At 62.4% G+C, this 54,520-nt stretch carries 44 protein-coding genes, 2 tRNA genes and 1 pseudogene; 22 read left to right on the top strand and 25 right to left on the bottom strand.

Translation table 11 applies throughout. The features are described 5' to 3' along the window. Positions 1-1,130, bottom strand: a 1,130-nt coding sequence (gene istA, locus BJI47_RS09600) for an IS21 family transposase (protein WP_088942303.1), incomplete at its 3' end; no start/stop codon positions are given. 147 nt (positions 1,131-1,277) lie between these two features. On the opposite strand from istA, the gene BJI47_RS09595 reads away from it, so the two are divergent. Next, on the top strand, positions 1,278-1,481 hold the full coding sequence (locus tag BJI47_RS09595; protein ID WP_088943509.1) for a hypothetical protein: 204 nt from the start codon (positions 1,278-1,280) through the stop codon (positions 1,479-1,481). Positions 1,482-1,495: 14 nt separating this feature from the next. Here BJI47_RS09595 and BJI47_RS09590 read toward each other — a convergent pair whose 3' ends face one another. Then, positions 1,496-1,717 (bottom strand): antitoxin VbhA family protein, encoded by a 222-nt coding sequence (locus tag BJI47_RS09590; RefSeq protein ID WP_176224777.1) that lies wholly within the window; start codon positions 1,715-1,717, stop codon positions 1,496-1,498. Positions 1,718-1,771: 54 nt separating this feature from the next. On the opposite strand from BJI47_RS09590, the gene BJI47_RS09585 reads away from it, so the two are divergent. From BJI47_RS09585 to BJI47_RS09565, 5 genes are all read left to right on the top strand, one after another. Further along, positions 1,772-2,173 carry a DUF2510 domain-containing protein gene (locus BJI47_RS09585; protein WP_088943508.1) on the top strand — a complete coding sequence of 134 codons (402 nt, stop codon included), beginning with the start codon at positions 1,772-1,774 and terminating at the stop codon, positions 2,171-2,173. 84 nt (positions 2,174-2,257) lie between these two features. Then, on the top strand, positions 2,258-4,783 hold the full coding sequence (locus BJI47_RS09580; protein WP_176224776.1) for an ATP-binding protein: 2,526 nt from the start codon (positions 2,258-2,260) through the stop codon (positions 4,781-4,783). A gap of 53 nt (positions 4,784-4,836) precedes the next feature. Beyond that, the gene (locus tag BJI47_RS09575; protein WP_088943506.1) at positions 4,837-5,901 is read left to right on the top strand and encodes a hypothetical protein; all 1,065 of its coding nucleotides are present in this window, start codon (positions 4,837-4,839) and stop codon (positions 5,899-5,901) included. Between the two features lie 158 nt (positions 5,902-6,059). Beyond that, on the top strand, positions 6,060-6,704 hold the full coding sequence (locus tag BJI47_RS09570) for a DUF4190 domain-containing protein (RefSeq protein ID WP_088943505.1): 645 nt from the start codon (positions 6,060-6,062) through the stop codon (positions 6,702-6,704). A gap of 168 nt (positions 6,705-6,872) precedes the next feature. Next, the gene (locus tag BJI47_RS09565; RefSeq protein ID WP_176224775.1) at positions 6,873-7,922 is read left to right on the top strand and encodes an SMP-30/gluconolactonase/LRE family protein; all 1,050 of its coding nucleotides are present in this window, start codon (positions 6,873-6,875) and stop codon (positions 7,920-7,922) included. Positions 7,923-8,106: 184 nt separating this feature from the next. Here BJI47_RS09565 and BJI47_RS09560 read toward each other — a convergent pair whose 3' ends face one another. Then, the gene (locus BJI47_RS09560) at positions 8,107-8,385 is read right to left on the bottom strand and encodes a hypothetical protein (protein WP_088943503.1); all 279 of its coding nucleotides are present in this window, start codon (positions 8,383-8,385) and stop codon (positions 8,107-8,109) included. Positions 8,386-8,929: 544 nt separating this feature from the next. Between BJI47_RS09560 and BJI47_RS09555 the strand changes: the two genes are divergently transcribed. Further along, positions 8,930-9,343 (top strand): hypothetical protein, encoded by a 414-nt coding sequence (locus tag BJI47_RS09555; protein ID WP_125458684.1) that lies wholly within the window; start codon positions 8,930-8,932, stop codon positions 9,341-9,343. Between the two features lie 10 nt (positions 9,344-9,353). Beyond that, positions 9,354-10,304, top strand: a complete 951-nt coding sequence (locus tag BJI47_RS09550) for a hypothetical protein (protein ID WP_125458683.1) — start codon at positions 9,354-9,356, stop codon at positions 10,302-10,304. A 27-nt stretch (positions 10,305-10,331) separates the two neighbouring features. Here BJI47_RS09550 and BJI47_RS09545 read toward each other — a convergent pair. The 3 genes and pseudogenes from BJI47_RS09545 to BJI47_RS09535 form a co-directional block, all read right to left on the bottom strand. Next, positions 10,332-11,461, bottom strand: a pseudogene (locus tag BJI47_RS09545) (integrase). A gap of 706 nt (positions 11,462-12,167) precedes the next feature. Next, positions 12,168-12,241: transfer RNA gene (locus tag BJI47_RS09540), tRNA-Lys, on the bottom strand. A 91-nt stretch (positions 12,242-12,332) separates the two neighbouring features. Further along, a complete protein-coding gene (locus BJI47_RS09535) occupies positions 12,333-12,554 on the bottom strand; it encodes a DUF3618 domain-containing protein (protein ID WP_088943500.1) in 222 nt (73 codons plus the stop codon). A gap of 79 nt (positions 12,555-12,633) precedes the next feature. Between BJI47_RS09535 and bcp the strand changes: the two genes are divergently transcribed. Beyond that, on the top strand, positions 12,634-13,107 hold the full coding sequence (gene bcp / locus BJI47_RS09530) for a thioredoxin-dependent thiol peroxidase (protein ID WP_088943499.1): 474 nt from the start codon (positions 12,634-12,636) through the stop codon (positions 13,105-13,107). Here the strand turns inward: bcp and BJI47_RS09525 are convergent. After that, the gene (locus BJI47_RS09525; RefSeq protein WP_088943520.1) at positions 13,096-14,442 is read right to left on the bottom strand and encodes a dipeptidase; all 1,347 of its coding nucleotides are present in this window, start codon (positions 14,440-14,442) and stop codon (positions 13,096-13,098) included. The two genes, bcp and BJI47_RS09525, sit on opposite strands and share 12 nt — an antisense overlap. Before the next feature lie 79 nt (positions 14,443-14,521). Then, positions 14,522-15,901 (bottom strand): hypothetical protein, encoded by a 1,380-nt coding sequence (locus tag BJI47_RS09520; protein WP_254900485.1) that lies wholly within the window; start codon positions 15,899-15,901, stop codon positions 14,522-14,524. A 269-nt stretch (positions 15,902-16,170) separates the two neighbouring features. Between BJI47_RS09520 and BJI47_RS09515 the strand changes: the two genes are divergently transcribed. Further along, positions 16,171-16,875, top strand: coding sequence for a TetR/AcrR family transcriptional regulator (locus BJI47_RS09515; RefSeq protein WP_168708373.1), 705 nt, complete (start codon positions 16,171-16,173; stop codon positions 16,873-16,875). A gap of 89 nt (positions 16,876-16,964) precedes the next feature. Here the strand turns inward: BJI47_RS09515 and BJI47_RS09510 are convergent, their stop codons facing one another. Together BJI47_RS09510 and BJI47_RS09505 are read right to left on the bottom strand one after the other, a co-directional pair. Further along, entirely contained in the window at positions 16,965-17,357 is a 393-nt protein-coding gene (locus BJI47_RS09510; RefSeq protein ID WP_088943497.1) for a holo-ACP synthase, read from the bottom strand. Continuing rightward, positions 17,357-26,641 carry a type I polyketide synthase gene (locus BJI47_RS09505; protein ID WP_088943496.1) on the bottom strand — a complete coding sequence of 3,095 codons (9,285 nt, stop codon included), beginning with the start codon at positions 26,639-26,641 and terminating at the stop codon, positions 17,357-17,359. Before BJI47_RS09505 ends, BJI47_RS09510 begins: the two co-directional genes overlap by 1 nt. A gap of 509 nt (positions 26,642-27,150) precedes the next feature. On the opposite strand from BJI47_RS09505, the gene BJI47_RS09500 reads away from it, so the two are divergent. Then, positions 27,151-27,777: a hypothetical protein gene (locus tag BJI47_RS09500; protein ID WP_254900484.1), complete on the top strand. Its 627-nt coding sequence runs from the start codon at positions 27,151-27,153 to the stop codon at positions 27,775-27,777. On the opposite strand, the gene BJI47_RS09495 is transcribed toward BJI47_RS09500, so the two are convergent. Beyond that, positions 27,774-28,559 carry a TetR/AcrR family transcriptional regulator gene (locus BJI47_RS09495; protein ID WP_088943518.1) on the bottom strand — a complete coding sequence of 262 codons (786 nt, stop codon included), beginning with the start codon at positions 28,557-28,559 and terminating at the stop codon, positions 27,774-27,776. The two genes, BJI47_RS09500 and BJI47_RS09495, sit on opposite strands and share 4 nt — an antisense overlap. A gap of 84 nt (positions 28,560-28,643) precedes the next feature. Here BJI47_RS09495 and BJI47_RS09490 point away from each other — a divergent pair. The 3 genes from BJI47_RS09490 (at position 28,644) to BJI47_RS09480 (ending at position 29,544) form a co-directional block, all read left to right on the top strand. Then, positions 28,644-28,728, top strand: a tRNA-Leu gene (locus BJI47_RS09490). Between the two features lie 61 nt (positions 28,729-28,789). After that, positions 28,790-29,200 (top strand): transcriptional regulator, encoded by a 411-nt coding sequence (locus tag BJI47_RS09485; protein WP_088943494.1) that lies wholly within the window; start codon positions 28,790-28,792, stop codon positions 29,198-29,200. Next, positions 29,197-29,544 (top strand): DUF3817 domain-containing protein, encoded by a 348-nt coding sequence (locus BJI47_RS09480; RefSeq protein ID WP_088943493.1) that lies wholly within the window; start codon positions 29,197-29,199, stop codon positions 29,542-29,544. Before BJI47_RS09485 ends, BJI47_RS09480 begins: the two co-directional genes overlap by 4 nt. A gap of 4 nt (positions 29,545-29,548) precedes the next feature. Here the strand turns inward: BJI47_RS09480 and BJI47_RS09475 are convergent, their stop codons facing one another. From BJI47_RS09475 to clpS, 8 genes are all read right to left on the bottom strand, one after another. Beyond that, positions 29,549-30,337: an alpha/beta fold hydrolase gene (locus BJI47_RS09475; protein ID WP_254900483.1), complete on the bottom strand. Its 789-nt coding sequence runs from the start codon at positions 30,335-30,337 to the stop codon at positions 29,549-29,551. 12 nt (positions 30,338-30,349) lie between these two features. After that, a complete protein-coding gene (rdgB, locus tag BJI47_RS09470; RefSeq protein ID WP_088943491.1) occupies positions 30,350-30,961 on the bottom strand; it encodes an RdgB/HAM1 family non-canonical purine NTP pyrophosphatase in 612 nt (203 codons plus the stop codon). Beyond that, complete coding sequence (gene rph, locus BJI47_RS09465) at positions 30,954-31,739, bottom strand: ribonuclease PH (protein WP_088943490.1); 786 nt, start codon at positions 31,737-31,739, stop codon at positions 30,954-30,956. Before rph ends, rdgB begins: the two co-directional genes overlap by 8 nt. Before the next feature lie 21 nt (positions 31,740-31,760). Continuing rightward, positions 31,761-32,519 (bottom strand): cyclic nucleotide-degrading phosphodiesterase, encoded by a 759-nt coding sequence (locus BJI47_RS09460; RefSeq protein WP_176224774.1) that lies wholly within the window; start codon positions 32,517-32,519, stop codon positions 31,761-31,763. Between the two features lie 102 nt (positions 32,520-32,621). Next, the gene (locus BJI47_RS09455; RefSeq protein ID WP_254900487.1) at positions 32,622-33,176 is read right to left on the bottom strand and encodes a rhomboid family intramembrane serine protease; all 555 of its coding nucleotides are present in this window, start codon (positions 33,174-33,176) and stop codon (positions 32,622-32,624) included. 140 nt (positions 33,177-33,316) lie between these two features. After that, positions 33,317-34,381, bottom strand: coding sequence for a P1 family peptidase (locus tag BJI47_RS09450; protein ID WP_088943488.1), 1,065 nt, complete (start codon positions 34,379-34,381; stop codon positions 33,317-33,319). Between the two features lie 6 nt (positions 34,382-34,387). After that, the gene (locus tag BJI47_RS09445) at positions 34,388-34,948 is read right to left on the bottom strand and encodes a DUF2017 domain-containing protein (protein WP_088943487.1); all 561 of its coding nucleotides are present in this window, start codon (positions 34,946-34,948) and stop codon (positions 34,388-34,390) included. 69 nt (positions 34,949-35,017) lie between these two features. After that, a complete protein-coding gene (gene clpS, locus BJI47_RS09440) occupies positions 35,018-35,383 on the bottom strand; it encodes an ATP-dependent Clp protease adapter ClpS (RefSeq protein WP_254900482.1) in 366 nt (121 codons plus the stop codon). A 128-nt stretch (positions 35,384-35,511) separates the two neighbouring features. Here clpS and BJI47_RS09435 point away from each other — a divergent pair, with 128 nt between their 5' ends. Together BJI47_RS09435 and BJI47_RS09430 are read left to right on the top strand one after the other, a co-directional pair. Continuing rightward, positions 35,512-36,798, top strand: a complete 1,287-nt coding sequence (locus BJI47_RS09435; protein ID WP_254900486.1) for a nicotinate phosphoribosyltransferase — start codon at positions 35,512-35,514, stop codon at positions 36,796-36,798. Between the two features lie 71 nt (positions 36,799-36,869). Beyond that, positions 36,870-38,918: an ATP-dependent DNA helicase gene (locus BJI47_RS09430; RefSeq protein WP_088943486.1), complete on the top strand. Its 2,049-nt coding sequence runs from the start codon at positions 36,870-36,872 to the stop codon at positions 38,916-38,918. Between the two features lie 18 nt (positions 38,919-38,936). Here BJI47_RS09430 and glgP read toward each other — a convergent pair whose 3' ends face one another. After that, positions 38,937-41,516, bottom strand: coding sequence for an alpha-glucan family phosphorylase (gene glgP, locus BJI47_RS09425; RefSeq protein ID WP_088943514.1), 2,580 nt, complete (start codon positions 41,514-41,516; stop codon positions 38,937-38,939). Between the two features lie 217 nt (positions 41,517-41,733). On the opposite strand from glgP, the gene BJI47_RS09420 reads away from it, so the two are divergent. Genes BJI47_RS09420 through BJI47_RS09410 form a run of 3 tightly spaced genes read left to right on the top strand, consistent with a single transcriptional unit; the run spans position 41,734 to position 47,414 of the window. Next, on the top strand, positions 41,734-43,743 hold the full coding sequence (locus BJI47_RS09420; protein WP_088943485.1) for a maltotransferase domain-containing protein: 2,010 nt from the start codon (positions 41,734-41,736) through the stop codon (positions 43,741-43,743). Between the two features lie 11 nt (positions 43,744-43,754). Further along, complete coding sequence (gene glgB, locus BJI47_RS09415) at positions 43,755-45,959, top strand: 1,4-alpha-glucan branching protein GlgB (protein ID WP_088943513.1); 2,205 nt, start codon at positions 43,755-43,757, stop codon at positions 45,957-45,959. Beyond that, a complete protein-coding gene (locus BJI47_RS09410; protein ID WP_088943484.1) occupies positions 45,960-47,414 on the top strand; it encodes a metallopeptidase in 1,455 nt (484 codons plus the stop codon). It begins immediately after the preceding gene. Between the two features lie 18 nt (positions 47,415-47,432). On the opposite strand, the gene BJI47_RS09405 is transcribed toward BJI47_RS09410, so the two are convergent. From BJI47_RS09405 to BJI47_RS09395, 3 genes are all read right to left on the bottom strand, one after another. Further along, complete coding sequence (locus BJI47_RS09405; RefSeq protein ID WP_088943512.1) at positions 47,433-48,326, bottom strand: tetratricopeptide repeat protein; 894 nt, start codon at positions 48,324-48,326, stop codon at positions 47,433-47,435. Positions 48,327-48,438: 112 nt separating this feature from the next. Then, positions 48,439-48,807 (bottom strand): DUF3817 domain-containing protein, encoded by a 369-nt coding sequence (locus BJI47_RS09400; RefSeq protein ID WP_088943483.1) that lies wholly within the window; start codon positions 48,805-48,807, stop codon positions 48,439-48,441. 103 nt (positions 48,808-48,910) lie between these two features. Further along, positions 48,911-50,101 (bottom strand): acetyl-CoA C-acetyltransferase, encoded by a 1,191-nt coding sequence (locus tag BJI47_RS09395; protein WP_088943482.1) that lies wholly within the window; start codon positions 50,099-50,101, stop codon positions 48,911-48,913. 95 nt (positions 50,102-50,196) lie between these two features. Between BJI47_RS09395 and mce the strand changes: the two genes are divergently transcribed. After that, positions 50,197-50,676, top strand: a complete 480-nt coding sequence (mce, locus tag BJI47_RS09390) for a methylmalonyl-CoA epimerase (RefSeq protein WP_088943481.1) — start codon at positions 50,197-50,199, stop codon at positions 50,674-50,676. 45 nt (positions 50,677-50,721) lie between these two features. Further along, entirely contained in the window at positions 50,722-51,657 is a 936-nt protein-coding gene (locus tag BJI47_RS09385) for a hypothetical protein (protein WP_254900481.1), read from the top strand. 15 nt (positions 51,658-51,672) lie between these two features. Here the strand turns inward: BJI47_RS09385 and BJI47_RS24500 are convergent, their stop codons facing one another. Next, on the bottom strand, positions 51,673-51,990 hold the full coding sequence (locus BJI47_RS24500) for an ATP/GTP-binding protein (RefSeq protein WP_088943511.1): 318 nt from the start codon (positions 51,988-51,990) through the stop codon (positions 51,673-51,675). A 47-nt stretch (positions 51,991-52,037) separates the two neighbouring features. After that, positions 52,038-52,709 (bottom strand): endonuclease NucS, encoded by a 672-nt coding sequence (nucS, locus tag BJI47_RS09375; protein WP_088943480.1) that lies wholly within the window; start codon positions 52,707-52,709, stop codon positions 52,038-52,040. 42 nt (positions 52,710-52,751) lie between these two features. Here nucS and BJI47_RS09370 point away from each other — a divergent pair, with 42 nt between their 5' ends. Next, positions 52,752-54,320 (top strand): adenylate/guanylate cyclase domain-containing protein, encoded by a 1,569-nt coding sequence (locus tag BJI47_RS09370; protein WP_088943510.1) that lies wholly within the window; start codon positions 52,752-52,754, stop codon positions 54,318-54,320. Positions 54,321-54,520 lie beyond the last annotated feature (200 nt).

Genomic DNA, 54,520 nt, shown 5'->3' with positions numbered 1-54,520 from the left:
GCCCGCACCGACAGTGTCGAGCCGATCCACTGCTGCGGCAACGAATACAGTGCCCGCCCGATCTCCGCATGGAAGTCACGGTGCACTTTCACGTCCTTGAAGATCGGCACGTCGTACCCCGACGGCACCGGTAGCAGCTTCGGTAGTTCGGCTTCGTCGAACACCTCGAGCGGCCGTGCACAGGTAGTGCCGTGAATGCGCATCCCTGCGGTGCTGGTGCACCACCGCACGGCAGCCTCCTGGGCTTCGGCGAGACTGGTGAATCGTTCGCCGGCCCAGAAGTTTCCGCGCACGTATTGGACGGTGCGTTCGACCCTCGGTTTGTCCTTCGGTGACCGGACACGCGCCGGGTCGGTGATGAACCCGACGTGGCTGCTGTAGTCGAGCCAGCCATCGCTCAATCGCGGAGTGATCGGGTCCGCGGCGGTGACGACCGGTTTGAGGTTGTCCGGGATCAACACAGCGAAGACTCCGCCGAAGAACTTCCACGCTGCTTCGCAGCCGGCGATCACCGCCACCAGCGTCTGCGAATAGCTCAGCCACACGAACATGTGTCGGCTGTGGACGGCGGTGAAGATCAGGGCGTGGACTTTGCGGGCCCGACCGTCGTCGGGGTCGGTGAGCATCCCCAAGTATCCGAAGTCGATCTGGCATTCGATCCCGGGTTCGCCGTCGACGACTTGGACGGTGAGGTCCTTACGCCCGAAACCGCACATCTCGGTAGCGAACCGGTGCAACGTCCGGTACGGCAGCACGCAGCCCTTACGGGCAAGCAGCACTTCGATTTTCGCGATCGTGAGCGGCTTGCGTTCACCCTCGCCTGCCACCCATTTGGTAATCTGCTCCTGCTGGGGCACAAGTTGCTCCCATGCCGCGCCGTGACCGTGCGGCCGGTCGGGGCGCACAGCAGCGACGACCGCCGCGATCAACTCGTCACTGACCGCACCGACACTGTCGGTTCTCGCCAGACCAGCCCCCTGAGCTGCCTCGACGTAACGGCGGACCGTTTTGCGATCCACCCCGGCATGCTCGGCGATCGTTCGCAGTCCCGGAGCCGGCAGTCCAGCCGTCCCGAGCCATAGCCGTAATACTTCTCTGATTTCGTTCACACTGATCTCCCGAAAAGCCATGCTCATCGACCTCCGTGACGTGCTTGGTGCTGTCACAGACAATCGAACGAGCAAACGACGAGACCACCGGCAAGGCGCGCCGGTGGTCCCATAACTGGCAATCCAGGTGGTCCCATCACCCTGGCAGAATCAGATCACGCTGGTCCCATGCTCATGGCAGACGACAACTCTGGGCTCGACGATTTACGCAAACTCCGCAACCGCGTCGCCCACCACGAACCAGTCAATCGAAGCGAACTCAACGGTTCACTGAGACGAATGCGGCGCTTCACCAACTACATGTCACCGGAACTGGCGTCATACCTCGCATCGACAAGCCAGGTTCAGAGCCTCCTGGCCTCACGCCCCTGACAGACCGTCGAGTGTCATCGGAGCACGTTGTACCGACCACGCACCCGACACCCGAGCTCGACGATGTCGATCTCACCCCGGACATACGCTTCCTGATCCGCGCGGGTGGTGGCATCAGTACTCCGGCCACCTTCCAGCGCACAACTGGTTCGCGCGGCATCTACCGCCCGCGCACGATCACCCGCTCGTCGAAGCGCCAACCCAACACCTCCTGAACCGGAATACGTCACAGTCATACAACATGAGCACACGCTGGCAAATCCACGGGAAGTTCCTGATACCTTCGGCCGATGAACCCAGCTCCCCCGCCGGGGTGGTACCCAGACCCGACTGATCCATCCAAGAATATCTACTGGAACGGGCAGTCGTGGTCGGGTCCGCCGGCGCCGACAGCGTCCCCGCAGACTGGAAATGGCCGCAAGACAGCGGTCAACTTCGGGGCTTTCGTTCTCATCGCCATAGGGCTGATCATGTCGATGCAGTCAGTCAGCCTCCTCACCGGCAGCGGACCGATCTGGACCGGAGTCGCGGTAATTGCCGGGGGTACTGCGCTGGCGTTCTTCCTCGGAGCGTCGGTCATCATCCGCGTTTTAGTGGTGCTGGCCTTGGTTCTGGGTGTTGCCAATGCTATATCCATCGAAAATCAGATGACGAACAAACGCGACGAGTTAACCCGAATATTCGATCAATAGAAATTCGCTGCGCATGCGCGAACAACAGTCCGTTCGAATCGATTCATGTCGTTCAGCGAGGCATGGTGCCAGAATGGGGTTGAAATGTCAGGGGTTGACGCCGCAGCGGGTTTCGCCTTCCAGCACGCACGTGCTGCTGTTATGGCATTGGATCTCTTACACAACGCGGACGCAGACTACCTTCGCGTCGAGGCTGCCAACGACATTGTCGATGCCGAAATGATCTCCTCATCAGGCGCATTGCTTCGGGCGGCTCAGTTCAAGCGCCGTGACGTCAACTACACGTGGGGTGAGGCCGAGCTCGTCGCTGAGTTGGTTCGATGGTCCGCGATTGCCGGCAACCACCCAGGATCGACGTATGAGTTCGTAACCGACGGCAGACTCGGACCAACCGGCCGGAAAATTCGAGAAGCACTCGATGCAGCCCGGCAAGGCGACGCCACCCTGATTACCGAGATTGCTACACGTAAGAACGCGACAATCGAACCCACAGCGATCGCTCGCGCGTCCATCGCGGCGGACACCCCCGGATTCACGGAGTCGATCACATACTGCCTCAAGCAAATTGAGGCACACCTGCCTAATGTTTCAGGATCAGTCGAAGCGGAAGAGCGATCAACACAAGCCGTTCTCGAGCTTCTCTTCTGGATCGTGGGCCGAAGCGGAGATCCAGACCCTTCCAAGCGAACGATTTCGAAGGCAGAGATCCTTCGTCTGCTCGAATCCAACTTCGAGTACGTTCGAACACTCACGTGGAGCCAGGCGCTCAAGCGCCAACTCCTCGACTCCGTCGTTCGAACGACGCCTGGATCGTTCGAACTCACTTGTCGACCGACTGCATCCGGGCCGGATTCCGATTGGAATTTCATTGAGAACGCTACCCGCAGAAATGATGTGGTTCTGCTCAGCGGTCCGACGGGAACTGGCAAATCCACGGTACTGAGTCAGGCACAATCAAGAGCCGCAACCCAAGGCGAGTTGTTGATCGCCGTCAACGCCGAAGACTACGTCGAAAACCGTCTCGGCTCGCTTGTCGCCCACGGCCTCAACTCGATCGAGTTTGTAGGCGCATACTCAGCGACGGGGATCGAAGCGCTCAAAGACCCTACGGTGACGCTCATTATCGACGGAGTCTCGGAGATTCCCAAGCAGCCACGAGATGCCCTAGGCGAAGACCTGCGCCAGTTGCTCGCGACGGACAGCCACGTGTCCGTCGCACTTGCCGGGCGCGACGCCATCGCCTTACGCGCAGTCCTCCCCCGAGGCGTCTCGGTGATACACATGCAACCGGTCCCGCTTAACAGGACGGCTCGTAAGAAAATCCTGGTCAACGGAACTTCCGGCCGGATCGATTCAAGCTTTGCCAATCAACTCGCGGCTCGAGTAGAGCGGGCACTCCGCAGTGCGGCCGACAATCCGCAACTGTTCCTCATGGGAATTCGGATGCTCAGCCAAGGCCTGGGCGACACCGATCCTGCGATGATGTACTCGAACCACCTACGCGCACTTGCTGATGACAACGGTTACACAGAAATCAGCATCTACGAGGCAGGACTCGGCTTGGCCTTTGCAAACCTGGCGACGACGCACAGACGATACTGTGACTCGTTCGAGTGGAACCAGCAACTGTCCGCAGCTGCAAATAATCTAAACGACGCTGGCCACTCCATAACCACCGGCGAACTACGTGAGTTCGGGTTTGAAAGCGGCCTGATCGTGCGCTCCGGCCGGGACACCATCAGATCCCTTCACGACTCGTTCGCCGACTACCTAGCAGCCATTGCATACAAACGAAGGTTAGCCGCGTTACCACCGTCACCAAAGTCCGACGACACCGCTCGATTGAAATTTCTTGCCGAACTTACCGGCGTCGACGCATCACTCGCCGAGCTGGTTAGCGTGTACTTGCCATTCTTGTGCCCCTCGATCTCGCAGTACGAATCCCGCGACCCCGAACCCGGGTGGCACGATGAAACCTGCCGGCACCTCTCGCATCTTCTCCCGAATCGAACGGCCCGGCCAAGAATCGCATATTGGACCGACACAACCGGCAGACTTCTGGCAACTGTTGGCGGAAACGTAGATGGTTGGATTGGTCCCTCCACGATCGACGACGTAGGTGCCGACGGTCGCACTTTCCTCGCCAGCAACGGCCCCCTCACGACCGCTACAAACGTTTACAAGCTTGAGCTGAGCCGTGTACTCGATCGCGAGAAGAGTCCGAATTCGCCAGTCCCGCCGACAGACTCGGTGACTATCGACATGCTAACGTCCTACTCTGACGACCTTCTTCAAGCCGTACCCGACATTCTTCATCGTGTTGGGTTCTCCGGGACTGAAGATCTGCTGCGCGCGATCGGGCCGTACCGAATTCAGTTTCTCCTTGGCGGCGATCCGAGCTCCTCTGATCAACGTTCGCGCCCTGTACGTTATCGGTATCTCGACCACCTACCCAATGCAAGCATCGTGCTCGGGGAATCGGACGAACCTGGCGACGCGTGGTCGGGTTCTGCCAGAGTGGACTCGTTTCTCCGCCGGGACCTGAATGACTCGGCCAGGGCCATCGTGACCGAGGCAATCAACAGCCTGGCGGAGATGAAGTGGCTCTAGGTTGTCGGACCGGTTCCGTAGGGTGCAGTCAAACGACACGATGAGGGGGCGCAATGACAACTGCATCAACCTGGGCCGCGACACGACAACTGGCCGAGGCTTGGTCTCGAAGCCCCATCGTCCAGGACTACACCGCGCAACTACCTGCGAACAATCCATCAGACCGTGGAATCCCAGAGATGCTCCGGAACATCGACAGCTCAACAGGACTCGTTTCTCACGAGCCGCTGATACCCAACAAGTGGGAGCTGATGGCTTCCGAATTGCCTTTCGTCGACCTGAACGTCCGCGGAGGCCGCCAGTTTCTTGAGGATGCGCGACCGATCGGGTTCGCTGCAGAGCGCAACACAGCCTGGATTCGATCGCGCTTACCCCGCTTCCCGCTCATCCCGACTCCTCAGCTGGGACGTCACACACATCGCACATCGAACGAACTCGGCCAAGGGCTGGGCTGGCGGCGCGAAGCGATGACTGGCGGGCTCCAATTACTATCGGCACCACCAGGCGTTTCGGAACTACTACGTATCGACAAACGAAGCCATGACACCGCGATAGTCGCTCTCGCCGACGCGCTGGCCGACACACCTGAATGGGCCAAATTCGCAGAGCTGTCGGCACGTCTCACACCCGATGATCGACGAGCTCTATCGGAAGCTCGGAAAACCCTCACACCGCTTCTCTGCGAAGCCGCCGTCACCGCCTTCGAGCCCGACCGAATGCTTCGGCGCGAACAATATCGTAAGGACACAGTCGCCAGCGTCGTCGACCAGTTGGCGGGAACCCCGGCAGAATTCGCGTTAGCCTTCGACGAAATCGACGAGCTCATAGATCTCGTGTCGCTGTCTGTTCTGGGGCAACTCATCGCCTACGGAGGCCCGAGGGTCATCGTGGATCCCCAAAACCTGGAACGAGAAGGCCAGAATCTCACGTTCTCGTCCCCCACAACATCAATCGGCCGAGCCGCCCTCCTCAAGTTCGATGACCCAATGGTCGCCGATTGCGTTCTCGTCACTGGATTTTCGTTCCACTCCGATGAAACTGGAGATGTGCACGACAGCTACAGCGCAGTCATTCTGCCTAACAGCCGCGACTCGCTTCTCGATGAAAGCGTGGTCTAACGATGAGATGCCCCGATACGGCACCGTCAGCATGCTACGACGCGTGTGGGTGAGAGGGTTCATTCGTCCGAATGATTACCTACCTGTAGTTTCCTCGAGCCGAGGCCGACGGCCCACCGTCACGGATACATAAAACTGCTGAACGGAGTGGCGCGGCAATGACCGTCGATCTGCGCAAGAATCAGGGCAAGACAGTCGATCCGATCAACCCGTACGCCGTGATCGCGCTCGTCGCAGCGCTACTGGGGCTGTTTCCCGTCGCGATCGTGTTCGGGATTCTGGCGTTCTGGCGGCCCGCTGGCCGCGGGCTGACGATCGCTGGTCTTGCGCTCGGCGCAATCGAGGCCATCGCGGTCGCGACCATCGTCTACGGTTTCGGAACCGGACTGACCGCCGACGATTCTACGAACGCCACCGTTTACCAGGACTATTCGCTTCCCGCGACGCCGCTGGAAGCGCCGCCCGCAATTGTGGTCGTTCCTTCCCTGACAACTTCCCCACCGGTGGAGACGACGATCGAGGTGACGGAAGGACATCCCCTCGCACTCCCCGCCGTCGACGATTCCTGCGATCCAGACGTGGACAACCACGCCACCTCCTCGGACGGCACGTTCCTCAAATGCGCTTACGCAGGACGAAGCACTGCACGCTGGGTGCGCTCGGCACCGATCATCGCCTACGCCGATCAAGGTGCATCGTGCGATCCGTCGGCGCGAGGTATCGCGGTATCACCGGAAGGCGTGGACATGGTGTGCGTGTCGAACGGCGACGGCGAAGTCGGATACTGGGTCCCCGGACCGTGAAAACCCCGCCGACTCGTGACCGGGCTGCACGCGCCGAGCAGAATGCCCGCAAATCGGTCGCCGATTCTGCGTCCGGACTTTTCTTCCTCCTTCGCTCGACGAACAACTTCTAGACCAATAGGTTTGGTTGGAATGTCTTCGAGTCGTTTTTTTACCTGCGAAGGAACCATGTCTGTGCTGAATACTGCGCGCCCGACCGCATCACCTCGCCCACAGCGCCGGATCTCTCGGCTTGCTGTTCTACCGGTCCTGACCGCTGGCGTCCTTGCCGCGGCGCAAGTGCCGACCGCTGGCGCTGCCCCGGCATCGGTGTGGGAAGTCTCCTCCACCATCGCAGTCGGCGAGGCTCCGAACCAATTCGCGGTCAGCCCAGACGGCACGCGCCTGTATGTCACGGCGGGCGACGGGGTCGACATCATCGATACCGCGACCAACACCGTTGTTGCCAGCGCAGCTACCCCGGCGTCGGTCGGTGGCATCGCGGTAGTCCCGTCAGGCGACATCTACGTCGTGGGCAGCGCCGGCACGGTCTACGTCATCGACCCCCAAACGAACACGGTCGTCGACGACATTGCAGTCGAACCCAACTCGATCGGCATGACCGCCGCCGGCGACACCGTCTACGTCACCAACCCCACGTCCGGAACGATCTCCGTCATCGACACCGCAGCCAACACAGTCGCATCAACAGTGCCCGTCGGAAAGAACCCCGTCCTGGCAACAACGCTCGACGGCACCGTCTACGTGACCAACGCAGGATCCGGCGACATCTCTGCCGTCGACTCCACCACCGACACTGTCGTCGCGACGATTCCCACCGGAGGCGTTCCAGTGGGAATAACATCGGCGGCCGGCCGGGTGTACGCCGTCGAAGGCATAAGCCAATCCGTCGCCGTCATCGACGCCTCCACCGACACCGTCGTCGACACAATCACAGTCGGCGGCGGCACATTGACCGGAATCGCTGTCACACCCGACGGATCGACCATATTCGTCAACCAGTCCGACACCGACACCACCACGATCATCGACACCACCGATCCCAGCTCACGTCACACAGTCACAGTCGGTGCACGACCCGGCGGCGCCATCGCCTCCCCCGACAACAACACCGCCTACATCACCAACGGTGAAGGAGCCTCGGTCAGCGTGCTGACCACCGCCGCCCAGCCATGCACCGGGATCACTTGCATCCCAACCGGTTCCTTCGGCGGATAACGTCAAAGGTCGACATGGTTAAGGACGCTCCGCACCCATCCGCGGGCAACGCCGTGGATCGGTGCGGCCCTAGGAATCGACATGTCAGGTGTCGTGAACGACAGTTTCCGCACCGTCAACACATCTGACGCTGGATCGGTCGACGACCGGCGTCCACTTCAACGCAGGGGAACCATCCAGCAGCTCACTCGGTGAGCATTTTGCCCCGCGGACCGATACGGCTCGACGCGTGAGGGTACATCCACCGGTGCGCGTCGACGGCATCCTGCAATTGATGCTCCGGTCGGTCGGGGTCGCGGTATCGCGTATCGCGCACCGACGAGCGGTAGGCTTCGGCCAGCTTCCGAACAGCGGTTCGATCTTCGGAATGTGTCGCCACTTTCAAGTCGCGGGCTTCCCCCTCTGCGATACGAGTGAGGCCACGCCCTTCAGCTAGAAGGTCATCCCAGTACTTTTGGTTCATTCTGATCTACTTCCTGTCCATCGTCGATCTATCGGGACACCGACAACTAAACAACAACTGGACGCACCGGGTCGGCGTTCTTGAACAGCGCGCAGAGCGATTAACAGGTGGATCGGCATCGCCGCGTCGATCACGGTCGCTCGGCGCCACTGACCGGCAACGAGGTTGGATTACCGCCCGTTAACGACAACCTCCGGATCGTCAAGGTCTTGCTGTAGGTCGCCCAACCAGTCGCGTGTCGGACGGAGGTGAAACAATCGACCAATGACGCCGCTCGACACCACTGCCGGCTTGCAAGCCCCAAGCGTGCGCGCAGGACGTACACCGGGCCTCGTCGCTCATGCTCATGTATGCGAAGGCGGTGTCGTACAACAAACTTTTATCGGCATAAGTCAACGTCACGCGGTCCGCCGCGCTCAGCGTGCATTTGGGGACCAGATGCCGGTCCAGATCGGGCTCTGACATGACGCGTCTTTGGCTGTTCCTGTCCTCTCTAGCGCCCGGTTTGCTTGTCGTAGGGATTAGATACCTAGGTGAACACACCTTGGCTGGTGGCTTGACTGTTGGGCTCGCACTCCTACTCTTTCCAATCGGGCTCTTGACTGTCTACAGTCGACGCTCAATCGAACCCGTGCCGACTCAGATCGATTCAATTAAAGACGAGACCCTTCAAATCCCAACTTACTTGGTGACCTTTATTCTCCCTTTTCTGTTCGTAACAGTGGACGACCCGTACAATTTAGCAGCGTATTCAGTTTTCATGCTGCTGGTGATATTGATGCTGGTGCGGACCGAAATTTCGATCATTAATCCTGGCTTGCTGTTCATTGGCTTTAAAATTTTTGATGCCACAACACGTGAAGGTACCAGTGTGATGGTTATATCAAAGACCAAGCCCCGGGTGAATTCGACGATCTACGCTTCGCCGATTTCGCCGCAAACTCTGATATTAAGATGAAACGAGTGCAATGACCACGCAAAACCCGGAAATTCTTGCGTCTATTAATGTCGAGGCGCCTACGCCTATTACGCTGTCCGTTGGTTGGACGTCAGGTAGAAATACAAAGATTCGACAAATACTGCTCGGCACTGATGTGGCGGCGGAATTCCGCAGTGTGGCTAGACGTGCGATCGCTGACTTGCAGACACGAGAGGCGGCTGACTGGACCCCCGATGCGGACCTGACTCCAGAGACGTTCTTAGTGCTCGATGTGGGTGAGGTCGGAGATGCACCACGACTTACCAGCGACCATGACGGAAAGAAGTTTCTAGAGGTGCTGTCCCAGGCCGAGCGGTTGGAGGCCATCAACCCAAAGCACCTTCCAACCGGAGACGTTAGCTTCTATGCAATTGTAATCGGAGACCCCGGCGACAGGACAGTGTTCATTCGCCGAAGCAATCCGCGTAGGGGCCTGAAACGGGGCCGCATTTATTCCACGCTCGCTGATACCCTCCAGACTGTGGATGATCCGATTTTCGCGTTCGACGGATGGGTTGATCTCGTCGTGTCAGAGGAAAATCTTTACATCTTGAGCCAAACCGTCTTCGTTGCGTTTTTCAGAGATCAAGAAACTCTGGCTAGGAAAATTCCGGAGTGGATTGATCAATTGGCCACCCACGTGCCGCTTGGCCGCGAGAGTAAGGATGTTCTGACTCAACGGGTCTCTAGAGATTCGCGACTGAAGGCTCGGCTTGAGGCAATAGTTCGACGCGACCATCTATCCACCGTTTCAACTGAAGAACTGCGGAGGGCTATGGAGGACAATGAACTAGATGCATCCAGGCTTTTGGATGCGGAGGGAAACCTCACAATCACCGCCGATGACGTTCCTCAGGTTTTGTATTTGCTAAACGAAGACCTGTTCACCGGCTCGCTGACTAACACGGGTTTTCGTGCAGACAAAAAAGCAACTCGTTAGGGTTCGGCCCCACACTGGCACGTCCACCTAAAGGCCGATATTGATCACGGCATTGCCGATCAGCGGCGCATACTCGCGGCGGTACACCTCGACCGAGTCGAGACTGGCGTGTCCGGTCTGGCGGGCGATCTCGGATCCGTCGGCGCCGTTGCGGGTGCCTTGGGTGACGAAGCCGGCGCGGAGCGAGTGCCCCGCCCAGTTTGGTCAGCGCTATGGGGTCGTATCCGGCGTATTCGGCGCGGCGGCGGATGGTCTGGTGAATTGCGGCTTCGGATAGCGACGACATGCTGAGGTTCCCGTTCTTCGCGACGGCCCGCAGTAGCGGAGCGCGGGCAGCGGTGCGTAGTACTCCCACACGGCACACATGGTCGTCGAACGGATCCCGCTTGCGGAGCAGCCGGATTACCGACGGTCGGCCGCCGGAATCGAATGCCGCAACGACCTGTGCCCACCGAACGTAGGCACACGGTGGGCAGGTCTCGTGGGACTCGGTGTACGGCAACGCCTTCACCGCCCCCCTGCCCTCCTGGTCGGTCTTCGACTTTCGTAGACGGACTTACAATCCATCGTGCCGGTGCAAGGTGACGTCCCCGCACACCAGTTCGGAGAGTTCACTGCGGCGGAAGGCACCGGCGAAACCGAGCAGCAGAATCGCGGAATCCCGGCGCTCTAGGACCTCGTCGGCCCACCGCCGGCACCGCTCCCGTGCGGTCTCGACAAGGAGTTTGATGTCGTCGACTAGCAACGGGTCTCGTGATGTGCGGGGGCGGTCCCCGGCTGCGGCGTGCTTGCGCCGGATTCCGGACAAGGTCGCGGTCACGACCTTATGCGCCGACGTGGACAGGTGCCCGCGATGCAGTGTTGATGGTTGATCGCCGCGAGCCTGGTACCGAAAGTCACCACGGCGTAGGTCCGCCCTCCCGTCTCGGTGCGGGTGTCGGCAGCGTCGACGAGATACGCCGCGACGGTGACCGGGTGCGCCGACAACGAGACATGACACTCCGGCTCGCACCAGCCAGTGAACCGGCGCCATCCTGCGGCATAGGTCCGGCGAGCCCCTCGGACCGTGATGATTCGACCGCTTTGGTGATCCGCTTAGCCACGGCCGGCGGGATCTCGGGCTCCACAGCCGTGGACGTAAGCCCCTCAGCGCCCACCGATACGCTCACTGCGGGTGTTCGGCCTGGCCGTTTGTCCGTACCGGTAGCCTATCGCTCGTCACGACAGGCACGGAGCGAAACTGCACTTAGCTAGAGCCTTTCGCCCGCACATTGCGGAGAATGCAATCTACAAGCGTGGGTGCCGGGTGCCTCAAGACTCGTCATTCAACGAACAACAAATAAACAAGACCCGCCTCCCCGCTCACCACAAACTCCCAATGCGCTTGCATGGGTTCGGTCGGCGCCGCATCGGGTTGCGGTGCGGCGGCCGCGGTCTGAAAATCGCGCCACCAAGGCAGCTCTGCAGCCATTTCTAAACGGACTTGTCAATCGACACATCGACAAGACTTGATCTGACTCCCCCGCCGATTGGCGCCCCGAGCCTAGGCATCAGCGGCTCAAAGTGATGAGTAAATGATGACCTACCCGGCATAGCCGCACACGTTCAGCGATCCGACTACACGTGTATCGCCTAAACGCGGAGGTCAGAAGCACCGATGCGCAGGGCCAACGCACCTGACTCCCGCGCCAAACGGTTCTGCGAATCAAGTCATCGAAACTGCCGCGAAATCGAACGCGAAGTGGGGAAACACCCCCTAATCTACTCATCACTTTGCCCTCAAAGTGATGAGTAGACCTGACACCCCGAGGCAAAAAGATGACCCCCTGACCGGCATTTATGCTGGTCAGGGGGTCATTCTTGTGCGCCATCAGGGATTCGAACCCCGGACCCGCTGATTAAGAGTCAGCTGCTCTAACCAACTGAGCTAATGGCGCCGATCAGCACCACCGTCGTTCTCTGTGGTGCCGGGGAAAACTTTAACAGGATCGCTGACCGGATGTGAAATCGGCTGGTCAGAGGCGCTTTTTAGCTGAAAATCTTGCGGATGACGAGCACTGCGACTACTGCGCCGACTCCGATGAGGGTGTATTTCACCGGCGGTTCGTTGAGCTTGGCGACCACGGTCTGCTTTGTGCTTTCGACGATGCGCTTGGGGCTCGCGCGGACGCTCAGCTCGTCGAGTGTGCTGGCGAGCTGATTGCGAGCGGCCTCGATCTCGCGTTCGATCCGGTCGGTGTCCTTGGCCACGTGTCCTCCAACTTGTCGCAAATTCTTCGTCTGTCGTTGTCGAGAGTAGAGCACTGCTGTTTTTGGTTACGCTTCTCCGGTGACCGACAACAAGAAGCTCGAGCCCGGCGACTCTGCACCGGCCTTCACTTTGCCCGATGCTGACGGAAACGACGTCTCTCTGTCCGATTACGCGGGCAAGAAGGTCGTCGTCTACTTCTACCCCGCTGCCAGTACGCCGGGCTGCACCAAGCAGGCGTGCGATTTCCGCGACAGTTTGGCCGAACTCAACGGCGCAGGCCTCGCGGTCATCGGCATCTCCCCCGACAAGCCGGTGAAGCTCGCTAAGTTCCGCGACGCGGAGGGCTTGAACTTCCCGTTGCTCTCCGACCCGGAGAAGTCGACGCTTCTGGCGTGGGGCGCTTTCGGCGAGAAGAAGATGTACGGCAAGACGGTGCAGGGTGTCATTCGTTCGACGTTCCTCGTCGACGAGGCCGGCAAGATCGAGGTAGCGCAGTACAACGTCCGCGCTACCGGACATGTTGCGAAGCTCCGCCGAGACCTATCGGTCTGACCGTCCGAGCTTCTGCAGAAACAGGGCTTCGGCGACGGCGATGTTCTCGATCTCCCGTGGGTCGACGCTTTCGTTGGGTGCATGGATGCGGCACAGCGGTTCTTCGACGCCCATGAGCACGATCTCGGCTTTCGGGAACGTCTGTGCGAGAACGTTGCACAGCGGGATCGAACCACCTTGCCCTGCCGAGGACACGTCCTTGCCGAATGCTTCCTTCATCGCGTCGCTGAGAGCTGCGTAGCCGGGGCCGTCGGTTCGCGCTCGGAACGGCGAGCCGATGGCCTCGCGCTCGATACTCACGCGCGCGCTCCACGGCACGTGCGCCCGTAGATGGGCCTCGAGTGCATCCTGAGCGGCCTGTGGGTCGATGCCGGGCGGCACCCTCAGATTGAGGCGTGCGGACGCCGTCGGCGAAATTGCGGCCGCCGAACCGACGACGGGCGGGCAGTCGATTCCCAGAACCGTCAGAGCCGGGCGCGCCCACACTGCGTCGGCAACCGAAGCCGAGCCTGCAAGGTCCACCCCGTCCAATACCCCTGCGTCAGCGCGGAACCGATCGGCTGGATAGTCGATGCCGTCCCACACCTGGCTCGTATCCAATCCGTCCACGACGGTATTGCCGTGCTCGTCTCGCAGTGTGGACAGCAACTGGATCAGTGCAGCAAGGGCGTCGGGGGCTGGGCCGCCGTACATTCCGGAATGGACTTCGCCGCTCAATGTGTCCACTCGGACCACAACATTGGCGATTCCGCGCAATGTCGTCGTCACGGTCGGTCGACCCACGACAGCATTGCCGGTGTCGGCGATGATGATGACGTCGGATTCGAACAGTTCGGGCCTCGCCTGCACGAGTGCTTCGAGTCCGCCGGTGCCCATCTCTTCCGAACCTTCGGAAACCACGGTGACTCCGACGGCAAGGTCGTCGCCGAGTGCGCGCAGCGCCAGCAGATGCATGACCACGTTGCCCTTGCAGTCCGCTGCGCCGCGGCCGAACCAACGGCCTCGAGACTCGGTGAGTTCGAACGGCTCGCTGTCCCACAATGATCGGTCCCCCGGCGGTTGGACGTCGTAGTGCGAATACAGCAGCACTGTCGGCGCACCTGCGGGCGCAGGCCGGTGCCCCACGACAGCCAGCGAATCGTCGTCGGTCTCGATCAGCTCCACCGAATCCATTCCGGCGTCCAGGAATGCACTGCGGACCCAGTTGGCCGCTGCCACACACTCTTCACGCGGAAACTGACGTTCGTCGTGAACCGATCGGAACGCCACCAACTCTCGTAGTTCACGCTGAGCCCGCGGCATGTCTGCGGAAATCGCCGATCGAACATCCGACATCGTCACTCCTGACACTCTTACCGACCGTCTCTACCCTTGCCGATCATTGTGTCATCGTGCAGGGTGGTCGGGCAGAGCGTCAGTTTTCGTGGATCTCTTGTTCGACCCACTGCGCAGTGTGCTGCCAGTGCCGGTCCCAAGCCTCTTGTTCGAGCTGTTCCTGGGATTTCCCTGGCTCGGGAATGATGACCGGGACGGCGAACTCCGGAGGAGCCACCTCACTTCCCGGCACTACAGCGGCTGCCGGGGGGATCGACTGGGCCGGTATCGGGGTGAACGTTTCACGTGGCTTCGCGACGCCGGTCGTTGGATCGACGGTCCAATTTTCGACTACAGGCGCAGGCAAGAACACCGGTTCCGGCGCCCACGAAGCGGGAGGTGCGGGCGGGGCCGGCTCCGGCGTCAGGGCCGGGGGCCGCGCCGCGACGCTTTCGCTCGTACCCAACTCGGTATCGATTGCCGTCGACCTCGGTTTCGCTACCTCCGTGGGGGTTTGACTCTTCGGCGAATCCGCGGGCAGGCTGGATGCCAGCGCGACCCCACCGGAAAGGATTCCCACCAGCAAAGCTCCGGCGAGCACGAGCTTCTTGCGGGGCGTGGAACGACGCACCTGCGTCTGGCGCACCTCTGCGGTCACGACGGGAGGCTGCGACGTCACCAACGCGGGAGCGGCAGGTGCTACCGCCGATACCGTCTCGGATTCGTCTTCGGTGTCCGTCACCGGGATGACAACGTCGACAGCGTCATCGGGCGCACCGTCGTCATCGGGCGCACCGTCGTCATCGAGGACCGACGGCTCTTCGCGAACCACGTTGCGTTCTGCGAGCAGTCCCGCACCGCTGGCTGCGATCAGATTGGCGTCGCCGACTCGAATCACCGGCACGCCGAGCCCGAGGGAAAGGATGTCGACCACATCTCTGTTGCCCGAGAGGTCTCCGAACAGCGCCACGGAGTCGGCCTCGGTAGAGGCCTCGTCGAGAACTTCCCACGCCAGCGCCACCGTGCCGCCGATCCGCTCGGGGGTCGGCGAATCGATTGCCACCGCCTTGGCGGGCGACAGGGTTTCTTTCGCCACGTCGGCGAGCGAAATCGATACCCCCGACGGGCCCATGTAATAGAGAAGGACTCGCTCGGCGGAGGTGAACTCGGGCGATCTCGCCAGCCACCCCAGCAATGCAGAGGATGCGGAGATCATCGACACCGAATCGACGTCCGACTCCTCGAGCGCCGACTCGAACAGCGCACGCTCTTCATCCGAGCGATACACCACTCCGATGCCGTCCACCGCGACTTCAGCGGCCGCGGCAAGTTCACGCATGCTCTCTACGGCAGCGGTCAGCGATGCTGCAACGCCGTCGTCCAGCGCGGTGACCTGGCTTGCCGCTACCGAATCTTCGACCCCATCGAAAAGGACGGCGCGCAGCGCGCCCGACTCGATGGAAAGACCAATAGTGGCCACGTAAATACTCCTGTGCCTAAGGGTGGGGCTCCCGACATGAGCGTCTCCGATACGAAATCGACGACGTCACCCTTCACGACGATTGAATTGATAGCAGAACCATACCCACAGATGGTTTTGTTGGCCAGAAAGCAACTCCAGATCTGTCAATTTATTTTTGGAGAGCGGCACGGTGAGGTGGACTGGGGTTTCTCTGGTTGGAGCCGCCACTCGGTGTCTGTAACTCTGCGTAGTGGAGTAGATGACGCTCGGGCCGCTAGCCTGGGGGCGTGGAGTCCTCTGCTAGCGCCCAGGCTGCGAGACGAATAGACGCAGCGCTCGAATCGACGGTAGAGACACAGGAGCTGATGCCGCGGCGGCGTCCTACCCAAGAACGTAGCCAACGCAAGTTCGACGCGTTGCTTGCCGCATCACGGGACGTGCTGAGCGACGCCGGATTCGAATCGTTCACCTGCGAGGAAGTTGCCGCTCGCGCCGAGCTGCCGATCGGCACCCTCTACCAGTTCTTCGCCAACAAGTACGTGATCGTGTGCGAGCTCAACCGGCAGGACGTCGTCGGCGTTCAACAAGAACTGGCCGACTTCAACGGCGAGGTGCCGTCGCTCGATTGGCTTCGATTCCTCAACAAATTCGTCGACCACATGGCCAATATGTGGATGTCCGATCCCTCGCGTCGGGAGGTGTGGCTAGCAATGCAGTCCACTCCGTCCACGCGCGCCACCGGCGTCATCCACGAACGCGAGTTCGCAGACCAGGTCGCCCGCATGCTCGGCCCGCTCACTCCGCGGACCCCGAGAGTGCGACGCAATCTGATGGCCCAGGTGCTCGTCCACATCGTCTACTCGATGTTGAACTTCTCCGTTCAGGACGGGCAGAGCCACGAGGATGCCGTCGCCGAACTCAAACGCATCATGACCGCGTACCTTCTCGGCGCCGAGAGGGACAGCAGGCGTTCGGGAGCCTCCGCCGAGTAGATCTGCGCTCGGCCCCTCCAGGGCGACCGCCGAAACCACGAACGCCGGCCCGCTCGTCAAGAGCGGACCGGCGTCGTGTGTTTACAGACCTATTCTTCCAAGATCGCCACGGCTGCAGCGATATCGCCGTCGTGAGTCAGGGACAAATGAATCTTGACTGTCGGCAGAAATTCCTGAGCCATGCCGTGCAGCTTGATCGACGGCCGTCCCCAGGCATCGTTGACGACCTCGATGAGGGGGTACGGATTGTCACCGATCTGCGGTGGCCTGGCGAAACGTGAAGTCGCCCAGGCCTTGAGAACGGCCTCCTTCGCGGCCCACCGTGCTGCGTAGTGGCGAGCCGGGTCGGAACTTTTCGTTGCCGAGTGCCGACGCTCCCCCGCGGTGAAGCTGTCGCGGATCATCGTCGTGCCGGCCTTGTTCATCTGCTCGGCGAAATCGGACACGGTCACCAGGTCGAAACCTACTCCGAGAATAGCCATTACTTGCACCCCGGCAGACCCGAGCGGTAGACATCGTCGTCGCCGAGGCGGGCTGCCTCGGTGAGCAACATGTCCGCTTCGAGTTCGCGCGACGCCTTTGCCGGCGTCCCGTCGTGTCCGAGCCGTCGGTCCTCGGGCCGCTCGTACAGTGCGTCACCTCCGACCATCGCGGAGATCAGCCTGCGCTGACCGGCGATGCGTCGGTCGTTGGCGCGAGCGATGTAGTCGGCGCGACGGCTTGCAGGCACGGCCTCGAGGAAGGCCTGCGGGTGCACCACGGCGATGAGACCGGATACGTGACCGAAGCCGAGGCTGGTCAACAGTCCTGCCTTCAGCGGTACCGAGTCGCCGAAACGCAGCGGCTCGCGTGCCCACACGAGGTGTTCGAACTCGGTCATCTTGTCGTCGACGCAATCGAGGCTGCGGTTCGGCGGGATGACTCCGTTGCTGAGCACCTGGCAGAGGCCGATCAGCTGGAATGCTGCGGCTCCACCCTTCGAGTGGCCGGTCAGGCTCTTCTGCGAGACGACGAACAGCGGTGCTCCGTCGGTGCGTCCGATTGCCTTGGCCAGGCGGGTGTGCAGTTCGGCCTCGTTCGGGTCGTTCGCGGCAGTCGAGGTGTCGTGCTTGGAGATCACGGCCACATCGTCGGCACTGACGCCGAGTGCGTTGAGTGACAAGGCGAAGGACGAATCCTTGCCCCCGCGACCGGCACTGAGCGCACCGAGTCCCGGAGCCGGGATGGAGGTGTGCACGCCGTCGCCGAACGACTGTGCGTACGCAACGACACCGAGGACCGGAAGGCCCATTTCCAGCGCCAGGTCACCGCGAGCGAGCAGAACCGTTCCGCCGCCCTGCGACTCGACGAATCCGCCGCGCCTCCGGTCGTTGGCCCGGGAGAATCGACGATCGCTGATTCCCTTGGCGGACATGGCAGCCGAATCGGCGGTGGCGGACATGTCACCGAAACCGATGATGCCTTCGCTGCTCAGGTCGTCGAAACCACCGGCGACGACGAGTTGCGCCTTGCCCAGCTTGATCTTGTCGACGCCTTCCTCGACCGAGACGGCGGCGGTTGCACACGCTGCGACGGGGTGAACCATCGCGCCGTAGCTGCCGATGTACGACTGAACCACGTGCGCTGCAACGACGTTCGGCAATGCTTCCTGCAGGATGTCGTTCGCACGAGCGTCGCCGAGCAAGGTATCGATGTAGAGCGAGCGCATGGATTCCATACCGCCCATGCCGGTGCCCTGCGTGTTGGCGACCAGTGTGGGGTGCACCCAGCGCATCAGTTCCGACGGGTTGAAGCCCGAGGAGATGAACGCATCGACGGTGGTCACGATGTTCCACAGTGCGACGCGGTCGATGGAGCTCGCCATATCCGGCGAGATGCCCCACTTGGTCGGATCGAAGCCGGTGGGAATCTGCCCACCGACCGTGCGGCTGAGCTTCATCTTGCGCGGCACGCGAATCTCGGTTCCGGCCTTGCGAGTGACCTGCCAGTCACCGGACTCCGGTACCGGTGCGATGACGGTGTGCTCGGGATCGGCCGCAGCGAACGAACGTGCGTCGACCTCGGTGCCGACCACGAAGGTCAGGTCGTTGTCGAGGAAGATCGAGGTCATCAGCGGCGCAGTGTTGCCGACCATGGCGCCGTCGTCGACATAAGTGCGGATACCGCACTTCTCGACGACGATGTCGTGGTACTTGTCGGCGATCTCGGCTTCCGGCACGAGGTCACCGGATTCGATGTCGTACCAGCCCGGCTTGGGATCGTTCTCCCACGTGACCAGACCGGTGTTCCATGCGAGTTCGAGAACGCCTGCGGCGGAGAGCTCCTCGTCGACCTCCATTTCGAAGCGCGTACGCGCACTTCCGTACGGTCCGAGCTCGCCGGCACCGACGATGACGATCAGGTCCTTCGGATCGACATCGAGCGCAGGCCATGCCGGAGCAGTGGTCGAGGTGGACAAACGCGGCGGTGCAGGCAGAGCCGCGATCACCGAGCTGTCGAGTACTTCTTCGACCTTCTCGCCGGCCGCGTCGGCTGCGGCACGGGAAAGCTCGACGAGATCGAGCTTCGTGTTCGCCAGTCCACCGGTCAGGTCGGCAAGCAGCGGCGCCTGCGCAGCCTGACGACGAGCGGCAGGCTCGCACAGCTTCAGCAGTTCGGTTGCCATCTCACTCGTCGACCATGTCCGCACGCCTTCGGCCTCGACGGCCTCGACGATCGGATCGTTTCCGCCCATGAGTCCGGTTCCGCGAACCCACCCGATGTGCGCGTGAGCAATGGAAACACGCTCGGCCCAGTTCTTCTCCGAGCCCCACTTGGTGGCGATGGCGTCGAGGGCTGCCTTCGATTCACCGTAGGCACCGTCGCCGCCGAACATGCCGCGGTTCGGTGAACCTGGCAGTACGACGTGCAGGTGGGTGTCGATGTCGTTGTCGTAACCGATCTTCGACAATCCACCGATGAGACGCTCGACCGACCAGAGCAGAACCCGCATCTCCATCTCGGCGCGGGCACCTGCGTCGGACAGTTCGCCGACTACGCGAGGTGCAGCGAACGGGAACAGCATCGTGGGTGTGACGCCTGCCTTTACGAGAGTCTTCGCCCCGCCTGCATTGTCGACCTGATCGAAACCGATCCACTCGATGAGTGCGTCGACGTCGGTGTACGAGGCGATGTTGGCCGGAACGACCCACAGTGCTGCACCGGCGCGAGCATTCGCCCGGTAGAGCTCGCGGTAGAACTTCAGTCGCTCGTCGTTGAGCTTGGAGGTGGTGATGAATACGGTTGCACCGCCCCCAAGGAGCTTGGCGGCGATCGAAGCGGCGATCGACCCCTTGCTGCCTCCGGTGACGACGGCGATTTCGTCGGACCATTCGCCCTTGTCCTCGCAAGACTGAGCGATGTCCGCGATACGGCCGTAGAGCTCGGCCAGCGTGGTCTTGCGTTCGGTCTGCGCCTTCGACTTCCACCACTGGGCCTGAGCTGCAACAGCTTTACCTGCACCGGCGAAGCTTTCGACGGCGATGTCGCCTGCGGTACCGAGCCACAACCGGGCCAGGTCCTCACGCGCCGTTGCCCAACGATCGTCGACCAGAACGGCCTTGCGCTCATCGAATGCCGGGGCGACGAGTCGCGGCCAGTCCGAACCCAGTTCTGCGGCAACCAAATCCACCAATGCGGCGTCCGGGTTGTCCGCTGCCAGGGCGCTGGGAGCATCGGCGAAGCCGAGCTGTTCGAGGACGAGCCGCGCAGCCGAAGCCAGCACTCCGTCGCGTCCGGTGATGTGCTCGGTGAACTCACCGAGAGCGGCCGCATCGACGGTTCCTCCGCTTCCGCCACCGGTCTGGGGCAGCGACACTGCAACACCGCGGCGAGCGGCGACAGCGGCCACGGCCGAGTCGATGACGTTATCGACTGCACTGCCGTCGGCGAGTGCACCGTCGGCCAAGCCGCCGAGTGCGCCGCCGCGGACCGAGGAGCCGTCGCGAGTTCCGAGAGCGACCTCGGCGGTGACGTGATGCGCCCAGCCGTCACCGAGTTCCCATACCTTCTTGACGCGATCGGCGATAGAAGCCGGACGACGTCCCGAGGGCCCGAAGACCTTGCGGAGGTGGTCGTTGATGGAATCGCTCAGTACCGGGCCGAAGGGCTTGTAGGTACGGGCGAGCTTGTTGACCGTGCCGGAGAGCGCGCCCATGTCGGCATCGGCTGCGCCGTCGATCGCTCCGAGGGAAAGCTCGGAACCGAGGTCGACGAGCAACTGGTTACGACGCGAGGAGACGCCGTCGCACAGTGCCTCGATGGTGTCGGCAGGTCCGATCTGATCGAGCTGCAGTTTGGTCCACAGTCCGATCAGGATCTTGGTTGCGTCCGAGGCACTGAAAGAGATGTCGTCCGGCCGCGGACCACCGGATGGAGCCGAAGGTGCGGCAGCGGGAGCCGAGGCAGCGGCAGCGGGAGGAGCAGCGGCGGTCTCGGCCGGAGCGGACTCCTCTTCCTCCACCGGCGCGGGATCGGTATCGGTGCCGTAGACGATCGCGGCCTCACGTTCGAGGTTGAGCACCTCGACCGGGAATCCGAAGCGGCCCGGCAATTTCAGTGTCTGCGAAGCCAGGTTGGCGACCGTCGGCGTTGCGCCGAGACCGATTTCGACGAAACGCTCGACACCGAGTCCACCGTCTGCTTCCTCAGCGAACAGAAGATCCTGTGTCTCGATCCAACGGACCGGGCTGGCGAACTGCCATGCCAGCAATTCCGTGAGCACGACGCGGCACAGATCATGCGGGCGTGCGGCCCAGGAATCGAAGTCCGCGAGAACTTTGTTCAGGGGTTCGGAGGGAACGAGGTCCGCGATTTCCTGAATGAAGGAACGCTCGAGCGAGAACGGCCTGGGCACCAGGTTCGGCACGTAGCGTCCGATCAGGATCTCCGGGTCGAGGTCTTCGGGCAGCAATGTTTCGAGTCGGCTGCGGAAGTCGTCGACTCCCCCACGCAGCACCGTCGAGTGGAACGGCACGTCGATGCCGGGCACCACGATGAAGGCGCGCTTGCCACCGAATTCGGCGACACGGATCTCGATCTCCTTCTCGAGCGCGGCCAAGCCGGCAACCGTGCCGGCAATGGCGTACTGCGATCCACGCAGGTTCAGGTTCACGATCTCGAGGAACTCACCGGAGACCTCGGCGACACCGGCGACGAAGGCATGCACATCGGTATCCGCGACACCCATCTGTGACGGCCGGATCGCTGCCATGCGGTAGTCGCTTCGACCGGATGCGTCACGCGGAACGAGCGCATGCATGGCCGATCCACGCTGGAAGACGACCTCGAGGACTGCTTCGAGTGGGAGAACTCCAGCGACGGCAGCGAGGGCGTTGTACTCACCGACCGAGTGGCCCGCGAGAATCGAATTCTCGACGAAGACACCGGATTCCCGCATTTCGGCGACCTGCGCTACACCGAGAACAGCCATCGCAACCTGGGTGAACTGGGTCAGGTGGATGACGCCGTCGGGATGGCGGTGGACGGTGCCACGCGCTTTGAGGGTGGTCGGGTTGTCGCGGACGACCGCGAGGATCGAGAATCCGAGAGCTTTACGAGTGTGCTTGTCGGCACGCTCCCAGACCTCACGGGCGGCCTTCGAGCGCGACCGAGCGTCCAGACCCATCCCCTGACGCTGAATGCCCTGTCCGGGGAAGGCATAGACGGTCTTCGGCGGCGCAGTGCGAGCCGAGGCGACCATGACGAGTTCGCCTGCGACTCGGCAGGACACCTCGATGAGTTCGGCACCCTGATCGAATCCGGTGCGGTCGACGCGAATGTCGATTTCGGCTCCGGGGCGGACCATCCCGAGGAAGCGGGCGGTCCATGCGGTCAGGCGACGCGGCGGAGTCTTGGTGTCCGCGTAGTCGATTGCGGTGACGGCCTGCTGCGCTGCGGCGGAAAGCCACATGCCGTGCACGATCGGAGAACCGAGACCGGCGAGGAGCGCAGCCGCATCGGAGGTGTGGATCGGGTTGTGATCGCCCGAGACCTGAGCGAAGGCTGCCATGTTGCGCGGCGCGAGGATGGTGGCCTGACGGCGACGACGACGCGGTGTGTCCTTGGCGTCAGCACTGACCGAGCCTCCGGCGGGGGCCGGATCGGACAGTTCACCCTTGCCGGTGCGTCCGCGGATGGCGAAGCGTTCGACGAGAGTTGCCACAGCGGGCGCGTCGAGACCTTCCCCGAGCATCGCGCCGATGGTGGTGGTGACCTCGACCACGCGGCCGAGATCGGTGTCGAGCACCTCTCCTGCCGCAGCTTTGACGACGAGAATCGATGCATCAGTGGGCAGTTCGCCTACCAGGTTGACACTGTGGTCGAGGTGGACCAGATCCAACATGCCCTCGATCACGTCGATGCCTTCAGCTGTGCGAGTGGCGCCGAGGACGGCGAAGACGGCAGGCCAGCATGCTCCGACGAGTACGTCGGGAACAGCCTTGCCGCTCACGGTCAGCGAGTCGGGAAGACCCGATCCGGTGACGCCGCCGTGGTCTGCCACGAGATCAGGGATCCACGCCAGGTTGACGCGCGCAACACCGTTCTTGACCTTGGGAAGGTCCTGTCCCGCAGCAATTCCGAGTAGCGAGGACATCGAAGCTTGCGCATCTTCGGCAGTGACGACGGGGGCGCCGCCGTCGACTGTCGAAACGGGGACAGTCAAGCGGATGCGCACCTCCTTGCCGGGGGCGAGCGGAACGGTCAGTTCCACATGAGTCGAATCCTGCACGATGAGCGAGGATCCGGTCTGCGGGTGTGAGGCGAGAGTGTCGGATTCGACGATCCAGTCCGCGGTGTCGCCGAGACGTGCAACGGGGTTCTGCGTCATCCGTGATGCCCAGGCAACGTCAGGGGCAGCAAGAACGATGCCGAGCAGACCGGGCGCGATGCCTGCGTAACGGCGGCTCACCGCGGGCGCCGGTGCATTGCCCTCGGATACCAACTCGTCGGCGGTGGCCTTTTCGAAGCGATCGAGTAGATCCCCGACCGGCTCGTCGACACGGGTGATTCCGGCGACGGCAACGGTTCCGGGAATGACGCAAACCTGATCGGCGGAGTACCGCGGATCGTGTGCCTGCCACAGCGAGTCGCTGCGCCACCAGCGCCGGACGTCACCGTCGACGACGGGAACGAAGTTGATCGGCTTGCCCGGCAGCTTGCAGAGCGAGGTGAAGAAGGTGATGTCTGCCGGGTGCAGAACGACGTCGCCTGCATCGGGGAACTGAGCGAGTAACGAGCGGAGTGCAGCACGCGGACGTTCGAGCGTGTCGACGTCGGCGAAGAGCGTCGGGATCGGGCCGCGGTCGACGGGGTGCAGACGGGCTTCGGTGCGCTGGAGCATCTCGAGGAAGCGGGTGCGCCAGGTGACGTCGAGCCACACCGAATCGTTGGCCTCGGCGACCGCGTCGGTGAACTCCCCGCCGCAATCGAAATCCTTGCGCTTGTCCGTGCCGATGGCCAGGTCGAGGTAGCGAGTGAGCCACTGCTGGTAGGTCATCGATTCCACGTCGCCGAAGTACGGCTTGGCGGTTCCGTCGAGTGCCGCGATGATCTCCTCGCGACGCTCGGCCACGGCATCGGCGTTACCGGCGACCTCGTCGAGGAGGCGCCCGCAGCGTGAGGCTGCGTTGTCGATCTCGTGGATGTCCGCGCCGAGCTGGCTACGGCCGGAAGCCATTCCGCCGGATGCAGTGCCTGCGCCGACCCAGTCCGGGGTACCAGGTGTGTCGACGAGCAGCTGCTTGACCTCGGGCGAGGTCGTAGCTTCGAGTGTTGCCATGGCGGCGGTACCGACGAGGATTCCGTCGAGCGGCATCTTCGGGTAACCGGCGCCGAGGGACCAACGGCCCGTGAGGTATTCAGCTGCACGCTCGGGTGTGCCGATTCCACCACCGACACAGATCACCAGGTTGGGGCGTACGCGCAGCTCTGCGTAGGTCGCGAGCAGCAGATCGTCGAGGTCTTCCCACGAGTGGTGGCCACCTGCGCGGCCGCCCTCGATATGCACGATGACGGGATAGGAGGGCACCTCGTTCGCGATCCGGATGACGGCGCGGATCTGCGCGACGGTGCCGGGCTTGAAGCACACGTGCGAAATGCCTGCCTCGGAAAGCTCCTCGATGAGCGCGACGGCTTCCTCGAGTTCAGGGATACCTGCGGTGACGACGACGCCGTCGATAGCGGCGCCTGCCGCGCGGGCGCGCTGCACGAGGCGACGGCCGCCGAGCTGAAGCTTCCACAGGTAGGGGTCGAGGAAGAGCGAGTTGAACTGGATCGCGCGACCGGGCTCGAGGAGCTGCGACAGTTCGGCGACACGGTCGGTGAAGATGTCCTCGGTGACCTGGCCACCACCGGCTAGCTCTGCCCAGTGGCCCGCGTTTGCGGCTGCGGCAACGATTTTCGCGTCGACCGTCGTCGGGGTCATGCCGGCAAGCAGGATAGGTGAACGGCCGGTGAGCTTGGTGAAGGTGGTCTCGACAACGACGCGACCGTTGGGCAACGTGATCGGCTTCGGTGCGAATTCGGACCACGCCGGCGCAACCTCGGGGGCAGCGCCCGGCGTCAGCAGGTTTCTGTGTCCGCCGCGCGTGGAAGCGGCAACGATGCCCACACCCTGCCCGCGCAGGGCCGGAGTCGTCATGCGAGTCAGAAGGTCGCCTGGACCGAGGTCGAGGATCCAGGCGGCACCCGCATCTGCGACGCCGTCGATAGCGTCGACCCAGTCCACGGGTGCGACGAGGATGCTGTGGGCGAGTGTGCGCGCAATGTCCACGTCGAGGCCACAGCGCTGTGCCCATGCAGAAACGAGTTCTACGGCATCGCCCAGTGCGGGGTGGTGGAAGCCGACCTCGACGGGGAGTTGTTCGAAGACCGGCGCGAATACCGAACCGCCACGCTTCTTGGAATCGCGCTCACGCTCTTCCTCGGCAGCGATCTGCTCGCTACGCTCCTGCACGCGAGCGAGCTGAGCAGGCGGTCCCGCGAGTACGACGCGACGGCGTCCATTGCGGATGGCGAGGACCGCGGAACGTTCCGGCGCACCCGGGATCGCAAGTTCGTCGATGATCGACGAGAGCCGTTCCGGTTCCACGTTCGAAACCGAAACCATGGGCGCCCGATCGGCAGCTCCGATGATTCCCTTACGACGTGCGACCAGGCCTGCGGCAGCACCGATGAGCTGTGCGACGGCAAGGAGATGTGCGTCCTCGGCACCATCACTCTTGACCGACTCGGCGGCGATGAGGCCCTGTGAATGCCCGATGACGGCGACCGGTGGCGTCTGGGCGGGGTCGAGTCCTTGCAGCTTCAGCGCACGCAGCGCAGCGACCTGGGTCAGGAATACACCGGGAAGCGATACGGCCGCGGAGGTAAGTGCGGTTTCAGAGGGGCCGTAGGTGGAGGCGGCATCGTCCTCGTCAGCGAGGTCTTGTTCGAGCATCCAGCCGATGGGATCGAATCCGACCGAGCGCACGACGAGGAGTTCATCTGCAACCGGCGCGAGGATGGCAACGGATTCGTTGACCAGGTCCGTGAGCTCGGGCTCGAGTGCCGAGTCGCGGGCGAGCTCCTCGAGGGAGCTGAGCCATGGGGCACCTTGTCCGCCGAAAGCCAGCGCGTAGGGCTCACCGGCCGCGAACCGATCTGCGAGCGTACGAGAACCACCACCGCTCTTTGGCGACCTGCTCGCGCCTTGTCCATGTGATGGTGTGCTCTCGTTGATCGTCAAGATGCAAGATTCCTCTCGTGAGCACCTCGGATATCGAGGTATTCGTGGATGGCCCTTCGCCGGCGCGGTCAGCGGCCCCGTGGAGGAAGACCGTCGGGGACCGGAGTCACTCTGTCCGCGCACCACCAGGCTAAGACACAATCATGAGGAAAGCCTCACGTTTGGGTGGACGTCCAACTGCTACCAGCGAGTACGGCCACCGAAGGCCCTTTACCTACCGTTGATGCAACTCGCCGGTAACAAACATCAGTGCTGGCACAGCCCGAATGGAACCGTGCCGAACGTGAGGGAAACCTCAGATTTATTGTTACCTTTCCGTTATATGAGCCTCGTCACACAGCATTCCGGTGAGCGCAGGCGCGAACTGTCGGTGGCCCTGAGTAGCTTCTCGAAGTACATCGATTCATTCTCGAAGTACATAAACCCAGGGGGGATTCATGTATTCATCGATTACACATATATTTTCGCAGCGTGACCGCGAGGCGCTCACTGTCCACATCGAAACATGTGTGACACCAGCTAAGTCGCCCTACTGGAATCCGGGATGGCCACAGGAAATCGAGGCTGCGCTACTCGACGCAGTGTTCTCCGCGCGGGCAACCTACGGCGGACCCGAGACCGGTGTGAGGCGCGTCATCTCCCGTTGGCGCGAGTATCGGAAGTGCGAATCTCTGGACGATCCGACTGCGCTCGCCGCGTTCGTGGAAAAGCCCGAGGAACTCGCCGAGATCCTCGGAAACAGGCAGCGAGTGGCCGGCAACTCCACTACCAAGGCCGAGTGCGCCGCACGCCTCGCGAAGGCATTGACCGGACTCGGCGTGGCACGAGCTGAGGATCTCGTCGATTCGGATGAACTTCGCGCAGCATTCACCGCCGTCCCCGGGTCCGGAAAGAAAACCTGGGAGTGCGCTCTGTTCCTCGTGGGCGAGCGCACCCCGAACTCGCTGCTGCAGGTGATCGCATTCACCTCGTACGCGGTCGGAAGAACGCTCGACGGCGAGAGTGCCGAGATGCTTCTCGCTGTGACCGCAGAGAGCTTGAACGTCGAACGTGCAGCGCTCGAGCATGCGGTATGGCGCTATCAACGCCGATTCCCTCTCCCCGAGCAAGGGTCGGAGCTGAAGGTCGCCGGCTAACTGTCGGTGCGGACGTGGCCGCGTCCACGCTCGATCAGCGCGGCCACCCCTTCGAGGATGCAGTCGACTCCGAAGACGTACTCGTGCACTGGATCACTCACTGCGCCATACGAAGTCGATGCAGCGGTTCCCACCCGCGCCGACACCGGGTAGTCAGCGTGGTCCATGACGCGCTCCAGAACGGGCGCCGTTGCGGCCCACCACTGAGCATCGGTCATTCCAGATTCCTCGCGAACCTTGTCGAATCGAGCGAGCGCGCGTGCGGTGCCCGCGACATGCGTAAGGACAAGAGTGAGGACCGAATCCATTTCGATATCCGTGAGCCCTACGCCGTCGATGACCCTCAACTCTGCCTCGTACTTGTCGTTGGTGTGCGGACCCAACACAGCACGCGCACCCTGGACATCGAGAATCCACGGGTGACGTTGGTAGAGAAGCCAATTCCGCTCCGCGACGAATCGAAGTCCCTCACGCCAATCATCGGTCGCCGAGGTGGGTTCGGCCACACTCGCATACAACGACGCCACAGCAGCGTCGATCATCAGATCGGCGAGTTCCTCGCGCCCAGGAACGTGTGTATAGAGAGACATTGCACCGACGCCGAGTCGATCGGCGACACGTCGCATGGACACAGCATCGATCCCCTCGGCGTCCGCGATCTCGATTGCGGCGTCGACGATCGCATCGATACTCAAACCGCTGCGACTCGACTTCTCGTCCACTCGCCACAACAGGCCGAGGGTGCGCGCTGGATCGAAAACGGTCGCTTTCTTGCTTGCCACACCCCGCACAGTACGCTGTACGCCGAACCAGGGATGCACCTGCGTTTGTGTCGGGATTCGGCGTTGTAGACTTGCACAGCACTCGCGCGAGTGGCGGAATTGGCAGACGCGCTGGATTTAGGTTCCAGTGTCTCAGGACGTGGGGGTTCAAGTCCCCCCTCGCGCACCACCATCAGTGACGACCCCCACCGAACTACCTGAGGTAGTAGATACTCGGGTACCGTCGGGGGGTGTCGAAAACCCGCACTCAACGCCGCCCGGCGCTCATCGCTCTGGTGATCGTCTCGGCGCTCGGTTGCCTGGCCTTGGGCTGGTGGCAGTGGGAGCGTTTCGAATCCGTCGGCGGTAGCGGCCAGAATCTGGGTTACGCATTTCAGTGGCCGCTGTTCGCTGTCTTCGTCGTCTACGCCTATCGTAAATTCGTCAAGCTCGAGGACGAAGCCGACGCTCCGCAGGACGCCGAGAACGACGGCGCCGCCGAGCAGGTCGTCCGTGAAGTTCCCGCGGATCTGCTCCCCCAACGTCCGGTAGCGCCGATGGAGGATGACCTCGAAGATCCCGAAGCCCGCCAACTTCTCGAGTACAACAGCTATCTTGCGGAGCTCGACCGCTCCCGCGAGTCCGACAGGAGCACCAAGTGAGCACGGCACCGCAGCAATCTGTACCCACCGAGAAGACCAAGAAGATTGCTTCCGCGCTGCTGCGATACCGAATTCTCGCGTACACGACCGGTGTGTGGCTGCTGGTCCTTCTCGTCGAGATCGTCGCCAAGTACGGCTTCGGTAACGACAGCTTCGGCTGGATCGGTATCGTCCACGGCTGGGTTTACGCGGTCTACCTGCTCTTCACCCTCGATTTGGCCATCAAGGTTCGTTGGCCGGCCGCCCGGACCGTTGGCACCCTACTCGCCGGCACGGTTCCGTTCCTGTCGTTCTTCGTGGAGCATTGGCGGACGACTCAGGTCAAGCGCGACTTCGGCATCTGAGCAGTCAGCACCGAACTTCGGTGGGATCGGAACCGCGCAACGCATTCGACACCACCTGCTGCGCAACCGGATCATAAGAGATTCCAGTGTGCTCGGTGACGTTGTCTGGGCACAGGTCTTGAAGCACGACGTTCGTGTTGCCCTCCCCCGTCAGCAATGACGCCTCATAGGGCACAACCTGGTCGTCGCGGGTCACAATGGTTGTGTACTCAACTCCGGGATAGGTGTCACTACCCTCGTTGAGACGCTGAAGAGCCTCGTCGGAAGGTGGGCCCGGAGTCGGATAGTTCGGCGGCGACAGCGCGACGATCCGAGCTACGTACTCCGCTCCCCCGTGAAACCGGACGTAGTAGCGCGGTACGGTCCCACCTTTCGAATGCCCGACGATGGCGACCTTCTGCGCTCCCGTCGAGGTCCGGACGGTCTCGACGAATCGACCCAGTTCGGCTGCGCTGTCCTCGAGCGAACCCAGGCCACCGAACGGAATGCCCTCGGGCGCTCCGTAATCGAGCGCAAAGACGCAGTAACCTTCGGCTTTCAGCACCGGCGCCATCGATGCCCAGTTGTCGTAGGAGTTCTCGAGGAACCCGTGAACGAGCACGACCGGTTCCGGCTGTTCGGCACTCGGGACGCACGCGTAATCGTTGGCACCCGAAGGGCTCGCACCCGGGTGTGTGATGGAGTACAGCGTCGCCTCGGCGAACGAGTTCTGCACCGGGGACGCTGCTGCCGGACCTGGTACAGCAAGCGTTCCAGCGGCTACCAAGACCGCAGCCACAACTGAGCGTTTCACGAGATCCAGTCTCTACCCGGTAAGCGTCTCGAGTGCAGGAATCAGCAAGGTCAGCGCCCGCCCTCGATGCGAGGAAGCATCTTTCTCTTGCGGACTCAGTTCCGCCGCCGATCTACTGTCCCCTTCGGGAACGAATACCGGATCATAGCCGAAACCGTTCTCACCCAACGGCTCTCGTGCGACGACACCACGCCATTCACCCCGGACGACGGCCTCCACGCCGCCGGGAACGACCAGCGCACAGGCAGAAACGAAACCTGCACCCCTACGCTCGTCGGGAACGTCGCCCAGCTGAGCCAACAGCAACGACGTGTTGGCGCCGTCGTCTCCGTGCACTCCCGACCACCGCGCCGACAGCACACCCGGCATTCCGTTCAATGCGTCGACTTCGAGACCGGAATCATCTGCAACGCAAGCGAGCCCGGTCGCAGCTGCGCCGTCGCGAGCTTTGGCGAGCGCATTTTCCTCGAACGTCGAACCGGTCTCGGGTGCCTCGGGAAACTCGGGCACCTCGTCCAATCCGACCAATTCGATGCCGAGGACTCCTGCGCCATCGAGCACCCGACGCAACTCCTGTAACTTCTTGGCGTTGCGGCTCGCGACGAGAAGCTTGGTATCAGCCACCGAACTTCTTCTTCGGTGCGTCGACGGCAGGCTCGGGAAGCACGCCGGGGTACGGCTCGGCAAGGGCAGCCTGCTGCACCTCGAAAAGCTTCTCGATGCCCGCGAGAGCCGAATCGAGCAGCTTGTCGAGAGTGGTCCTCGGGAACGTAGCGCCCTCACCGGTGCCCTGGATCTCGACGAGAGTACCGGTGTCGGTGGCTACGACATTCATGTCGACCTCGGCACGCGAATCTTCCTCGTAGGGCAGATCCAGCCGAACACGGCCGTCGACGACGCCGACGCTCACCGCTGCGATGGCACAGGAAATCGGCTGCGGGTCCGCGAGTCGACCGGCCGCACGCAGGTAGGTGACGGCGTCGGACAGTGCAACGAATGCGCCGGTGATGGCCGCGGTGCGGGTGCCGCCGTCGGCCTGCAGTACGTCGCAGTCGATTGCGATGGTGTTCTCACCGATGGCGGCAAGGTCGATGCATGCGCGTAGCGACCGGCCGACGAGTCGGGATATCTCCTGAGTTCGCCCACCGACCTTGCCCTTGACGGACTCGCGTCCGCTGCGGGTATGGGTTGCTGCGGGAAGCATCGCGTACTCGGCGGTGAGCCAACCGAGGCCCGAGCCTCTACGCCAGCGAGGAACACCCTCCTCGACACTCGCGGTGCACATGACCCGCGTGTTTCCGAACTCCACCAGCACCGATCCTGCCGGGTTGTCGGTGAATCCGCGGGTGATCTTGATGTTGCGGAGCTCGTCGTCCGCTCGGCCGTCTTCTCGTCTGGACACGGCAGCAAGCTTAACCCTGACCTACACGGTGAAGACATCGCCCGGTAGGACTGCATGCACCGGACCGCTGAACTCGGCCTTCGCTTCCGCGATGACATCTTCTCTGGAAGTCCACGGCGGAATGTGAGTCAGCAACAGCTCACCCACGCCTGACTCACGTGCCAGCTGGCCAGCCTCGGTCCCGGAGAGATGTACACCTTGCGGGCGGTCGGAACGGTGCGTCCACGATGCCTCCGACAAGAGCACATCGGCACCGTGAGCGAGATCGCGGACTGCCTGGCACATGCCTGTGTCCCCCGTGTACGCGAACAGCTTCCCCTTGCCTGTCGTGATCCGCATGCCGTACGACTCCGGCGGGTGATAGACCTGGCGGGTGTGCACGGTGAGCTGTCCGTGTTCGATGGTTCGGCCGTCCTGCCAGCGACGCAGATCGATCGTGTCGGACATGTCGTCGATTTGACCACCGCATTCCGCCGAGGCGACACCCAACCGGAAAGCGGTGTCTTTCGGCCCGTATACGAGTGCGCGCCCAGCGGGCGGATTCGGGTGGTATCTACGCCAGACCAGAAGTCCCGGCACGTCGAGGCAGTGATCTGCGTGTAGATGCGACAGGAACACGCTTACGTCACCGGGATCTGCGTATTTCTGCAGCGCACCGAGCACGCCGGGACCGAAGTCGAGTACGACAGGCGATGTTCCCGGTTCGTCGAGCAGGTAACCCGACGCGGGGGAATCAGGCCCTGACACACTCCCCGAACATCCCAGGACGGTAATTCGCATGTACATCATGCTGCCACGTCGATGCCCGGCACCGAAACGTTCGACACGTTTTTACGAAGGTAACCACCCATTTGCGCGTTGTGGGTGGGTCGGCGGCGGCGCTCAGCTGAGAGATTTCTGCTTACGTGCCTCGCGCGCATCGGAGGACAAAACCCAGGCCGCGAGGACTCCTCCGACGGCTCCGAAGAGGTGACCTTGCCACGACACCCCAGGTGTACTCGGTAATACACCCCACAGTGCGCTGCCGTAGATGACGAACACCACGACGCCGACAGCAAGTTGGCCCAAGTTTCTGGTGAAAATTCCCCGCGTCAGCAGATAGGCGATCCAACCGAAAATGAGAACCGAGGCGCCGATGTGGTTGGAGTTGCCCCCGCCGATCGACCACGTACCGACACCACCGACGACCCAGATGATGCCTGTGGCCGTCAACCCCCGCGCCAGACCGGACAACAGAACGAGGAATCCGAGAATCAGAACCGGCAGGGTGTTCGCGATCAGGTGGGCCCAGTCGTCGTGCAGCACCGGCGCGAACAGAATTCCCCACAAACCGTCCACACTGCGGGGGTTGATCCCAGCCTGCTCGACGCGACTACCCGAAGCGACGTCGATGATCTCGATGACCCAGAGCAGCACGACGAACGAGCCCATCAACATCGCGGCCTGCTGCCACAGTGGGCGTTTGGGTGCGGTAGCGGGAAGGTAAGGGTTCGTCGTCACAAAACTAGGCCTCTCGTCCAGCCCCGACATCCACGCACCGGGGAGGTGGTCTGTCCTTCGACAGTCTACCGCTGTGGTCAGGGCGCAAAGGCCGACGGAAAAATCTGACGGTATGTCGCAATACCAGCAATCGAGGTCGCGTCGAGCAATGCACGGACGATGGCCCGCTCGACGACATCGGCCGCAACCGCGCACACTGCGTCGAGAACCGGCAGGTCGGAGGAGAACGCCTTAGGCATGGCAGTTTCGGTGACGACCTTCCTCGTGCCGGTCGAAAGCGCGAAAATTGTGTCACCGTCGAGTGGCGAGTGGGCAGGTCTGATCGCCCGGGCGAGGCCGTCGTGAGAGGCGACGGCCACCCGCTTGCACGACGCCGCGCTCAAATCCACATCGGTGCCTACGACGCCGATCGTCGTATTGAGGGCAGTGCCCTTGGGTGCAAGTGCGTTGGCGTTCCACACCTCGTGCACATCGGGTTTGCGCATCCGGTATGCACCGGGCCCTTCCGAGCCGACTCCCCAGGGAAGTCCGGTTCGGGGATCGAACACCGAACCCACCGGATTGGTGACGATAAGCGCGCCGACGGTGACGCCGTCGGCAGGTCCTCCCTCGATGACAGTGCTCGCCGTGCCGACGCCACCCTTGAGCACTCCCGCGCGGGCACCGACGCCCGCGCCCACCGAACCGGTCGCAAAATCGGCTCGAGCGGCCGCTGCTGCGCGATATCCGAAGTCGGCGGTCGGCCGGATGGACCAATCCCCTACCGGCAGATCGAAGATGACGGCCGCAGGAACGATCGGTACCACCTGGTCCGGGCTACCCATGGCAATTCCATGTCCATGCTCTTCGAGCCACCGCATGACACCGTCGGCGGCAGCGAGTCCGTATGCGCTTCCACCGGTAAGGAGAACGGCATTGACCTGCTGCACCGAATGGCTCGGATCGAGCAGGTCGGTTTCACGGGTGCCGGGACCGCCTCCTCGGACGTCGACGGCGGCGACGGCGCCGCCAAGAGTACGGATCACCGTGCAGCCGGTGGCCGCGCCGGACCCGAGTTCGGCAGCCGGATCGATTTCATGGTAATGGCCCACCAGTAGGCCTGACACGTCGGTCAGTGCATCCTTCGGACCCGTCCCCAACAGGTACTCCTACGGAATGAGGACCTGGACGAGCGAATCCTGCATCCAGGTCAGCCAGTGGTACACGTCCAGATGGGGAGCTCGTGGATCCCCCTCGTCGAGAACCTCAGGAGTGTCTGCGTCGATACCCAGTGTGGTTCCGAGCGCCAACCTTACGTCGTTGAGGCCCATCAGCCAGGAGTCTGCCTGCGCGGGGGTCAGGACGACTTTTCCGCCGTTCGTCGGAATCGTATCGAGGATGACTCGGCTTGCAGCGAGCTTGTCGTCGATGATCTCCGGCTCGTGCAATCCGCGAAGCGCGCCGTTGAGGTTTGCCGTATCGGAGTTCGAATCCGGGCGATGGAAGTCCGGCAGCAGCCGCGCGAGCGCGGCATCTTCGGGTGGACTGCTGTGGCCGGTTCGTAGACCCGTCATCGCCGCCAGCTCGTCCGTCGGGGTATCGGCTTCACGATCGCGGAGAAGACCGACTACCGATTCCACGAGCGACCTGAGCACAGTTGCTTCTCTGGCGTCCATATCCGAGCGGATCTTGACCCCGCTGAGTGAGTTCTTTCTGCTCCACATGCGCACTGCGCTCTTTTGTCCCGTCCTTGGATGCCTGGCCTGCTGTCTCGAAGCCCGTGTGTTGCTTGCTGGCCCCTACTTGTCCTGTTGCATCGTGGCCCACAAACCGGCCGCGTGCAGTTTGCGCACGTCGTTCTCCATCGCATCGCGCTCACCGCTGGAGACGACTGCCTTGCCTTCCGAATGAACCTGCATCATCAGCTCGGTAGCTTTCGCTTTGCTGTATCCGAACAGCTTCTGAAAAATGAAGGTGACGTAGTGCATGAGGTTGACCGGGTCGTCCCAGACGATGGTCACCCAGGGCACATCGTGTGCCTCGTCCCGTGCCACCACTTCTGTTTCCGCTGGTACCGCCTGAGGGGATGCCGCCGACGGTGAAATCGACGAGTTCGGTACCGCGACCGCTCTGCCCACGGTCGGTCGTGCCGTCGATGAAGCCATACCTCTCAGGGTACGACGAGGGAGCGGTAGTACACACCTTCGCCCCTACGCCTCGTACTGTTGTCTCTGTGACCGACGCCTCGATCTCCAATCCGGACTTTTGCGACCATGAACGTAGTTCCGCGCTGATGACGGACCAGTACGAATTCACCATGCTCTCGGCCGCGCTTGCCGACGGATCTGCGCACATACCGTGCAGCTTCGAGGTCTTTGCGCGACGGCTGCCGAACGGCCGGCGTTACGGCGTCGTCGCCGGTACCGCCAGATTCCTCGAAGCGCTGACTCGATTCCGCTTCGGGCCCGCCGAGATCGAAGCGCTCGCCGCCTTCCTCCCGACCAAGACCCTCGAGTGGCTCGAAAACTATTCATTCGGCGGAGACGTGGACGGCTATCGAGAGGGCGAGCTGTATTTTCCCGGCTCGCCGGTGCTGTCCGTACACGGAACCTTCGCCGAATGCGTCGTTCTGGAAACTCTTGCCCTGTCGATTCTCAACCACGACAGCGCAATAGCGTCGGCGGCCGCACGCATGGCGAACTCTGCGGGTACCCGCCCGCTCATCGAGATGGGTTCGCGTCGCACCCATGAAGAAGCCGCCGTCGCGGCCTCTCGCGCCGCCTACATCGCCGGCTTCACCGCGACCTCGAACCTCGAAGCAGTACGACGCCACGGCGTCCCCGGAGCCGGAACTTCGGCGCACGCGTTCACCCTGCTCTACACCGACGCCGATGGTCCGAACGAGAAGGCTGCCTTCGCCGCGCAGGTTCGCAACCAGGGAGTCGGCACTACGCTGCTCGTCGACACCTACGACATCACGGCCGGTGTCGCCAACGCCGTCGAGGCCGCTGGTACCGGTCTGGGCGGAGTACGCATCGATTCCGGAGATCTCGGAGTGATCGCCCGGCAGGTCCGCCGTCAACTCGACGACCTCGGTGCGAGAGAAACGAAAATCGTCGTATCGGGTGATCTCGACGAGTATGCGATCGCCGCATTGCGCGCCGAACCGGTGGACAGCTACGGCGTCGGCACCTCCCTGGTGACCGGATCGGGAGCGCCCACCGCGGGCATGGTCTACAAATTGGTGACGGTCGACGGCCGTCCCGTCGCCAAGCGCAGCAGCCACAAGCAATCGCGCGGGGGCGCCAAAGCCGCTATCCGAACCACTCGATCCACGGGAACTGCAATCGAAGAAATCGTGTATCCCGTGGGGAGCAAGCCGGTGATCGACGACGGACTCACCGCCATCGAACTGTGTACGCCCCTGGTGCGCGGCGGCAAGCAGGAACCGTCGCTACTCAGCTTGAACGATGCACGTGAGCTACTCGCACAGCGGCTCGTCAGTCTTCCGTGGGAAGGACTCAAACTTTCGCAGGGCGAACCGGCACTGTCGACGCGGTTCATCGAGGCCCCCGCGTGATCCGTCGCCCGCGGCTTTCGCCAGACGGTGTCGATGGCCATCCGGTCGGTGAGTGGCAGTAGTCTTCTGCGGTGCCGTCGAAGTCCGAGCTCCCCACAGTTCCCGCCCTGTTGAAGGTCGCGGTGCACTCGCTGGGAGGCAAGGAACGCAGCAATCAGCTCACGATGGCATCGGCCGTCGCGCACTCGATCGACACCGGGGAGCACCTGGCCGTGCAGGCTGGGACCGGAACCGGTAAATCGCTGGCGTACCTCGTGCCGAGCATCAGACATGCTGTCGAATCCGGGCGCACCGTGGTTGTCTCGACGGCAACCATCGCGTTGCAACGTCAGCTCGTGGACCGTGACCTCCCACGACTGGCGGATGCACTGAAAGATGCCATCGGCAGGCGGCCGAAGTTCGCAATACTCAAGGGCCGCAACAACTATCTGTGCATGAACAAGATTCACACTGGAGCATCCGAGGAGAAGCCCGACGCCGAACTCTTCGACGCGTTCGCCATCTCCCGCCTCGGCCGCGAGGTCGTGCGGCTCACGCAGTGGTCTTCCGACACCGACACCGGCGACCGTGACGACGTCGTCCCCGGCGTCAGCGATCAGGCATGGCGGCAGGTCAGCGTCACCGCACGTGAATGCCTCGGCAAGTCTCGATGCCCCGTCGGCGAGGACTGCTTCGCCGAGCGCGCACGCACCGAAGCGTCACAGGTAGACGTAGTGGTCACCAACCACGCACTGCTGGCCATCGATGCCATCACCGGCATCCAGATTCTTCCCGAGCACGACGTGGTGGTCATCGACGAAGCGCACGAACTCGTCGACCGAGTCACCGGCGTTGCCACTTCGGAACTGTCTGCCGCAACGGTCACCGCTGCTGCTCGCCGATGCTCCAAGCTGATCGAGGAGGAGATCGTCGACTCACTCGACGGCGCGGCAGACAACTGGGCTGCGGTTCTCGACAGCCTCCCGCCCGGCCGATGGTCGGCTCTCCCGGACGGAGTGGGACCTGCACTGGCCTCCGTTCGAGACTCCGCCTGGGCCGTTCGTACCGCGATAGGTCCGCAGAAGCAGAGCATGGCAGCCTCGGATCCGGAAGCCGCCGCCGCGCGCAATGCGGCCCTGGTGGCCATCGACGAAGTCCACGACAGCGCGGTACGAGTGCTCACCGCCTTCGACGAACCGGACCCTGCCAAACGCAAGGACGTCGTCTGGCATGCAGTCGACGACTTCCGTGGGAACGTCAAACGCACCGTCCGAATAGCGCCACTGTCGGTCGGGGGTCTACTCCGCAGCCGACTCTTCGCCGAGTCGACCGTGGTGTTGACTTCGGCGACGCTGACGGTCGGTGGCTCGTTCGACGGTCTCGCCATCAATTGGGGTCTTCCGGCCGAGAATTCTGCACGCAGCGACACGGCCATGGCGTCGGGCACCGAGGCACCATCCGACACTGCGCCGATTCATTGGAATTCGCTCGACGTCGGGTCCCCGTTCGATCACGCGAAGGCCGGCATTTTATATGTGGCCAAACATCTTTCACCTCCTGGCCGTGACGGCCTGTCCGCCGCGTACTTGGACGAGATCGAGGCACTGGTCAGTGCTGCCGGTGGCCGGACACTGGGCTTGTTCTCCTCGATGCGCGCGGCGAAGGCTGCCGCCGAGGAGATGCGCGAGCGACTGGACACACCGATCCTGTGCCAGGGCGACGACTCCACGGGCGCACTGGTCACCAAGTTCGCCGAGGACGAAGCAACCTCACTCTTCGGCACCCTGTCGCTATGGCAAGGAGTGGACGTTCCCGGTCCCTCGCTCAGCCTGGTGATCCTTGATCGGATCCCGTTCCCCAGACCGGACGACCCGCTCCTGGTGGCCCGGCAACAGGCAGTGGAGTCCCGTGGCGGCAACGGCTTTCTCGCGGTCGCCGCCAATCATGCCGCGCTTCTGCTCGCACAGGGCGTCGGCCGGTTGCTGCGCAGCGTCGACGACAGAGGCGTCGTCGCCATGCTCGACCCACGACTTGCGACGGCTCGCTACGGCGGCTACCTCAGGGCCTCGCTTCCCCCGTTCTGGGAGACGTCCGACCCTGAGGTAGTGCGCAAAGCTCTCACCCGACTTTCCGGGAGGTAGGCACCTTCGCAGAACCGGTTACGGATTAGGCGATTTCACCAGACCCAATTCGGCATCACCGGCCAACAGCGGATGGTGCGGCAGCACTCGCACGGTGTAACCGACTGCGCCGCTGACCGGCAGAGCGGTGTCGGTCTCGAAGACCTCCCCGAGCGAGTCCGTTCCTGAATGCGTCATAGCCACAGTTCGGGTGTCGATCAATTCCTCGTCGTCGGTAACCCGGCCGAGCACAGCCTGAACGACGACGTCCGACGACGAAAGACCTCCGAGCCGGACGTACGCCCGCAAGGTGAGCTTCGCGCCGATGACCGGGGTATCCGGCAGGCCTTCACTGTCGACCTGGACGACCTCGACGGAATGCCACGCATCCTCGACCCGCCGGCGATACGCTGCGACGTCCTTCGCGCCTGCGTACTCGTCGCGGTCCACTGTGCGTGCCGCGGTCGCGGCCGGTGCGTAGTAACCGAGCGTGTAGTCGCGAACCATCCTCGACGCCAGCACCTTCGGCCCCAGATGCTCGAGGGTGTGGCGAACCATCTCGATCCAGCGAGTCGGCACACCGTCGGTGCGGTCGTAGAATTTGGGCAACACCGACTGCTCCAGCAACTCGTAGAGCGCCGAGGCTTCGAGGTCGTCGCGGCGACTCTCGTCCGTCACGCCGTCGGCAGTCGGTATGGCCCAACCGTTCTCGCCGTCGTACATCTCGTCCCACCATCCGTCGCGGATGGACAGGTTCAGACCGCCGTTCAGCGCGGACTTCATGCCCGAGGTTCCGCAGGCTTCGAGTGGGCGAAGGGGGTTGTTGAGCCAGACGTCGCAGCCCCAGTAGAGGTACCGAGCCATCGACATGTCGTAGTCCGGTAGGAACACGATGCGATGGCGAACATCTGCGGCATCGGCGAACCGAACTATCTGCTGGATGAGGGCCTTGCCTCCGTCGTCCGCAGGATGCGACTTTCCGGCAACCACCAATTGCACTGGACGGTCCGGGTCGAGGAGAAGCCTCTTCAGTCGTTCCGGTTCGCGAAGCATCAACGTCAGACGCTTGTACGTCGGCACTCGTCTCGCGAATCCGACCGTCAACACGTTCGGGTCGAAAACCCCTGAGGTCCAACCAAGTTCAGCCTCGGTCGAGCCTCGCTCCACACACGATCGATGCACCCGACGGCGAACTTCGTCGACGAGTTGACCCCGAAGATCGTTTCGCGTCGACCACAGTTTTTCGGACGGGACGTTCTGCAACTGTTCCCAGCCGCGTGCTTCCTCCAGCGCATCGGCACCGACGGTTTCGTTCGCCAGTTCCATCCACTCGCGCGCGGCCCAGGTAGGCGCGTGAACGCCATTGGTGACCGAACCGATCGGTACCTCCGATACGTCGAATCCACGCCACAGATCGTTGAACATGCCCCGGCTGACGATCCCGTGCAGCTTCGAGACACCGTTGGCACGTTGGCCCAGACGAAGGCCCATATGCGCCATGTTGAACACCGACCGGTCGGGCTCACCACCCAGCTCCAGAATGCGGTCCATCGGCAAACCTGGCAGCAAGGCCGAGTCGGCGGAGGCGTCGCTGCCGAAGTAGTGCCGGACCAGATCGGCCGAAAACCGGTCGATGCCGGCAGGCACCGGCGTGTGGGTGGTGAACACGGTTCCTGCTCGCACCGATGCGAGGGCGGAGTCGAAGTCCAACCCTTCACCGGTGACAAGTTCGCGGATGCGTTCGGCACCGAGGAACCCTGCGTGCCCCTCGTTCATGTGGAACACCTCGGGGTCCGGCAAACCGTGCGCGTGGGTGTAAGCACGAATAGCACGCACGCCACCGATTCCCGCCAGAATCTCCTGCTTGATGCGATGATCCTGGTCTCCGCCGTAGAGGCGATCGGTCACGCCTCGAAGTTCCGGATCGTTGTCCGAGATATCGGAGTCCAACAAGAGCAATGGGACGCGTCCCACCTGCGCGATCCATACCCGAGCTCGCAGGACCCGCTCTCCCGGCATCGACACGTGAACGAGGACCGGTGCATCCGACGAGTCGGTGAGCAGACGCAAGGGCAAGCCCTGCGGATCGAGCGATGGGTAGCGCTCGGACTGCCATCCGTCGGCGGTCAGTGACTGCCGGAAGTATCCGGATCGGTAGAGAAGGCCGACTCCGATCAACGGCAGACCCAAGTCGGACGCAGCTTTGAGATGGTCGCCCGCAAGGATGCCGAGTCCACCCGAGTAGTTGGGCAGGACCTCGCTGACACCGAACTCCATCGAGAAGTAACCGATGCCGGTGGGCAGCGAAGAATCGGTGCGCTGCTTCTTCTGGAACCAGAGTGGACGAGTCAGGTAGTCCGACAGATCGCCGGACACTACCGCAAGGCGGTCGACGAAAGTCGGATCGTCTGCAAGTTCTTCCAGGCGCTTCGGCGCGACCGCTCCGAGCAGAGCGATGGGATCACGGTTGAGGTCGACCCAGAGCGCGGGGTCGATCTCCTCGAAGAGTTGCTGAGTAGGTGGGTGCCACGACCAGCGGAGGTTTGTCGAAAGCTCCGCTAGGGCATTCAGACTCTCGGGCAGGTGGGCTCGGACAGTGAACCGACGCAAGGCTTTCACGAAACGAACCATACCCACCTTGTCGGTCTCATGGGATTCGACGGTGCCACCGGCGGGGAACGACCGACGGACGACCGAAAACGCCGACGAAGGCCGCTGACACAGGCACAGCGTCGCCGACTGCACTACGGTTGTTCACGAGAGCACGCCGACCATCAGTTAGTCGGCCGTCGCACCCGATGCGATCGGCCGAACGGAGCGAAGAACGGAGTGTGAAGTGACAGGTCGACTCGGTATCGACAATGTCCTTCCAGACACGAGCACCGGAAAATACCCCGCGAAAGCGGTGGTAGGCGAAGCATTTCCGGTTTCGGCGGATGTGTGGCGAGAAGGTCACGACGCGGTTGCCGCAACGCTCGCAGTTCGTGGGCCCGGAGTTCGGACCCCACTGCGCATCACCATGACCCCGGGTAGCGAACCCGATACGTTCGACGCACTCTTCACTCCGAGCACCCCCGGCTACTGGATTTGCCGAATCGAGGCGTGGAGCGATCCCGTCTCGACATGGAAGCATGCACTCGAAGCCAAACTGGGTGTGGGTCAGAGCGCCATCGAGCTGGCCAACGACTTGGAAATCGGTGCACGGGTATTCGAGCGCGCCGCCAAGGGTGTGCCCACCGAGGAACGAGCGCTTCTCGTCGACGTCGTCGCTGCGTTGCGCGACACCGACCGTCAGCTTCCGGCTCGCGTTGCGTCCGCTTTCACACCGGCAGTGGCAGATCTCCTGCACCAGTACCCGCTGCGCGAACTGGTGACGCGATCCCCCGCCATCAACGTCTGGGTGGACCGCAACCGCGCGCTCAACGGCGCCTGGTACGAATTCTTTCCCCGGTCAACAGGTGGATGGAACGAAGATGGCACACCTCGCCACGGCACGTTCGCCACTTCCATCGAGCAACTCCCCCGCATTGCCGGCATGGGTTTCGATGTCGTCTACCTTCCACCGATCCATCCGATCGGCGAGATCAATCGGAAAGGCCCGAACAACACGCTGACCCCGGAGCCGCACGACGTCGGTTCGCCGTGGGCCATCGGATCCAAAGACGGCGGGCACGACGCGATCCATCCCGAGCTCGGTACCGAAGACGACTTTCGGGCGTTCGTGGAGGCAGCCGAGGCGCTCGACCTCGAGGTTGCTATCGATCTGGCACTTCAGGCAGCCCCGGACCACCCGTGGGCGGCGGCCCATCCGGAGTGGTTCACGGTCCTTCCCGACGGCACGATCGCCTACGCCGAGAATCCCCCCAAGAAGTACCAGGACATCTATCCGGTCAACTTCGACAACGATCGCCGCGGCATCTACAACGAGGTTCTGCGCGTCACTCGACACTGGATTGCATTGGGAGTCAAAATCTTCCGAGTCGACAATCCGCATACCAAGCCACCGGACTTCTGGGAATGGCTCATCGCCGAGATCAAGAAGTCTCATCCGGAGGTGCTGTTCCTCGCCGAGGCTTTCACCAGACCTGCGCGGATGTATGGCTTGGCCAAGCGCGGCTTCACCCAGTCCTACACCTACTTTACGTGGCGGGTAGCCAAGTGGGAGCTCACCGAGTTCGCCGAGGAGCATGCCCGACGAGCAGACGATGCACGGCCGAATCTGTTCGTCAACACCCCGGACATTCTCCACGAAAGCCTTCAGACCGGCGGGCCCGGAATGTTCGCGCTCCGTGCTGCGCTGGCGGCCACCCTGTCGCCTACGTGGGGTGTGTACTCGGGCTACGAATTGTTCGAGCACCAAGCCGTGCGTCCGGGCAGCGAGGAGTATCTCGATTCGGAGAAGTACCAACTCCGTCCCCGAGACTTCGAGGGCGCGCTGGCCCGAGGCGAGTCATTGGAGCCGTGGTTGGCGACACTGAATTCGATCAGACGGGCGCACCCGGCGCTACAACAGTTGCGCAACATACATTTTCATCATGTCGATAACGACGCGCTGATCGCCTACTCGAAGTTCGATCCGGTCACCGGCGACTCGGTACTCGTGGTGATCAACCTCGATCCGTTCGGACCGGAAGAAGGCACCATCTGGTTGGACATGCCTGAACTCGGACACGACTGGCACGACAGCCTCACCGTCACCGACGAAGTCAGTGGCCAGCAATTCAATTGGGGACAGACCAATTTCGTCAGATTGGAACCGTGGAAGTCAGTGGCGCACATCTTGGCGCTACCACCGATTCCGTATCCGGCACGGCTCGAACTGGCATACCGCGGCAACCGGAAGTGAGTGGGAAAATCGTGACCGACAACCCGACGACAACCGATATTGCCTCACCGAGCAGCAATGATCTCGATTTGCTCGCCCAAGGCAGACACTACGATCCACACTCGGTGCTCGGCGCACACCCAGTGCCCGGCGGGACCGCCATTCGCGCGCTCAAGCCGAACGCGGAGTCGGTGGTCGCGCGCATCGGCGGCGTCGACCATCCGTTGACCCATGTTGCGCACGGAGTGTTCAGCGTCGTCGTACCGTTCACCGATTTGATGGACTACAGACTCGTCGTCACCTGGCCCGGTGGATACACCGCCGACTCCGCCGACGGTTACCGGTTCCTCCCCACGCTGGGAGAATTGGACCTCCACTTGTTCGGCGAGGGTAGGCACGAGCGACTCTGGGACATCCTCGGTGCCCACGAGCAGAACTACACCACCCCGGACGGCGACGTCAGTGGCACCTCGTTCGCAGTGTGGGCGCCGGCTGCCGCGGGCGTGACCGTAGTCGGAAGTTTCGACGAGTGGTCGGGCCGAAGTTGGCCCATGCGTGCGCTCGGATCCACCGGCGTCTGGGAGCTGTTCGTTCCCGATGTCGGACCTGGAACCGTCTACAAGTATCGCGTCCACGGGTCCGATGGCGTTGTGCGTGACAAGGCCGACCCGATGGCATTCGCCACCGAGATTCCACCTGCCACCGGATCGATCGTCGCCAGCTCCGATTTCGAGTGGTCCGACGACGATTGGCTCGCAGCTCGCGCGGAGATCGAGCCGACTCGGGCACCGATGAGCGTCTATGAAGTGCACTTGGCCTCCTGGCGTCCTGGCCTGGACTATCGCCAATTGGCGGTGCAGCTGGCCGAGTACATGCTGGAAACCGGCTTCACCCACGTCGAATTGTTGCCGGTTGCCGAGCACCCGTTCGGTGGTTCGTGGGGCTACCAGGTGACGTCCTACTACGCCCCGACCTCTCGGTTCGGTACCCCTGATGATTTCCGCTTCTTCGTCGATCACCTCCACGAGGCAGGCATCGGCGTCCTCGTCGACTGGGTGCCCGCTCACTTCCCGAAAGACGAGTGGGCGTTGGCCCGTTTCGACGGTGGCCCGCTCTACGAGCACGGGGATCCTCAACGCGGCGAGCAACTCGACTGGGGCACGCTGGTCTTCGACTTCGGTCGTCGCGAGGTACGAAACTTCTTGGTCGCCAATGCGCTGTACTGGCTCGACGAGTTTCACATCGACGGACTGCGCGTCGACGCTGTCGCATCCATGATCTACCTCGATTATTCCCGTCCTGAGGGTGGATGGACGCCGAACATCTACGGCGGCCGCGAGAACCTCGAAGCGGTCTCTTTTCTCCAGGAGATGAACGCGACCGTGCACAAGAAGTTCCGGGGCGTCGTCACCGTCGCCGAAGAGTCCACTGCGTGGCCCGGCGTCACTCGTCCTACCAGTGTCGGTGGCCTCGGCTTCAACATGAAGTGGAACATGGGCTGGATGCACGACACGCTCGACTTCCTCGGGCGAGATCCGATTCACCGCAGCTTTCACCATCACGAGATCACGTTCTCGTTGGTGTACGCGTGGAGTGAGAATTACCTCTTGCCGATCAGTCACGACGAAGTCGTCCACGGCAAAGGCACTTTGTGGTCACGCATGCCTGGGGACAACTCCACGAAGGCTGCGGGAATGCGCGGGCTACTGGCGTACATGTGGGCGCACCCCGGTAAGCAGTTGCTCTTCATGGGCCAGGAGTTCGGTCAGACTCGTGAGTGGTCCGAAGAGCGCGGGCTCGACTGGTACCAACTCGACGACCATAACGACGACGGTCTGCATCGCGGAGTACTGAACTTGGTCAGTGACCTCAACTCCGTCTATCGGGCGAATTCTGCTCTTTGGACTCTGGACACGTCCCCCAGCGGATATTCGTGGATCGATGCCAACGACACCGAGAACAACGTGCTCAGCTTCTTGCGCTACGGCGTGGATGGATCTGTTGTCGCGTGTATCTTCAACTTCTCGGGAGTCGTACATGGCAACTATCGTGTCGGACTACCGGAGCCTGGTCGCTGGATCGAGATTCTCAATACGGATGCAGAGTCCTACGGCGGTTCGGGCGTCGGCAATCTCGGAGAAGTAACCGCAACATCGCACTCGTGGCATGGTCGACCGTCGTCTGCACAGGTGGCACTTCCCGCCCATGGCGCGATTTGGATAAAACTGGAGCGTTGAATGAGTGGCGGTCGTACCCGACACACACTGTGGATGACCGCCGTGATCACGATGTTGGTAGTGAGTGGATGTGGCTCCTCGGTCGATGGCCGGGCAGTGTCGATCTACGAGAACCCTTTCACCGTGGCTGGGCTGCCGGTCACGGATGGGCTGAGTGGGCCACGTCCGGGAGCACCGCACTCCACGCTCGAGGTGCGCAATGCCGAGGGCACGGATTCCGACATTATCGCCACTGACGCCATAGACGACATCCAGCGGTACTGGGCACAGACCTATCCGGAACTGTTCAAGGGCACCTTCGCCCCTGTGTCCGCACTCATCTCCTGGGACGCAGGCGAAGACGAGGACGAGGGCGTCAGGTTCTGCGGGGACCGAACCGGCGGAGTTCCCAACGCAGCGTACTGCTCACGCGACGACACCATCGGCTGGGACCGAACGATCCTGTTGCCCGCATTGATCGACGCCTTCGGTCCGATGTCGGTCGTCATGGTCATCGCACACGAATACGGCCATGCCGTGCAGTATCAGTCCGGTCTGATCGGCGAGGACACCCCGACGATAGTTGCCGAGCAGCAGGCAGACTGCTTCGCCGGTGCCTTCATCAGGCATGTCGCCGAAGGAGATTCGGCACATTTCACCATCAACACCTCCGACGGCCTCAATGGCGTACTCGCCGCGACCGTCGCAGTCCGTGACGTCGATCCCAACGATCCGGATTCGGTCCACGGCACCGCCTTCGAACGTGTCACCGCAGTTCAGATCGGATTCACCGACGGGGCAGCGGCCTGTACAGAGATCGACGAAGCCGAGATCGAATCGCGCCGAGCGGATCTCCCCCACCAGTTCAGCAACGCCGCCGACGACGGCGAGCTTCCGGTCACCGTGGAGACGTTGGAGGCATTCGTCAGGTCGTTCGAAAGCCTGCTGACACTGCAGAATCCACCCTCCGTCACCTACAACGGGTCCGACACCGATTGCCCGGACGGCTCCTCGACCGAGCCGGTGTCGTACTGCGCCTCGACCAACACCATCGGCGTGGACGTCGGTGCCCTCGCCGAACTCGGCACAGCCGAGCGTCCACGGCGCGGAGACGTCATTCCCCTCAACGTATCCGGCGACTACAGCGCATATGTGTTGTTCGCTTCGCGGTACACGCTTGCCGTCCAGAACGAGGCAGGCCAACCGCTCGACAACCCGCAGACTGCGTTGCGATCAGCCTGCCTGGCCGGCGTCATCACCGCAGGTCTGAGCGCCGAAAACAGAACCAGCACTTCCGAACTGGAAGTGTGGCTCTCCCCTGGCGACCTCGACGAGGCCGTATCCGGCCTGTTGAGCGACGGATTGACTGCCAGCGACATCGATGGAGTGACGCTTCCCAGCGGATTCTCTCGCGTCGACGCATTCCGCTCGGGTGTGCTGGGCGGACGCGAGCAGTGCAACACCCGCTACCGCTGACCAGCACAGGGCCGAAAATCAGTACAGCGCAGAAGCCAGCTTTCGACGGGCGGCCACCACGATCGGGTCAGCGGCATCGAACAACTCGAAGAGTTCGAGTAACCGCGTCCGCAGTTGCGTGCGCTCTTCACCTGCTGTCTTCTTGATGCCGGCAATGAGCCGTGCGAACGCCGCTTCGGGTTTCTGCTGCGACAACTCGACGTCAGCAGCTTCGATCTGAGCCGCCACGTCGGACGGCGCCGCGTCTGCGCGTTCCACAGCGTCGACATCGACGTGTTGGACTCGTGCGAGAAAGCGCACCTGGCGAAGCGCAGCAAGCGCCTCCGCGTTCGCCGGCTCGGCGTCGATGATCGCTTGATACGCAGCTTCGGCAGCAACGAAGTCGCCCTCATCGATTGCCTCCTCGGCCGCGACAAAACGCGGATCCTCCGGCTCGGGATCATCCTCGCCGACGTCGCCGCCCGCGTTGGGCGGGCCGGTGAGTTTGCCCGCCGTCGCCTGCTCGACAGCCTCGAGCCATTTGCGCAGCTGTTCATCGGGCTGCGAGCCCTCGAAATCAGCGAGGGGCTGTCCAGCCGCTACCGCGATGACCGTCGGAATGGCCTTGACGCCAAAGGCTTGCGCGATCTGAGGGTTGCTGTCGACATCCACACGCGCATGCACCCAGGCCCCGCCCGCTTCGAGCGCCAACTGGCCCAGTTGCCGAGTCAGCGCGGCAGACTGTGGAGATCGAGCCGACCCGAGATCCACGATCACCGGGACCTGCGAAGACCGCTGTAGCACCTCCGCCTCGAAGTTGGCAGTCGTCACATCGACGATGGGAGCCAATCCTGCTGAGGAGTCGTCGGTTCCAGCGGCAGGCGGCGGCGCAGGACGATCCTTCAGAGCGGAGAGGTCGACGGCCCCTGCGATGGATGCCGGGACGGCAGTTGGCGGACGGGCTGAAGAGCGAGAACCGGGACGAGTCACGCCCTACAGTTTGTCACTAACGGTGAAGACTCACCACTGCTGGTACTCGTGGGAACTACGAGGGCGTGCCGGCACCCTTGGCGAGAGCAGGTTCGGAGGAGCTCAGCTCGGCGAGACGGCCTGTTCGCGTGGCCCAGATCTCGAAGACGACGGTACCGAACGGCGGAATGCTGGCAAGAAGAGCGAGCACGCTGGTCTTGATATCCCAGCGGAGTTTGACTGCGGTCAGGATCGAGATCAGGACATAGATCACGAACACCGCGCCGTGTATCGGTCCGAAAATTTTGACACCGATCTCGTTGCCGTCTGCAGGTAGCCACTTGAAGGCCATTCCAACCAAGAGACCCAGCCAGGTAAACGCCTCGAGGACTGCGAAAAATCGGAATCGCTTGGCCGTGGTGCTCAGATCGAAGAAGGTCAGCATGCGCCCCATTGTGCCCGATCGACTACGACAGAGCGTAGTGGGTCTGGTCTCACTTCGACCCCCGAGCAGAAGCAGTGAGCGCGAAATGAGACCAGACCGAACGTCAGGACTTCGGTACTCGCACGATCAGCGCATCACCCTGTCCGCCGCCACCGCACAATGCAGCCGCGCCGATCCCTCCACCGCGTCGTCCGAGTTCGAGGGCGAGATGCAACGCGATACGTGCACCGGACATTCCCAGGGGGTGCCCGATAGCGATTGCCCCACCGTTGACGTTGACCTTGTCCTCGTCGATGCCGAGTTCACGGGTAGAAGCGATGCCTACTGCCGCGAAAGCCTCGTTGATCTCGATCAGATCGAGATCCTTGGGATCGATCCCTTCTTTGGCACACGCCTTGGCGATCGCCCGAGCAGGCTGGCTCTGCAGCGAGGAATCCGGGCCTGCGACCACACCGTGCGCACCGATCTCGGCAATCCATGGCAGCCCGAGACTCTCTGCCTTGTCACGGCTCATGACGATCACAGCTGCAGCACCGTCGTTGATGGTCGAGGCATTACCCGCGGTGATCGTGCCGGTCTTGCTGAACGCCGGCCGAAGCTTGGCGAGGGTATCGGTAGTCGTATCGGCGCGGATGCCTTCGTCCTGGGACACCACGAACGGGTCGCCCTTGCGCTGCGGGATGCTGACCGGAACGACCTCCTCGTCGAAGATCCCGTTCTTCCAAGCCGCCGCCGCGCGCTGATGAGATGCAGCCGCGAATGCGTCCTGTTCCTCACGAGTGCTGGCACCGGCGCCTTCGTTGCGTAATTCGGTGAGTCCACCCATCGCCTGATCGGTGAAGATGTCGTACAGGCCGTCGAAGGCCAGATGATCGCGCATCGTCACGTCGCCGTACTTGTAACCCGCGCGAGACTTTTCGAGCATGTGCGGCGCCTGGGTCATCGACTCCTGACCGCCGGCAACGACGACCTCGAATTCGCCTGCCCGGATCAGCTGATCAGCGAGGGCGATCGCGTCGACCCCGGAAAGGCACACCTTGTTGATGGTCAGCGCCGGCACATCCATCGGAATGCCGGCGGCAACAGCAGCCTGACGGGCAGGGATCTGACCTGCCCCTGCGGTGAGAACCTGGCCCATGATGACGTACTCGACGAGTTCCGGGGCGACACCGGCCTTCTCGAGCGCACCCTTGATCGCGATACCGCCGAGGTCCGAACCGGACAGATCCTTCAATGCTCCGGACAGCTTGCCTACCGGTGTGCGTGCCCCGGCGATGATGACAGAAGTGGTCATAATGTTCCTCCAACCAATTGCACGAAAAGTGAGTCGTCGATCTCTACAACAGCCCCAGTGAGCGATTCGATCCAGCTGACGCTAACGTCGAGTGCATGACCTCCACCACGCAGTCTCCCACGGGTGCCCCACTCCGATCCGACCTGGTGTCGGCTATCGACCACGTCGGCGTCGCTGTGCCGGACCTCGATGTCGCCATTGCCTGGTACACCGAGCATCTCGGAATGGTGGCAACACACGAAGAAGTCAACGAGGAGCAGGGCGTCCGCGAAGCCATGCTGTCGTTCCCCGGTGCCACGTCGGCGTCGGCCGCACTTCAGCTGCTCGCACCGTTGAACGAAGAGTCGACCATCGCCAAGTTCATCGGACGTAGCGGACCCGGCCTGCAGCAACTGGCATACCGGGTCACCAGCATCGAGGAAATCTCCGACGAACTGCGCAGTCGTGGGGTTCGACTGCTCTACGACGCACCTCGACGCGGCACTGCAGATTCGCGCATCAATTTCATCCACCCGAAAGATGCAGGTGGCGTACTCATCGAATTGGTGGAACCATCCGAGAAATCAGTTCATTGACCCACCGTATGGCCCTTAAAACGTGGCAAAGGTAAGTTGACCGCCATGGCAAACGAGCAAGATCGCACCGGGGTGCAACTTCCTTTTTCGATCGTCCGAAAAGGATTCGATCGCGACGAAGTCACCAACTACTTCGAACGGTTCGACGCCGAGCTTCGGCTGACTACCGCTGATCGCGATGCCGCTGCAGCCCAAGCCCGTGACCTGGCCAAACAACTCGATGACGCTCGGGACGAGATCGACGAACTGCGCAAGGACATCGACCGACTTTCGGTGCCTCCAACTACGGCAGAGGGAATGAGTGACCGGATCTCACGGATGCTCAGACTCGCATCCGACGAGGCCTCGGAAGTTCGTGCCAAGGCACATGCGGAAGCCGAGGAGATGGTCTCAGTTGCCGAGCAAGAGAGCGCTCGCCTCCGCGGCCGTCATGAATCCCTCGTAGCGGAGTTGGAGGAGCGTCGTTCCGCGCTCGAAACCGAACACGAGCAGACCATGGCTCAGGCGCGCACCGAGGCTGCACGTGTGGTGGAGGCAGCGCAATCCGAGCGCGATCAACTAGCCGCCGAGTCCGAGGCCAAGCGGGCCAAGGTTCAAGAGGATTTCGAGATCACGATGGCAGACCGCCGCACCAAGATCCTCGCGGCTCTCGAAGACCTCGAAGCATCGAGCAAAGCCGACGCTGCACACCGCATCGAAGAAGCTACGAAAGAATCGACCCGCCGACTGCAGGCCGCGACCGAACAGGCCGAACGACGGATCGCGCACTCGAAGGAACTGGCCGAGGAACTACGAGTACTGCGCAGCCGAGTACTTGCCCAGCTGCTCGGCATTCGTGGCCAACTCGACTCCGTGCCCGCAATGCTCGCGTCGGTCAACCGAGAAAGCGAACTGCTCGACGCAGCCGAGCCCGCCGCTTCCTCCAAGGACAAGAACGACGCGGTCGATCTCGGGAAGGAAAAGGCCTCCACGTCATCTTGATCTACCAGGCGCTGGCTACGACCAGCGCCTGGTCAGGCCCCTCGTGCCACGGCCAGACCAACACCCTGTATGCCAATGCCGTCGGTCCTCCGGGCCTCCCAGGTCGTCCGACGGCCACGCCACTATATGCGCGACCCCCGGTCGCACCTCGTGATCGCAGCCTGGACAGCGATAAGTTTTCGTCGCTCTGTTCCCGGGGACCGTCCGGAAAGTGAATTCCTCATCGGACCATCCGGCCGGACCACCCTCTACCCGGGCGCCGCCGAGAAGCGAATCCGGAGAACCTGCTGCTTTCTTGCGGGCCGCTTTGCGGTCGTGGTTCCGTCGAGGCACAGTACGAGTGTAAGAGAAACACTCGAGCGCGTGCGACGGCACACGAATCAGAACAGGCGGAACTCGGTGCTTTCGGTGCCTCTCAGCACGTCGTAGTCGAGTGTCACGCATCGAATCCCACGATCGACGGCCAGCGTTTTGGCTTGCGGTTTGATCACCTGCGCCGCGAACACTCCACTCACCGGTGACAGCACCGGATCCCGATTCAACAGTTCCAGATAGCGTGTCAGCTGCTCGACCCCGTCGATTTCACCACGACGCTTGATCTCCACGGCCACGGTTCCGCCGTCGGCATTTCGGCAAAGAAGATCAACCGGCCCGATAGCCGTCATATATTCGCGACGCACGAGCGTGTAGCCGGTGCCGAGTGTCTCGACATGCTCGGCGAGCAATTCCTGAAGGTGGGACTCGACCCCGTCCTTCACCAACCCAGGATCGATACCAAGCTCATGACTCGAGTCGAGTTCGACCTCGTCGATCGTGATTCGAAGTTCCTCGCCGGCCTTGTTCGTCACGACCCACTTGATCGTCTCACCCTCGGTCGTTTCAGCCATCCAACACGGCGGGCTCATCCAGTTCAACGGTTTGTACGCGCGATCGTCCGCATGCACACTCACCGAGCCGTCGGACTTCACCAGAAGAAGCCGACGAGCAGGGGGAAGATGGGCAGTGAGGCGGCCGACATAGTCCACTTGGCAACGAGCAATTACAAGACGCACTCGCCCACCCTAAGCCAGAGCGCCCGCTACTCTATGACCACCATGCCGCAACCGAGACGATCCGTCGCGCCTCTCGGATCCCGCCTACTCGGCGACATATTCGAATCACCTCGTCGCCGTCGTATCCGTGTCCAACTGCTGCTGACTACGTTCCTGCTCGGGGCGAATCTGATCGGCGCCGTCATCGTGGTCTCTTTGGTCAGTGTCGTCGTGCCCGGGCCGGATGTTCTCGTCGTCGAGAAATACTGGTGGGTCAACTTCATAGTCGTTCCGGTATACGTCCTCCTGGCATTCGTCGTCGGGGTGCTCTGGGGGACGACGAGAGCGCTTCGAGACCTCCGCTGGGCCGTAGAGGACCGTCCGCCGACACGCCGAGAACAGGTCGACACGTTGTCGATGCCCTGGCAGTTGACCCGCCTGCAGATCCTCCTGTGGACCGTCGGGCTGGTTCTGATCACCACCATCGACGGCTTCATCGATCCTCAATCGATTCCCAAGGTGGCATTCACTATTGGCGCAGGCGGAACTGTTGTGTGCGCTTTCAGCTACCTGTTGAGCGAATTCGCGTTGCGCCCCGCTGCCGCCCGAGCACTCGAGGCAGGCGATCCACGTCGAATTCGGATCGCCGGAGTGATGGGCCGATCGATCCTGTCTTGGATCCTCGGAACCGGTGTCCCAGTAGCGGGTCTGATGATCATCGCGATCTTCAGTTTCATCCGGCCGTACTACACCGAATCTGGTCAATTAGCTGTCGCGATTCTGGCACTGGGCGGAATCACCCTGATCTTCGGTTTCTTCCTGACGCTTCTCGGAGTATTTGCCACGACCTCACCGATCAGCAACGTCAGATCCGGGATGGCGGAAGTCGAACGCGGCAACCTCGACGTTCATCTCGCGGTTTACGACGGAACCGAACTGGGTGAGCTGCAAAGCGGATTCAACAGAATGGCAGACGGAATCCGTGAGCGGGAGAAGATTCGCGACCTCTTCGGTCGGCACGTCGGACATGAAGTGGCCGAGGCTGCTCTCAGCAAGACCTCGGAGCTGGGCGGCGAGGAACGGGACATCGCGGTGTTCTTCATAGACCTGGTCGGTTCGACGGAGCTCGCCGCATCCAGTCCCCCGAAAGAGGTCGTCGACCTGCTGAACCGCTTCTTCGCGGTCGTCGTCGACGAGGTCGACGATCACGGTGGCTTCATCAACAAGTTCGAAGGCGACGCCGCGCTCGCCATCTTCGGTGCGCCCGGCGAACTGTCCGACCATTGCGGTTCCGCACTAGCGGCGGCCAGAAAGATCAGTACGCGATTACTCGACGAAGTCCCCGAATGCAGTGCAGCAGTGGGAGTTGCATCGGGCCGTGCCGTAGCCGGCAACGTGGGAGCGAAATCACGCTTCGAATACACCGTCATCGGTGACCCGGTAAACGAAGCTGCCAGATTGTCCGAACTCGCCAAGAACACTCATGGCGCCACCCTTGCCTCGAAGGCAACAGTCGACAACGCCGCGGAGGCAGAAGCGTCGCTCTGGGAACTCGGCGACAGTGTGAAGCTGCGTGGGCGGTCGGCTCACACCGTCCTCGCCAGTCCGAAGCAGACGACCGATCCAATTTAGGGCTCGCAGGCATGTGCGAGTGTGAGTGTTGCTGCGCCACCCCACTTCCCGCTTGAATGGTCCACTCATACGATCAGTGAACTTGAATGCGCCATCGAAGTAGCGCGGCAACGGTATCGAAGCCGGCGACGGTATCGAAGGTGCGCCCACTTGATCGCTTCAATGGACCATTCATACGATCAGATGGCTTCGGTGTCCCA

It is taken from the genome of Rhodococcus sp. 1168 (assembly GCF_002091955.1).
In the GTDB taxonomy this organism is placed as follows: Bacteria; Actinomycetota; Actinomycetes; order Mycobacteriales; family Mycobacteriaceae; genus Rhodococcoides.
This window is presented reverse-complemented; position numbering and strand designations above follow the sequence as displayed.

Coding starts and splice junctions, on each gene's coding strand:
- BJI47_RS09595 (WP_088943509.1), top strand. CDS start 1,278: ATGCTCATGGCAGACGACAACTCTGGGCTCGACGATTTACGCAAACTC.
- BJI47_RS09590 (WP_176224777.1), bottom strand. CDS start 1,717: ATGACTGTGACGTATTCCGGTTCAGGAGGTGTTGGGTTGGCGCTTCGA.
- BJI47_RS09585 (WP_088943508.1), top strand. CDS start 1,772: ATGAACCCAGCTCCCCCGCCGGGGTGGTACCCAGACCCGACTGATCCA.
- BJI47_RS09580 (WP_176224776.1), top strand. CDS start 2,258: ATGTCAGGGGTTGACGCCGCAGCGGGTTTCGCCTTCCAGCACGCACGT.
- BJI47_RS09575 (WP_088943506.1), top strand. CDS start 4,837: ATGACAACTGCATCAACCTGGGCCGCGACACGACAACTGGCCGAGGCT.
- BJI47_RS09570 (WP_088943505.1), top strand. CDS start 6,060: ATGACCGTCGATCTGCGCAAGAATCAGGGCAAGACAGTCGATCCGATC.
- BJI47_RS09565 (WP_176224775.1), top strand. CDS start 6,873: ATGTCTGTGCTGAATACTGCGCGCCCGACCGCATCACCTCGCCCACAG.
- BJI47_RS09560 (WP_088943503.1), bottom strand. CDS start 8,385: ATGAACCAAAAGTACTGGGATGACCTTCTAGCTGAAGGGCGTGGCCTC.
- BJI47_RS09550 (WP_125458683.1), top strand. CDS start 9,354: ATGACCACGCAAAACCCGGAAATTCTTGCGTCTATTAATGTCGAGGCG.
- BJI47_RS09525 (WP_088943520.1), bottom strand. CDS start 14,442: ATGTCGGATGTTCGATCGGCGATTTCCGCAGACATGCCGCGGGCTCAG.
- BJI47_RS09510 (WP_088943497.1), bottom strand. CDS start 17,357: ATGGCTATTCTCGGAGTAGGTTTCGACCTGGTGACCGTGTCCGATTTC.
- BJI47_RS09460 (WP_176224774.1), bottom strand. CDS start 32,519: ATGCGAATTACCGTCCTGGGATGTTCGGGGAGTGTGTCAGGGCCTGAT.
- BJI47_RS09455 (WP_254900487.1), bottom strand. CDS start 33,176: ATGTTGATGGGCTCGTTCGTCGTGCTGCTCTGGGTCATCGAGATCATC.
- clpS (WP_254900482.1), bottom strand. CDS start 35,383: ATGGCTTCATCGACGGCACGACCGACCGTGGGCAGAGCGGTCGCGGTA.
- BJI47_RS09435 (WP_254900486.1), top strand. CDS start 35,512: ATGACGGACCAGTACGAATTCACCATGCTCTCGGCCGCGCTTGCCGAC.
- BJI47_RS09410 (WP_088943484.1), top strand. CDS start 45,960: ATGAGTGGCGGTCGTACCCGACACACACTGTGGATGACCGCCGTGATC.
- BJI47_RS09400 (WP_088943483.1), bottom strand. CDS start 48,807: ATGCTGACCTTCTTCGATCTGAGCACCACGGCCAAGCGATTCCGATTT.
- BJI47_RS09395 (WP_088943482.1), bottom strand. CDS start 50,101: ATGACCACTTCTGTCATCATCGCCGGGGCACGCACACCGGTAGGCAAG.
- mce (WP_088943481.1), top strand. CDS start 50,197: ATGACCTCCACCACGCAGTCTCCCACGGGTGCCCCACTCCGATCCGAC.
- BJI47_RS09385 (WP_254900481.1), top strand. CDS start 50,722: ATGGCAAACGAGCAAGATCGCACCGGGGTGCAACTTCCTTTTTCGATC.
- BJI47_RS09370 (WP_088943510.1), top strand. CDS start 52,752: ATGCCGCAACCGAGACGATCCGTCGCGCCTCTCGGATCCCGCCTACTC.